Source organism: Streptomyces boluensis, assembly GCF_009908195.1.
Classification (GTDB): domain Bacteria; phylum Actinomycetota; class Actinomycetes; order Streptomycetales; family Streptomycetaceae; genus Streptomyces; species Streptomyces boluensis.
On the sequence record NZ_JAAAHS010000007.1, the window covers coordinates 1 to 53,462 of the forward strand.

The 53,462-nt window shown below is 70.6% G+C and carries 48 protein-coding genes; 23 read left to right on the top strand and 25 right to left on the bottom strand.

Annotated elements, in window-relative coordinates:
- From GUY60_RS01930 to GUY60_RS01945, 4 genes are all read right to left on the bottom strand, one after another.
- A partial coding sequence (locus tag GUY60_RS01930; protein ID WP_161693076.1) for an MFS transporter occupies positions 1 to 1,132 on the bottom strand: 1,132 nt, incomplete at its 3' end.
- The gene (locus GUY60_RS01935) at positions 1,129 to 2,976 is read right to left on the bottom strand and encodes an IucA/IucC family protein (RefSeq protein ID WP_161693077.1); all 1,848 of its coding nucleotides are present in this window, start codon (positions 2,974 to 2,976) and stop codon (positions 1,129 to 1,131) included. The genes GUY60_RS01935 and GUY60_RS01930, both read right to left, overlap by 4 nt.
- Positions 2,973 to 4,169, bottom strand: coding sequence for an ATP-grasp domain-containing protein (locus tag GUY60_RS01940; protein WP_161693078.1), 1,197 nt, complete (start codon positions 4,167 to 4,169; stop codon positions 2,973 to 2,975). The genes GUY60_RS01935 and GUY60_RS01940 overlap by 4 nt, the downstream gene beginning before the upstream one ends.
- A gap of 92 nt (positions 4,170 to 4,261) precedes the next feature.
- Positions 4,262 to 4,906 carry an ABC transporter substrate-binding protein gene (locus tag GUY60_RS01945; RefSeq protein WP_312866152.1) on the bottom strand — a complete coding sequence of 215 codons (645 nt, stop codon included), beginning with the start codon at positions 4,904 to 4,906 and terminating at the stop codon, positions 4,262 to 4,264.
- A gap of 25 nt (positions 4,907 to 4,931) precedes the next feature.
- On the opposite strand from GUY60_RS01945, the gene GUY60_RS01950 reads away from it, so the two are divergent.
- The 3 genes from GUY60_RS01950 to GUY60_RS01960 are packed head-to-tail and all read left to right on the top strand — an operon-like array spanning position 4,932 to position 7,424.
- Complete coding sequence (locus GUY60_RS01950; RefSeq protein ID WP_161693079.1) at positions 4,932 to 5,519, top strand: DUF5998 family protein; 588 nt, start codon at positions 4,932 to 4,934, stop codon at positions 5,517 to 5,519.
- Positions 5,519 to 6,721 (top strand): alkaline phosphatase family protein, encoded by a 1,203-nt coding sequence (locus GUY60_RS01955; protein WP_161693080.1) that lies wholly within the window; start codon positions 5,519 to 5,521, stop codon positions 6,719 to 6,721. The genes GUY60_RS01950 and GUY60_RS01955 overlap by 1 nt, the downstream gene beginning before the upstream one ends.
- A gap of 52 nt (positions 6,722 to 6,773) precedes the next feature.
- On the top strand, positions 6,774 to 7,424 hold the full coding sequence (locus GUY60_RS01960; protein ID WP_161693081.1) for a thymidine kinase: 651 nt from the start codon (positions 6,774 to 6,776) through the stop codon (positions 7,422 to 7,424).
- Between the two features lie 56 nt (positions 7,425 to 7,480).
- Here GUY60_RS01960 and GUY60_RS01965 read toward each other — a convergent pair whose 3' ends face one another.
- On the bottom strand, positions 7,481 to 8,266 hold the full coding sequence (locus GUY60_RS01965) for a VOC family protein (protein WP_161693082.1): 786 nt from the start codon (positions 8,264 to 8,266) through the stop codon (positions 7,481 to 7,483).
- Positions 8,267 to 8,510: 244 nt separating this feature from the next.
- Between GUY60_RS01965 and GUY60_RS01970 the strand changes: the two genes are divergently transcribed.
- Complete coding sequence (locus GUY60_RS01970; protein WP_187369909.1) at positions 8,511 to 9,362, top strand: sulfurtransferase; 852 nt, start codon at positions 8,511 to 8,513, stop codon at positions 9,360 to 9,362.
- 71 nt (positions 9,363 to 9,433) lie between these two features.
- On the opposite strand, the gene sepH is transcribed toward GUY60_RS01970, so the two are convergent.
- Positions 9,434 to 10,537, bottom strand: coding sequence for a septation protein SepH (sepH, locus tag GUY60_RS01975; protein WP_161693084.1), 1,104 nt, complete (start codon positions 10,535 to 10,537; stop codon positions 9,434 to 9,436).
- A 461-nt stretch (positions 10,538 to 10,998) separates the two neighbouring features.
- Between sepH and GUY60_RS38710 the strand changes: the two genes are divergently transcribed.
- On the top strand, positions 10,999 to 12,276 hold the full coding sequence (locus tag GUY60_RS38710; RefSeq protein ID WP_246234160.1) for a hypothetical protein: 1,278 nt from the start codon (positions 10,999 to 11,001) through the stop codon (positions 12,274 to 12,276).
- A gap of 3 nt (positions 12,277 to 12,279) precedes the next feature.
- Here the strand turns inward: GUY60_RS38710 and GUY60_RS01985 are convergent, their stop codons facing one another.
- Positions 12,280 to 13,647 (bottom strand): D-arabinono-1,4-lactone oxidase, encoded by a 1,368-nt coding sequence (locus tag GUY60_RS01985; RefSeq protein WP_161693085.1) that lies wholly within the window; start codon positions 13,645 to 13,647, stop codon positions 12,280 to 12,282.
- Positions 13,559 to 14,848 carry an MFS transporter gene (locus tag GUY60_RS01990; protein WP_161693086.1) on the bottom strand — a complete coding sequence of 430 codons (1,290 nt, stop codon included), beginning with the start codon at positions 14,846 to 14,848 and terminating at the stop codon, positions 13,559 to 13,561. The genes GUY60_RS01985 and GUY60_RS01990 overlap by 89 nt, the downstream gene beginning before the upstream one ends.
- Before the next feature lie 118 nt (positions 14,849 to 14,966).
- Here GUY60_RS01990 and GUY60_RS01995 point away from each other — a divergent pair, with 118 nt between their 5' ends.
- Together GUY60_RS01995 and GUY60_RS02000 are read left to right on the top strand one after the other, a co-directional pair.
- Positions 14,967 to 16,097: a ferrochelatase gene (locus GUY60_RS01995; protein WP_161693087.1), complete on the top strand. Its 1,131-nt coding sequence runs from the start codon at positions 14,967 to 14,969 to the stop codon at positions 16,095 to 16,097.
- Between the two features lie 13 nt (positions 16,098 to 16,110).
- Positions 16,111 to 16,911 carry an inositol monophosphatase family protein gene (locus tag GUY60_RS02000; RefSeq protein ID WP_161693088.1) on the top strand — a complete coding sequence of 267 codons (801 nt, stop codon included), beginning with the start codon at positions 16,111 to 16,113 and terminating at the stop codon, positions 16,909 to 16,911.
- A 96-nt stretch (positions 16,912 to 17,007) separates the two neighbouring features.
- Here the strand turns inward: GUY60_RS02000 and GUY60_RS38155 are convergent, their stop codons facing one another.
- Entirely contained in the window at positions 17,008 to 17,169 is a 162-nt protein-coding gene (locus GUY60_RS38155) for a hypothetical protein (protein ID WP_187369910.1), read from the bottom strand.
- A 306-nt stretch (positions 17,170 to 17,475) separates the two neighbouring features.
- Between GUY60_RS38155 and GUY60_RS02005 the strand changes: the two genes are divergently transcribed.
- The 4 genes from GUY60_RS02005 (at position 17,476) to GUY60_RS02020 (ending at position 20,984) form a co-directional block, all read left to right on the top strand.
- Positions 17,476 to 18,129, top strand: a complete 654-nt coding sequence (locus GUY60_RS02005) for a response regulator transcription factor (RefSeq protein WP_161693089.1) — start codon at positions 17,476 to 17,478, stop codon at positions 18,127 to 18,129.
- 7 nt (positions 18,130 to 18,136) lie between these two features.
- On the top strand, positions 18,137 to 19,381 hold the full coding sequence (locus GUY60_RS02010) for a sensor histidine kinase (RefSeq protein ID WP_161693090.1): 1,245 nt from the start codon (positions 18,137 to 18,139) through the stop codon (positions 19,379 to 19,381).
- A gap of 389 nt (positions 19,382 to 19,770) precedes the next feature.
- The gene (locus tag GUY60_RS02015; RefSeq protein WP_161693091.1) at positions 19,771 to 20,067 is read left to right on the top strand and encodes a DUF4193 domain-containing protein; all 297 of its coding nucleotides are present in this window, start codon (positions 19,771 to 19,773) and stop codon (positions 20,065 to 20,067) included.
- 14 nt (positions 20,068 to 20,081) lie between these two features.
- Entirely contained in the window at positions 20,082 to 20,984 is a 903-nt protein-coding gene (locus GUY60_RS02020; RefSeq protein WP_161693092.1) for a hypothetical protein, read from the top strand.
- A gap of 52 nt (positions 20,985 to 21,036) precedes the next feature.
- Here GUY60_RS02020 and GUY60_RS02025 read toward each other — a convergent pair whose 3' ends face one another.
- On the bottom strand, positions 21,037 to 21,540 hold the full coding sequence (locus GUY60_RS02025) for a DUF3093 domain-containing protein (RefSeq protein ID WP_161693093.1): 504 nt from the start codon (positions 21,538 to 21,540) through the stop codon (positions 21,037 to 21,039).
- Between the two features lie 58 nt (positions 21,541 to 21,598).
- Between GUY60_RS02025 and GUY60_RS02030 the strand changes: the two genes are divergently transcribed.
- The 7 genes from GUY60_RS02030 to GUY60_RS02060 all read left to right on the top strand — a co-directional run bounded on the left by GUY60_RS02030 (position 21,599) and on the right by GUY60_RS02060 (position 28,313).
- Positions 21,599 to 22,183 (top strand): PaaI family thioesterase, encoded by a 585-nt coding sequence (locus GUY60_RS02030; protein WP_161693094.1) that lies wholly within the window; start codon positions 21,599 to 21,601, stop codon positions 22,181 to 22,183.
- A complete protein-coding gene (gene dut / locus GUY60_RS02035; RefSeq protein WP_161693095.1) occupies positions 22,180 to 22,731 on the top strand; it encodes a dUTP diphosphatase in 552 nt (183 codons plus the stop codon). Before GUY60_RS02030 ends, dut begins: the two co-directional genes overlap by 4 nt.
- 1 nt (position 22,732) lies before the next feature.
- Positions 22,733 to 23,497 (top strand): DUF3710 domain-containing protein, encoded by a 765-nt coding sequence (locus tag GUY60_RS02040; RefSeq protein WP_161693096.1) that lies wholly within the window; start codon positions 22,733 to 22,735, stop codon positions 23,495 to 23,497.
- A 291-nt stretch (positions 23,498 to 23,788) separates the two neighbouring features.
- Positions 23,789 to 26,332 (top strand): sensor histidine kinase, encoded by a 2,544-nt coding sequence (locus tag GUY60_RS02045; RefSeq protein WP_161693097.1) that lies wholly within the window; start codon positions 23,789 to 23,791, stop codon positions 26,330 to 26,332.
- A gap of 86 nt (positions 26,333 to 26,418) precedes the next feature.
- Positions 26,419 to 27,108, top strand: coding sequence for a response regulator (locus GUY60_RS02050; protein WP_161693124.1), 690 nt, complete (start codon positions 26,419 to 26,421; stop codon positions 27,106 to 27,108).
- A 74-nt stretch (positions 27,109 to 27,182) separates the two neighbouring features.
- The gene (locus tag GUY60_RS02055; protein ID WP_161693098.1) at positions 27,183 to 27,581 is read left to right on the top strand and encodes an OB-fold nucleic acid binding domain-containing protein; all 399 of its coding nucleotides are present in this window, start codon (positions 27,183 to 27,185) and stop codon (positions 27,579 to 27,581) included.
- A 3-nt stretch (positions 27,582 to 27,584) separates the two neighbouring features.
- The gene (locus GUY60_RS02060; protein ID WP_161693099.1) at positions 27,585 to 28,313 is read left to right on the top strand and encodes a DUF3159 domain-containing protein; all 729 of its coding nucleotides are present in this window, start codon (positions 27,585 to 27,587) and stop codon (positions 28,311 to 28,313) included.
- A gap of 135 nt (positions 28,314 to 28,448) precedes the next feature.
- Here the strand turns inward: GUY60_RS02060 and GUY60_RS02065 are convergent, their stop codons facing one another.
- Both GUY60_RS02065 and GUY60_RS02070 read right to left on the bottom strand, forming a co-directional pair.
- Positions 28,449 to 29,117 carry a potassium channel family protein gene (locus tag GUY60_RS02065; protein ID WP_161693100.1) on the bottom strand — a complete coding sequence of 223 codons (669 nt, stop codon included), beginning with the start codon at positions 29,115 to 29,117 and terminating at the stop codon, positions 28,449 to 28,451.
- The gene (locus tag GUY60_RS02070; RefSeq protein WP_161693101.1) at positions 29,117 to 29,785 is read right to left on the bottom strand and encodes a potassium channel family protein; all 669 of its coding nucleotides are present in this window, start codon (positions 29,783 to 29,785) and stop codon (positions 29,117 to 29,119) included. Before GUY60_RS02070 ends, GUY60_RS02065 begins: the two co-directional genes overlap by 1 nt.
- Positions 29,786 to 29,978: 193 nt before the next feature.
- Between GUY60_RS02070 and GUY60_RS02075 the strand changes: the two genes are divergently transcribed.
- Together GUY60_RS02075 and GUY60_RS02080 are read left to right on the top strand one after the other, a co-directional pair.
- Positions 29,979 to 32,132, top strand: coding sequence for an APC family permease (locus GUY60_RS02075; protein WP_312866153.1), 2,154 nt, complete (start codon positions 29,979 to 29,981; stop codon positions 32,130 to 32,132).
- Positions 32,133 to 32,240: 108 nt separating this feature from the next.
- Positions 32,241 to 33,572 carry a class I SAM-dependent RNA methyltransferase gene (locus GUY60_RS02080; RefSeq protein WP_161693102.1) on the top strand — a complete coding sequence of 444 codons (1,332 nt, stop codon included), beginning with the start codon at positions 32,241 to 32,243 and terminating at the stop codon, positions 33,570 to 33,572.
- A 299-nt stretch (positions 33,573 to 33,871) separates the two neighbouring features.
- On the opposite strand, the gene GUY60_RS38160 is transcribed toward GUY60_RS02080, so the two are convergent.
- Entirely contained in the window at positions 33,872 to 34,009 is a 138-nt protein-coding gene (locus tag GUY60_RS38160) for a hypothetical protein (RefSeq protein WP_187369911.1), read from the bottom strand.
- A gap of 185 nt (positions 34,010 to 34,194) precedes the next feature.
- On the opposite strand from GUY60_RS38160, the gene GUY60_RS02090 reads away from it, so the two are divergent.
- Positions 34,195 to 35,298 carry a DegT/DnrJ/EryC1/StrS family aminotransferase gene (locus tag GUY60_RS02090; RefSeq protein WP_188132082.1) on the top strand — a complete coding sequence of 368 codons (1,104 nt, stop codon included), beginning with the start codon at positions 34,195 to 34,197 and terminating at the stop codon, positions 35,296 to 35,298.
- Positions 35,295 to 36,332 (top strand): Gfo/Idh/MocA family protein, encoded by a 1,038-nt coding sequence (locus GUY60_RS02095; RefSeq protein ID WP_161693105.1) that lies wholly within the window; start codon positions 35,295 to 35,297, stop codon positions 36,330 to 36,332. Before GUY60_RS02090 ends, GUY60_RS02095 begins: the two co-directional genes overlap by 4 nt.
- Positions 36,333 to 36,351: 19 nt before the next feature.
- On the opposite strand, the gene GUY60_RS02100 is transcribed toward GUY60_RS02095, so the two are convergent.
- A complete protein-coding gene (locus GUY60_RS02100; protein ID WP_161693106.1) occupies positions 36,352 to 36,999 on the bottom strand; it encodes a GtrA family protein in 648 nt (215 codons plus the stop codon).
- Here GUY60_RS02100 and GUY60_RS02105 point away from each other — a divergent pair.
- Complete coding sequence (locus tag GUY60_RS02105; protein ID WP_161693107.1) at positions 36,955 to 37,869, top strand: glycosyltransferase family 2 protein; 915 nt, start codon at positions 36,955 to 36,957, stop codon at positions 37,867 to 37,869. The genes GUY60_RS02100 and GUY60_RS02105 overlap by 45 nt on opposite strands.
- Before the next feature lie 23 nt (positions 37,870 to 37,892).
- Here the strand turns inward: GUY60_RS02105 and GUY60_RS02110 are convergent, their stop codons facing one another.
- From GUY60_RS02110 to GUY60_RS02160, 11 genes are all read right to left on the bottom strand, one after another.
- Positions 37,893 to 38,516 (bottom strand): acyltransferase, encoded by a 624-nt coding sequence (locus GUY60_RS02110; protein WP_161693108.1) that lies wholly within the window; start codon positions 38,514 to 38,516, stop codon positions 37,893 to 37,895.
- A gap of 59 nt (positions 38,517 to 38,575) precedes the next feature.
- Positions 38,576 to 40,084, bottom strand: a complete 1,509-nt coding sequence (locus GUY60_RS02115; RefSeq protein WP_161693109.1) for a hypothetical protein — start codon at positions 40,082 to 40,084, stop codon at positions 38,576 to 38,578.
- Positions 40,081 to 41,724: a hypothetical protein gene (locus tag GUY60_RS02120; protein ID WP_161693110.1), complete on the bottom strand. Its 1,644-nt coding sequence runs from the start codon at positions 41,722 to 41,724 to the stop codon at positions 40,081 to 40,083. Before GUY60_RS02120 ends, GUY60_RS02115 begins: the two co-directional genes overlap by 4 nt.
- On the bottom strand, positions 41,721 to 43,964 hold the full coding sequence (locus GUY60_RS02125) for a bifunctional glycosyltransferase/CDP-glycerol:glycerophosphate glycerophosphotransferase (protein ID WP_161693111.1): 2,244 nt from the start codon (positions 43,962 to 43,964) through the stop codon (positions 41,721 to 41,723). Before GUY60_RS02125 ends, GUY60_RS02120 begins: the two co-directional genes overlap by 4 nt.
- Before the next feature lie 51 nt (positions 43,965 to 44,015).
- Positions 44,016 to 46,247, bottom strand: a complete 2,232-nt coding sequence (locus tag GUY60_RS02130) for a bifunctional glycosyltransferase/CDP-glycerol:glycerophosphate glycerophosphotransferase (protein WP_161693112.1) — start codon at positions 46,245 to 46,247, stop codon at positions 44,016 to 44,018.
- 22 nt (positions 46,248 to 46,269) lie between these two features.
- Complete coding sequence (locus GUY60_RS02135; protein ID WP_161693115.1) at positions 46,270 to 48,519, bottom strand: bifunctional glycosyltransferase/CDP-glycerol:glycerophosphate glycerophosphotransferase; 2,250 nt, start codon at positions 48,517 to 48,519, stop codon at positions 46,270 to 46,272.
- A 289-nt stretch (positions 48,520 to 48,808) separates the two neighbouring features.
- The gene (locus GUY60_RS02140; RefSeq protein WP_161693116.1) at positions 48,809 to 49,651 is read right to left on the bottom strand and encodes an MBL fold metallo-hydrolase; all 843 of its coding nucleotides are present in this window, start codon (positions 49,649 to 49,651) and stop codon (positions 48,809 to 48,811) included.
- A complete protein-coding gene (locus GUY60_RS02145) occupies positions 49,648 to 50,226 on the bottom strand; it encodes a TetR/AcrR family transcriptional regulator (RefSeq protein WP_161693118.1) in 579 nt (192 codons plus the stop codon). The genes GUY60_RS02140 and GUY60_RS02145 overlap by 4 nt, the downstream gene beginning before the upstream one ends.
- 170 nt (positions 50,227 to 50,396) lie before the next feature.
- A complete protein-coding gene (locus tag GUY60_RS02150) occupies positions 50,397 to 51,071 on the bottom strand; it encodes an aspartate/glutamate racemase family protein (RefSeq protein ID WP_161693120.1) in 675 nt (224 codons plus the stop codon).
- Positions 51,068 to 52,546: an MFS transporter gene (locus GUY60_RS02155; protein WP_161693122.1), complete on the bottom strand. Its 1,479-nt coding sequence runs from the start codon at positions 52,544 to 52,546 to the stop codon at positions 51,068 to 51,070. Before GUY60_RS02155 ends, GUY60_RS02150 begins: the two co-directional genes overlap by 4 nt.
- 195 nt (positions 52,547 to 52,741) lie before the next feature.
- Positions 52,742 to 53,455, bottom strand: coding sequence for a DUF2470 domain-containing protein (locus GUY60_RS02160; RefSeq protein WP_161693126.1), 714 nt, complete (start codon positions 53,453 to 53,455; stop codon positions 52,742 to 52,744).
- Positions 53,456 to 53,462: the final 7 nt, after the last annotated feature.

Here is a 53,462-nt window from a genome sequence, read left to right on the forward strand (position 1 = left end):
GGGGTGCGCCGGGGCCGAACCAGCTGTTGCCGGCCGCGGCGGCCAGGCCGGCGGCGACAGCGCCGGCCTTGGAGAAGAACTCGAGCGAGCCGAACATGCCGCCGGGCGCACGGCCCTTGGCACAGGCCGCGGAGAGCAGGGAGAGGCAGACGAGCCCGAGGGTGAGCCCGGCGCCGAGCAGCAGCCGGGCCCCCACGAACGCGGGCAGCGCGTCCGCGACTCCGTGGGCGGCGAGGCCGAGCGCGATACAGCCGAAGCCGAGCGCGAGCCCGAGCCGGGGACGGCTCTGGAAGGCGGAGTGCACCCAGAACGCGGACACCAGGTAGCAGAGGTGCGGCAGCGCGAAGAGCACGCCGGACAGGAGCGGGGTGGTGCCCGGTATTTGCTCCTCGACCAGCGGGATCAGATAGGGGAAGGAGATGACGGTGGAGAACACGAAGGCGAACTCGAGGGCGTAGCGGGCGCGCAGGGACGTGGTCGGGGACGTGGCCGGGGACGTTCCGGTGTCATCGGCGGCGGGCTCGGCCTTGGGGGGAGTCGGCGTCGTGGCGGGTTCCGGCAGCGCGGCCAGCATCAGGGCCGCCCCGAGGGGCAGGACGGCGAGCAGGGCGTACTGCCGGTGGGGCGAGATCCAGGGTGTGAGGGCTCCGACGACGATGGGGGCGAGTACGAGGGCGGCTCGTGCGCTTCCCTGCATCAGGGTGAGGGCTCTGGACAGGGCGGGGCCTTCGAGCGCGGCGCCCAGGTAGGCGTTGGACGCGGCGAACGTGCCGCCGAGGATGCCCTGGAGGATCAGGGCGGCGGTGAATGTCGCGAGCGAATCGGCCCACCCGGCGCATACGAAGGCGACGGCGAGGCCCAACTGGGCCCGCAGCAGCAGCCGTTTGCGGCCGTACCGGTCGGCGAGCCGCCCCCACAGGGGAGCGCCGAGCCCGCCGAAGACGGTGGGCACGACGTACAGCAGACCGGCCCACTGCCCGGTCGAGTCACCGAGGCCGGGAAGGATCTCGGTGAGATACGGGGGCAGGCCGAGGGCGGCGAACGACGCGACGAAGTAGCAGCCGGCGACGGCGTGCACCTGGCGGCGGCTGAGCGCGGACGCGTCCGGCCCCGTGGCCTCCGTGGCGGTCACCGTGTTCCGCCCGCGCGGCGCAGGTAGTTGGGGCCCTGGGTGTAGTGCTTGTTGATGTCGGCGGCGCCCGAGCGTTCCTTGCTGAGCAGGGTGCCCGCGCTGACCATCGCCTTGACCGGCAGGCTCGGCGCGTCCAGGACGTGGGCGCGCAGCACGGCCCCCGGCTCGCACGGGCCCGGACCGGTGCCGAGCCGCTCGACGGCTTCGGCGAGACGGTCCCGTACGAGCCCGAGGAGCGTGTCGAGCGGGGCGTGGCCGTGCCGGGCGAGGCCGAACGCGTACGCGCCCGCGCACAGGTGCACGGTGATCGTGGTGAACAGGTCGGTGAGCGCGCGGTCGCCGTCGGCCAGGATCCGCGGATCGGTGAAGTCCGACGGTGCGGGGGCGTCGGCGCCGAGCGTCTCGGACAGGCGGGCGTGGTGGATGCGCGGCCCGTCGTTGTCCTTGAACAGCAGCCGCAGTGTGGTGTCGCCCGCAGCACCCCGGTCGAGTACGAGCGAGATGTTCTGCTGGTGGGACTCCAGGGCGATGCCGTAGCCGAAGAGGGTGGTCTGCCAGTCGAAGAGGAGGGTGAGGCAGGCGTCGAGCAGGGCGAGCGGGTCGCCGCCGTAGAACCGGTCGGCGAGGTGGTCGATGACGAGCCGGCCGTCGGGCGCCCGGCTCAGCAGGGCGGCCATGGGGACGACGGCGGACGAGTCGAGTCCGGCCGGGTAGCGGCGGCAGAGGGCGGCGAGCAGCTCGTGGCCGGCGTGCAGGTAGGTGCTCTCGTCGGCGTGCAGGATCGTGCCGTGCAAGCGTTCCTCGCGGGCGGCGACGGTCTCGATCAGGCGTTGTCCGATGGCGCCGTTCACGAGGGTGCGGGGCTTGATGGTGCGGCGGTTGCGCAGCCCGAGCGAGGCCGTCGCGAGCGGCACCTTGATGTGCAGGCCGGGGTCGTCGCAGACGGCCACCGTACGCATCGACAGGGTCGGGACGACGTCGAGGTACGGCCGGTCGGCGAGCACGGCCCGGTCTTCGAGGCCGCTCTCCCGCAGAGCTTCGCGCAGCGGCGCGCCGAGCGACAACGGGTGCACCGGGAGCGCGAGATGGCTGCGGTCGAGCTCGGGCAGACCAAGCTGCGCAGGAGTGGGCCAGCTGTCGGGGAGCGCGGTGGGGCCGCCGGGCAGGGTGAGGTCCTCGTGCGGTACGGCGAGCCAGCGCAGCTTGAAGGTCGGGTGGAACTCGGGTGCGTAGGCGCGCAGTTGGACTTCGTCGAGGCCCGAGCGGCCGCGCGCCGTGGGGTAGACCGGGTGGTCGAGCCGGGCGGCGAGGGTGTCGTGGCCGAGTCCGGCGGCGAGGCCGGTCCAGTCGGCGACGGCGGGGCCGTGGCGTTCGGTGAGGGCGCCGGTGACCTCGTCGTCCGTGCGGGTGTGCAGCCGCATGGTGGTGAGGGTCTGGCGGCACTCCACCAGGAAGTCGTCGAAGCCGCTGCGGTCGGCGGGGTCGGTGAAGTCCCGTAGGGCGCCGACGACTTCCTCGACCGTGGTCAGCGTGGCGCCGTCCGTGGCCGAGGTGGCGCTGTCGGACTCGCGCAGCAGCATCGGAAGCCGGGCGGCGTCGGCGCACTGGAACCCGTCGTCGACGACCGGGAGCAGTACGGCGTTCCCGGCACTCTCAGCGCCCCCGTCACCGTCGGCAAGGCGCAGCCACCGGCCGTCGGAACGCTCTACGGGGACGCTACGGGTACGCAGTCCGACGACGTCCTCGCGCAGCAGGGCGCTCAGCACCCGCAGCAGGAGTGCCGACTCGTCGGCGCCGACAGGGGCCGCGACAGGAGCCGCGGCAGGCGCGGCGGTCGTGGTCACGGGGTGAACTCCCAGTGCTGTTCGGCGAGATGGCTCGCCACGGCGCGGTCCACGGTGTCCTGGTCGGTTCCGGTGGCCCGGAGCACTCCGACGTAGTCGCGGTTGGTGTGGTGCAGCTCGTGCCGCTCGCCGACCGCGCGCAGCGGACGGTACGTCAAGTGCACGCCGTCCACGGTGAGTTCGGCGGCCTCGGGGGCGGCGGTGAGGGTTCCGGCGCGGTCGGCGCACAGGTGGTCGATACGGGCCCTGCCGTCACCGCGCGCGCCGAGGTCGGCGGGGAGCGGCTCGCCCAGGTGGGTGCGGAGGATGTGCTCGAACAGGGGGATGCCGAGGATCTCCTGGAGCATCAGGTCGCACTGGTCGCCGATGACCCGGTAGTTGACCTCGATGATCCGGGCGCGGCCCTCGTGGACCACGAACTCCGTGTGGCAGGCGCCGAATGCGACGCCGAGCGCGTCGAGTTGGGCGAGCACCTGCGCGACGACCGGCGCGGGGTGCGCGGAGACGTAGGTGTGCCGCTTCTCGATGAAGTGCGGCGGCGGGGACAGCTCGGTGTGGAAGCCGCCGAGGACATGGCGGACCGTGCCGTCGCCGAGGGTCTCCAGGGTGTACAGCTCACCGACGAGGTACTCCTCGACGACGAGCGCGGTCCCCGGCCGGCGTGCCTGGATCTCCTCGCAGTGCCGCACGAGTTCGTCGGCCGAGTCCACGAGCACCACGTCCTCGCTGGCCACGCCCTCGCGGGGCTTGACGACGCACGGGTACGGCACGGCCACCGGGTGCGCGAGCAGCTCGGCGGGGTCCTGGCCCGGGGCGAGTTCGGCGGACCACACGGTGTCCAGGCCGGTGGCGGCGAGGTGCCTGCGCATCTCGGCCTTGTCCTTGGCGCGCAGCGCCGCCTGCCAGTCCTTCGCGGGCAGGCCGAAGTACTCGGCGGCCAGGGCAGTTTGAGTCTGGAGGTGGTCGCTGTTGGTGAAGACCGCGTCCGCCCGGTGGTGGGTCGCGATCCGGGTGATGACGGCTCGGTAGTCGCGTACGTCGCACTCCAGGATCTCCAGATCCGGGTGACGGCGCCGGTGGGGCTCGGGCTTGTCGGTGAGGAGGGTGATGTCGACGCCGAGACGGCGTGCGGCGGGGAGGAAGCCCTCGGAGACCGAGTCGGTCGGGTTGAGGGCGAGGAGATACATCCGCATGGGCGGAAAACCCTTCGGGGCAAGGGAGTTGAGGTGCGGTGAAGCCGGCCGGCGGGGCGGGCGCGAGCGGTGTCCCGCCCCGCCGGAGGGCGTTACGCCTTCGGCAGCTCGACGCCGGTCGCCTTCGCGACGTCGGCGAGCATGTGCCGGGCGGCCTGGACGCCGATGCCGGACATCCAGGTCTCGTCCGGGACGGTGAAGACCTTGTCGTTCTTGACGGCCTTCAGGCCCTTCCAGACCGGGTTGGACGTGACGTCCTTCTGCTTGGTCTTCTCGGGGGCGTCGGCGAGGGTGACGAAGACCAGGTCGGCTTCGGCCTTGTCGATCTGCTCCGGGCTGACGTCCTTCATCGAGACCTCGGGGTCCTCGGACGACTGGGACTTCGGGCGCTCCAGGCCGATGTCCTCCAGGACGACGCCGCTGTACGCGGACTTCTGGTAGAGGCGGGTCGGGCCGGCGATGAAGCGGACGACCGAGGCGGAGGGCGTCTTGCCCTTGTACTTCTTGTCGATGGCCTCGCCGAGGGCCTTCGCCTGCTTCTCGTAGCTCTTGAGCTCCGCCGCGGCTTCCTTCTCCATGCCGAGAGCCTTGGCGTGGACGGCCAGGTTCTCCTTCCACGGGCCACCGGTGGTCTCGGTGAAGACGGTCGGGGCGATGGCGTTGAGCTTGTCGTAGACCTTCTCGTGGCGGACCTTCGAGGAGAGGATCAGGTCCGGCTTCAGCGAGGCGATCTTCACGACCCGGCCCCCGTAGGATGGGCATATGGCGAAGACCGGTACGACGACCCAGGGGCTGCGCACGGCGATCGAGCGCAGCGGCTATTACCCGGCCCTCGTGGCGGAGGCGGTGGAGGCCGCCATCGGCGGGGAGGCGATCGTGTCGTACCTGGTGCACCAGGAGACCACGTTCGACGCCAACGAAGTGCGCCGTCACGTCACCGTGCTCGTCCTCACCGGAACCCGCTTCATCGTCAGCCACACCGACGAGCAGGCCGCCGACTCCACCTCCCCGACGCCGTACGCCACGACGTCCACGGAGTCCGTGAAGCTCGGCCGGATCTCCTCGGTCGTGGTCAGCCGGGTCGTGGCGAACCCGGAGAAGTACCAGCCCGGCAGCCTGCCCCGCGAGGTGCTGCTGACCATCGGCTGGGGCGCCGTCGCCCGGATCGACCTGGAGCCCGCCGCCTGCGGCGACCCCAACTGCGAGGCCGACCACGGGTACACGGGCAATTCGACCGCCGACGACCTGAGCCTGCGGGTCAGCGAGGCCGGTGACGGCCCCGACACCGTGCGCCAGACCCTGGACTTCGCGCAGGCGCTCTCCGAAGCCACCGCGGCGACCGCACGCTGATGGCGGAGCCCTACTGGCCGGAGCACCCGGAGTTCCTCTCCGTCGAGTCGGCACCCGTCCCCGCCTACGGCACCGGCTCCCTCGCCGACCTGCTGCCCACCCTGGCCGGCGGCATGGGCGTACAGATCCCCGGAGCGCACACGGGGATCCCCGAGCTCGCACCGGCCGACCGGAACTGCGTCTTCCTGATCGACGGCCTCGGCTGGGAGCAACTGCTCGCCCACCCCGACGAAGCGCCGTATCTGACCTCCCTGATCGGCAGTTCGCGCGGCGGCACCGGGCGCCCCATCACCGTCGGCTTCCCCGCGACCACCGCCACCTCGCTCGCCTCGGTGGGCACAGGCCTGCCGCCCGCGGCGCACGGCCTGCCCGGTTACACGGTGCGGAACCCCGAAACCGGCCAGTTGATGAACCAGCTGCGCTGGAACCCGTGGACCCCGCCGCACATCTGGCAGCCCTACCCGACGGTCTTCCAGCTCGCCGACAAGGCGGGCGTGCACACCGCGCAGGTCTCCTCCCCGGCCTTCGCGCAGACGCCGCTCACCAAGGTCGCCCTCAGCGGCGGCGCCTTCCACGGCAGGCTCTCCGGCGAGGAGCGCATGGACCTCGCGGCGGCTCAACTCGCCGCGGGAGACCGCTCGTTGGTCTATACGTACTACTCCGAAGTGGACGGCAAGGGTCACCGCTTCGGTGTCGACTCGGACGCCTGGCGCGGCCAGCTGATGTACGTCGACCGGCTGGTCCAGCGCCTCGCCGAGCAACTCCCGCCGCGCTCCGCCCTGTACGTCACGGCGGACCACGGCATGATCGACATCCCCTTCGACGAGCAGCACCGCATCGACTTCGACGAGGACTGGGAGCTGCGCGCCGGGGTCGCGCTGCTCGGCGGCGAGGGCCGCGCCCGCCATGTCTACGCCGTCCCGGGCGCCGAGAGCGACGTACTGACGTGCTGGCGTGAGGTGCTCGGTGAGCAGTTCTGGGTGGCGAGCCGCGAAGAGGCCATCGCGGCGGGCTGGTTCGGCCCGCCCGGCACCTGCGACGAGCGGGTGTACGGCAGGCTCGGCGATGTGATCGCCGCCGCCCGCGACGACGTCCTGATCATCGCCTCGGAGCGCGAGCCCAACGAGTCGGCGATGGTCGGCAACCACGGCTCCATGACGGCCGTCGAGCAGCTGGTCCCGCTCCTCGAAGTCCGCGCCTGAGCCTGGCTCCCGCTCCCACCCCTCGTACGTACCGAAAGGTCCTCAACTCCCCATGCCCGAGCTGGTGTTCTTCTCCGGAACGATGGACTGCGGAAAGAGTACGTTGGCGCTCCAGATCGGTCACAACCGGTCGGCGCGTGGGCTGCAGGGCGTGATCTTCACCCGCGACGACCGGGCGGGCGAGGGCAAGCTGTCGTCGCGGCTCGGCCTGGTCACCGACGCGGTCGAGGCGGCACCCGACCTCGAGTTGTACGGGTACCTGGTGGAGAAGATGTCCCGCGGCGACCGGGTGGACTACGTGATCGTGGACGAGGCCCAGTTCCTCGCCCCGGCGCAGATCGACCAGTTGGCGCGGGTGGTGGACGACCTGGGGATGGACGTCTTCGCGTTCGGCATCACCACCGACTTCCGCACCAAGCTCTTCCCGGGCTCGCAGCGCCTGATCGAACTGGCCGACCGGCTGGAGACCCTGCAGGTCGAGGCCATGTGCTGGTGCGGCGCACGCGCCACGCACAACGCCCGCACGGTCGGCGGGAAGATGGTCGTCGAAGGCGAGCAGGTCGTGGTCGGCGACGTGGACCGGTCCGCGGAAGAGGTCGGGTACGAAGTGCTGTGCCGCCGCCATCACCGCCGCCACATGACGAGCGCCACGGCCCACGCCGCAGCCCTCTCCCCGGACGTCCTCCCGGCGGGCCCGGCCTAGGCCTGCCTGCCGGAGCCGGACCTGCCCGGGACCGCGACCTCAGCGACCTCAGCCGCTCACCCGCCGGCCATCTCCTCCGAGTGCACCACGCTGAACGACGCGCCCTCCAGGTCCGCGACCGTCGCCAGACGTCCATGGCCGCTGTCGCGCGGCGGCCGCAGCACATGGCCGCCGAGTTCGACGACCCGGTCCACCGCCTCGTCCACGTCGCTGACCTCGAAGTACGTCATCCAGTGCGGGCCGCGCTCGGCTGGCAGGGCGTTGCCGACGCCATGGATCCCGGCCACCGGCTGCCCGTCCAGGTGCAACGTCACGTAGTCGAAGTCCGCCGAGATCACGGCCTCCTCGGTGTACCCGAAGACACCCTCGTAGAACTTGCCGACCGACGCGGTGTCCCGGGTGACCAGCTCGTTCCACACCGCCGTGCCCGGTCGGCCGCCGCCCGAGCCGCCCATGTGCGCGGCCGGCTGCCAGACGCCGAAGATGGCGCCCGTCGAGTCGGTGGCGATGACCAGGCGGCCCGCCTTGCCCGCGTCGAGCGGGCCGACGCCGACCGTGCCGCCGCAGTGCCGGATGGTCTCCGCGGTGGCTCCTGCGTCATCGGAGGCCATATAGGGCGTCCAGGCGATGGGCAGCTGCCGGTCGGGCGGCAGCTGGCCGATTCCCGCCACTTCGTGCCCGTCGAGCAGCGCCCGGACGTACGGCCCGAGCTGCTCGGGCCCGGGGCGGAAACTCCAGCCGAACAGTGCGCCGTAGAACTCCTGGGTCGTCTCCAGGTCGTGCACCATCAGACTGACCCAGCACGGTGTGCCGGGCGTGTGCCGAGCTGTGGACTCGGTCATCGTTCTCTCTCCTCGGACCGTCATGGGGATCCACCGGGGTGCGGGACCAGATGCTCGCACCACCACCGGCACCCTGCGCCAGGGCCGTGCCGTGCTCCACGGGATCTTGCGGGAGGGTGCCCGGAATATTGCAGCTCACCCGTTTCCATACCGTTTCCGTCAGGTGTCGATCTACGGAACGGCAGGCGGTGCAGGTTAATCGCCCCTGGACGGGGCGGCCAGGCCTTGCGCAAGGATGGGGGCCATGAAAGCCATCATCGCTGGATCCGAACTCGCGAGCGACCTGACCGGTGTGAACCCGCCGGTCGTCCTCGACGTCCGTTGGCAGCTCAGCGTGGCCAAGACCGCCGGTGAGCCGGGTTTCGACGGCCGCGCCGCGTATGCGTCCGGCCACCTTCCGGGCGCCGTCTTCGTGGACCTGGACGCGGAACTGGCCGCTCCGCCCGGCCCCGGCGGCCGCCACCCGCTGCCGGACCTGGAGACCTTCGGCGCCGCCATGCGCGCGGCCGGGGTGAGCGCCGACCGGGACGTCGTTGTGTACGACGGCGGGCAGGGCTGGGCCGCGGCACGCGCCTGGTGGCTGTTGCGCTGGACGGGTCACCCCTCGGTACGCGTCCTTGACGGCGGCCTGGCCGCTTGGGCGGGTGAGGTGTCCACCGCGGTACCCACTCCGGAGCCGGGGGACTTCGTGCCGGCGCCCGGCGCGACCGGTGCGGTGGACGCGGACGGCGCCGCCGCGCTCGCCAGCTCCGGACTGCTCCTGGACGCCCGCGCGGCGGAGCGCTACCGGGGCGACGTGGAGCCCATCGACCGGGTCGGCGGCCACATCCCGGGCGCGGTATCGGCGCCCACCACGGAGAACACCGGAGCGGACGGCCGTTTCCTGCCGGGTGGCCAACTGGCCGCGCGTTTCAGGTCACTTGGCGCCGACGAGGGCACGGAGGTCGGCGTGTACTGCGGCTCCGGCGTATCGGGCGCCCATGAGGTGCTCGCCCTGGCGGTGGCCGGGATCGACGCGGTGCTGTATCCCGGCTCGTGGTCCCAGTGGTCCTCCGACCCGTCACGCCCGGTGGCCACGGGGCCGGACCCGCGGTAGCGGGCGTACGCGAAGAAGGGCCCCGAGTCGTACGGACGGCTCGGGGCCCTTCGGGGGTGCGTGACCCTCGCTCAGTCCTGCTTCTTGCGGCGGGTGCCGAACACGATCTCGTCCCAGCTGGGCACCGCTGCCCGACGGCCGGGGCGGACGCCGTCCGCTTCGGCCTGCCGGTCGGTGGTGCCGACCAGCCGGTCCCGGTGTCCGGCGACCGCGCGCGGCATCAGCACGTCCGCGTAGGCCGACCCGGCGGACGCGGCCGGGGCCGGGGGCTCCTCCGCCTCCGGCCCCTGCTCGGGCTCCTCGACGGTGGGCCGCTCCGTGGTGGACGTGGAGTTGGCGCTCGCGGCGGGCGCGGTGCCAGGTCCCGTGGTGGGCGCGGGCGGCGCGGGGCGCTCGGGCACCACCATGTCGCCACGGAAACTCGGCACCGCTTCGAGCAGGCTGGTCAGCGAGTCCCGCTCGTCGTCGGTCTCCTCGACCGGTTCGGGTGCGGGAATGCTCGGGCGCTCCAACTGCCGGTCGAGGGCACGGTCGAGCGGCCGGTCGCGGGGGAGCCGGGCGATCCGCGGTACGAACGGGAAGCTGGGCTCGGGCGGCGCGATGTCGTCGGACTCACCGATGAGCGAGCGGGCCTCTTCGTCCACGGCCTGGACGAGCCGCCGGGGCGGGTCGTACGTCCAGCTCGCGGTGTGCGTCTCGTCCGCCACGCGGTACCCGAGCAGCACCTCCCAGGTGCCGTCGTCGCGGCGCCAGGAGTCCCACTGGATGGAGTCCTTGTCGACGCCACGGATCAACAGCCGCTCCTGCACGGCCTCGCCGAGCTGGGGACCGGTGTTCTCGCCGGGGCGACGGACGGGTGTCTTACGGGCCCGCTCCGCCATGAACGCGCGCTCGGCGAGGACGGGGCCCTCGAAGCGGCGCACCCGGTCGACCGGGATACCGGCGAGCTGGGCGACCTCCTCGGCGGAGGCGCCGGCCCGTATCCGGGCCTGGATGTCGCGGGGGCGGAGGTGGCTCTCCACCTCGATTTCGATCTGGCCGAGGCGTGGGCGATCGCCGCGCACTGCAGCGCGCAGTCGTTCATCGATCGGAAGCGTGTACTCCGTCGAGTCCGCAGCCTTCAACACCAGCCGTGTGCCGTCGTTGCTGACGGCCACGACACGCAGTTCGGGCATGGGGACCTCCCGGGTGGTGCCTGCCGACGTCACGTGCGTCGCTGCTTCCGCTAGTCGAGTGTGGCCTGCCCGGGTGCAGCCTGCCACAACCTTGCCGAGTTGCCCGGCGTGTCGGGCAACGGCCCTGGACCGCCGTTATGGCACGGTTACCTATTCGCAACTCTAAGTGACTGCTCGTCACTCTGTGCAGCGAGCCCCCTCCCGGAGAAGCCGAAACCGTCCCGGGCACCCAGGTTGGAGACCGGACCCAGGGCTCGCAACAGTACTCCATTCGGGCCACTCGGGTGGACCGCCGCGCTGCCGAAGTTCTCACGGCGCAAGGGAGTTGGGAGTCGTGGATCACGAAACCCCAGTTGGTGAAGGTGTCCTCCTTCACAGAATCCCCGGAAACGGAACTATCCGCTTCGCCCAAATGTCACTTGTTAGTGCAGTCAGGAGCGAACGGCGGTCAAGGGACGGGGATGGACGAGAAGGAAGGTGCCGGACGAACCGGCACGAAGCTGAAGCGCAAGAAGATAGAACTGAACGTTCCGCAGGTGGCGGGCAGTGCCGTCGCCGCGGTCGTCGCCGCGAAGATGGCGTCCAGTTTCGGTGTCTACGGCACGATCCTCGGCGCCGGTCTGGTCAGCGTCATCGCGACCTGCGGCGGCTCGATCTTCCAGCACTTCTTCTCGCGTACGGGTGAGCAGGTGCGGGAGGCCGCGGAGAAGGCCAAGCCGCGGGCCCGGCAGGTGCCGGTGACCGCGGATGGCCGTCCCGTTCCGGAGACCTTCCGCGGCTCGGCGGCGCCCAAGACCGGTCCTGTGACGACGAGTTGGCGTCCCGGTGTGGTGACCGCCGAGGGTGACGCGAAGACCGCCTTGCCCGCCGCGGCCGGCGCCGCCGACGACGCGGCGAGGACTCAGCTGGTCACGGCCGCGGACGCGGACCGCACCCAGCTCCTGACCTCCGTCGACCTGCCCGACCCCGCTTCCGAGGACGCCGCCGCCGACGACCGCACCGAACTCCTGGCCACGGTCGACGACGACCGCACCCAGCTCCTGACCACGGTCGCCGGCGACCGCACCCGGCTCCTGACGCCCGTCGGCGCGGGTGCCGCGGGTCCGGCCGACGCCACGCGCGCGTTGCCGCGGGCCGAAGAGACGATGCTGCTGCGGGCCGACGGCGCCGGAACTCCGCCCGCGGACACGGAGACCCGGCTGCTCGGCGGCGCGAAGCTCCCGCTCGACGGGGTGCCCGAGGCGTACGGCGAATCCGTCGTGCAGGGCAAGCGGGTCAAGAGCTGGAAGCGGCCGCTGCTCGGGGCCGCGCTGGTCTTCGGCGTGACCATGGCGGGGATCGCCTCGTACGAACTGGTCTCCGGCGACAGTTTCAGCGGCAATGACTCGCGGGTGCTGCAGCCCGGTTCGTGGAGCGGGTCCGGATCGGGCTCCGGTGAGCAGCGGCAGGACGATCCGGAGCGGAGCCCTTCGCGGACCACGCCGACCGAGGGTGGCACGCCCGGCGCCGACCGGCTGACCCCGGGCACCGGGCCGACGGCGACGCCCGGCGGAGACAGCGGTACGAAGCCGCAGCCGACGCCGACCCCGTCGCGCTCCGCGGAGCAGCCGACGCCCACACCGAGCGCGTCCGAGTCCGACGAGCCGACCACGGATCCGTCGAGCCCGAGCCCTTCCGACGAGGGCGAGGCGGGCGACGGCGACGGGGCTCAGGAGCGCGGCGTCACGCCGACCGGCTGAGCGTCACGGGCCGAGGACCCGGCGCAGGTAGTCGTTGCCGAACAGGCCGTCCGGGTCCAGGCGTTCACGGAGCGCGGTGAACTCGCCGAAGCGTGGATAGACCGAGGACAGGTACTCCGCGTCCCGCGTGTGGATCTTGCCCCAGTGCGGCCGCCCGGCGTGCTCGGTGAAGATCTTCTCGGCGGCCGTGAAGTACGCCTGGTGGGGCGTGCCCTTGTACATGTGCACCGCGATGTACGCCGTCTCCCGGCCCGATGCGGTCGACAGGGCGATGTCGTCGGCGGGTGCCGTGCGGACCTCGACCGGGAAGCTGATGCGCAGGTCGGAGCGGTCGACCATGGTCTTGAGCTCGCGCAGCGCGGGCACCAGGGCGTCGCGCGGAACGGCGTACTCCATCTCCAGGAAGCGCACCCGGCGCGGAGATGTGAAGACCTTGTACGGGATGTCCGTGTAGGTGCGGGCGGAGAGCGCCTTGCTGGAGATCTTCGCGACCGAGGGGATGGTCGCGGGGAAGGCGCGGCCCAGCGAATTGACCGCCTGGAAAAGCCCGTTGGAGAGGAACTCGTCCTCGAACCAGCCGCTCAGGGCGCCCACCGGGGCCTCGGGGCCGGCGCTGCGGTTGTTGCGCTTGGTGTTGCAGTTGCCGGTGTGCGGGAACCAGTAGAACTCGAAGTGCTCGTTCTCCGCGAAGAGTTGATCGAAATCTGCGGTGACCTTGTCGAAGGTCATCGGCTCCTCGCGGGCCGTGAGCAGGAAGACCGGCTCCACGGCGAAGGTGATCGCGGTGACCACGCCGAGCGCGCCGATACCGATGCGGGCGGCCGCGAAGACGTCCGCGTTCTCCTGCTCGGAGCAGGTGAGCACCGAACCGTCGGCGGTGACCAGCTCGAGGGCGCGGATCTGGGCGGATATGGACGCCGAGTCGCGGCCGGTGCCGTGGGTGCCGGTGCTGGTGGCGCCCGCGACGGTCTGCTCCATGATGTCGCCCATGTTCGTGAGCGACAGACCTTCACGGGCCAGGGCAACGTTCAGGCGCTTCAGCGGAGTTCCCGCCTCCACCGTGACGGTGCCCGCCTCGCGGTCGAGCTTCCGGATGCCGGTCAGCAGGTCGGGGCGGATCAGGACGCCGTCCGTCGCGGCGGCCGCGGTGAAGGAGTGGCCCGTACCGACCGGCTTCACGCGCTCGCCGCGCTCGGCGGCGGTGCGCAGGGCCGCGGCCAGCTCGTCCACGGAGGCGGGGGTCACCTCCCGCGTCGGGCGCGCGCTGACGTTCCCCGCCCAGTTACGCCACTGGGTCGGGCGCTGGGTCCGCGGCGCGCCCCTGCCGTTCGTCGGCTGCCCTGTCGTACCCGCCGTGTGCTGCGTGTTCATCGGCCTCTCCCCGCTGCGGCGCCGGCCTGCTCAGCCGGCGGTACCCCAGGAACGCGACCGCGACCGCGACGGCACCGGCGACCGCCGGAACCGCGTACCCCGCGTCCGCCCCGGCCGCGTCGATCACCCAGCCGGAGGCCGACGAGCCGAGCGCGATGCCGACCGCGAGCCCGGTGGACGTCCAGGTCATGCCCTCGGTCAGCTTCGCGCGTGGTACGTGCTGCTCGACCAGGGCCATGGTGGTCACCATCGTCGGCGCGATGGACAGGCCCGCGACAAACAGCGCCACGGCCAGAAACGGAAGGTTCCCGACCAGTTGAAGCGGGATCATACTCACGGCCATCGCACAGACACCCAGCAGCCACCGGCGGGAGGCCGAGCCCTTGAGGTGCAGCAGCCCGAAGACCACGCCCGCCAGGCAGGAACCGAGCGCGTAGACCGCGAGCACCAGGCTGGCCGCGGCCTTGTGGCCCTCGGCCTCCGCGAACGCCACCGTCACCACGTCGATGGCCCCGAAGATCGTCCCGGTCGCGACAAATGTCAGCACCAGGACCTGGAGCCCCGGCGACTTCAGCGCCGAACCCCCGGTGTGGTGCTCACGCGGATGCGGTACGGGTTCGGTGCGGTGCTGCGCGGTCAGCCAGAACACACCCGTGGCGAGGAAGAGACCGGCGAGCAGCGGGCCCGCTTCCGGGAACCAGGCGGTGGACAGACCGATCGAGACGATCGGCCCGAAGATGAAGCAGATCTCGTCGACCACAGACTCGAAGGAGTACGCGGTGTGCAGCTTGCGCGGGTCGGTCTGGTACACCCACACCCAGCGGGAGCGGACCATCGAGCCGAGGCTCGGCACACAGCCCACGCCGGCGGCGAAGACGAACAGGGTCCAGTCCGCGAGCTCCAGCTCCGCGGCGACGAGCAGTCCGGCCACGGCCGCGAGCGCGACAAGCGTCGCGGGCCGCAGTACCCGCCGCTGCCCGTGCCGGTCGACCAGGCGGGAGATCTGCGGACCGATCACCGCGGCCGAGAGCGCGACGGTGGCGGAGAGCGCCCCGGCGAGGCCGTACCGCCCGGTGAGCTGGGAGATCATCGTGACGATGCCGATGCCCATCATCGCCAGCGGCAGTCGGCCGAAGAACCCGGCCAGGGAGAACGCGCGAGTGCCGGGGGCGTCGAAGATCGCGCGGTAGGGGCTGGGCAAGAAGGGCTCCGCTGACTGCTCGGTAAGGCGTGAAGATGGCCTATACAGCTTACGGCCGGGGCCCGGTGCGACGCACCGCGTTTTCGGTCGGCCCGGAGCGGGTGGCAGGATCGGATCCATGCCAGATGTCCTTGACTCCACCCCCTATGACGCCCTGCTGCTGCTCTCCTTCGGCGGCCCCGAGGGCCCGGACGACGTCGTTCCGTTCCTGGAGAACGTGACGAAGGGCCGGGGCATCCCGAAGGAGCGCCTCAAGGAGGTGGGGCAGCACTACTTCCTGTTCGGTGGGGTCAGCCCGATCAACGACCAGAACCGCGCGCTGCTCGACGCCCTGCGCAAGGACTTCGCCGGGCACGGCCTCGACCTGCCGGTCTACTGGGGCAACCGCAACTGGGCCCCGTACCTGACCGACACCCTGCGCGAGCTGGTCACCGACGGCCACCGCCGCGTCCTGGTCCTGGCCACCAGCGCGTACGCCTCGTACTCCGGCTGCCGCCAGTACCGCGAGAACCTCGCCGACGCGCTCGCCACCCTGGAGGCCGAGGGCCTGGAGCTGCCGAAGGTCGACAAGCTCCGGCACTACTTCAACCACCCCGGCTTCGTCCGCCCCATGATCGACGGCGTACTGAAGTCGCTCGCCGAACTCCCCGCGGACGTACGGCAGAACGCCCAGCTCGCGTTCACCACGCACTCCATCCCGACCGCCGCCGCCGACACCTCGGGCCCGGTCGAGGAGCACGGCGAGGGCGGCTCGTACGTGAAGCAGCACCTGGACGTGGCCCGGCTGATCGTCGACGCGGTGGCCGAGGAGACCGGCGTCGCCGACCGGCCCTGGCAGCTCGTCTACCAGTCCCGCTCCGGGGCCCCGCACATCCCGTGGCTGGAGCCGGACATCTGCGATCACCTGGAGGAGCGGCACGCGGCCGGAGCTCCCGCCGTCGTGATGGTGCCGATCGGCTTCGTCTCGGACCACATGGAGGTCCTCTACGACCTCGACACCGAGGCCACCGCCAAGGCCGCCGAGCTCGGCCTGCCGGTCGCGCGCTCCGCGACGGTCGGCGCCGACCCCCGGTTCGCCGCCGCGGTCAGGGAACTCGTCCTGGAGCGCGCCCGCGGCGAACGGGGCGAGGACATCCGCCCCTGCGCCCTCGGATCGCTCGGCCCGAGCCACGACCTGTGCCCGGTCGGCTGCTGCCCCGCCCGCGCGCCCAAGCCCGCCGCGGCAGGCGTCGACAGCCCCTACGCGTAAGGAACGGACCACCGTGACCGACCAGTTGAAGGCCGAACTCCTCGAGCTCGCCGTCGAGGCCGCCGAGCGCGCGGGCACGTTCCTGCGCGACGGCCGCCCCGAGGACCTCGGCGTCGCCGCCACCAAGACCAGCGCCGTCGACGTCGTCACCGAGATGGACATCGCCTCCGAGAAGCTGATCACCGGCTTCCTCGCCGACCGCAGGCCCGACGACGGCTTCCTCGGCGAGGAGGGCGCGAGCGTCACGGGCAGCAGCGGCGTCCAGTGGGTCATCGACCCCATCGACGGCACCGTGAACTACCTGTACGGGCGCCCCGCCTGGGCCGTCTCCATCGCCGCCCGCAAGGACGGCGAGACGCTCGTGGGCGTCGTGCACGTGCCGATGCAGGGTGAGACGTTCCGCGCGGCCCTCGGCGACGGCGCCCACGTCAACGAGCGGGAGCTGCGGGTCGGCACCGCCCCGACCTTCGCCCAGACCCTCCTCGGCACCGGCTTCGGGTACCTGGAGGAGCGCCGGGTCCGGCAGGCCGAGGTGGTCGGCAAGCTGATCCCGCAGGTCCGCGACATCCGCCGCGGCGGCTCGGCCGCCATCGACCTGTGCGACGTGGCGTACGGCCGCCTCGACGCGTACTACGAGCGCGGCCTGAACCCCTGGGACTTCGCCGCCGGTGACCTGATCGCGCGGGAGGCCGGCGCCCTGGTCGGCGGCCGCCCCGGCGACGGCCCGTCCGAGGAGCTCACCGTGGCAGCGCCGCCCGGCCTCTTCGAACTCCTCCAGGGCAAGCTGGAGGAACTCGGCGCCTGGCACGACTGACCGGCCCCGACGCGCACGTGAAGGCCCCGGCACCTGGGAGGTGCCGGGGCCTTCACGCGTGTACGCGCGTTGCGTAACGGAACGGATCGGGGAAGGTCAGGCGACCTGCACGCCGTGCTCGGCGGCGAGGCGGCGCAGGTCGTCGAGCTCGGCCTCCTCGACCTCCACGAGGAAGTCGTCGCCGTCCTCGCGAGCCTGCGAAAGGTCGGACTCAGTGGCCTTTATGCGTTGCAGGAGCCCTGCGGTGAATGCGTCCATGGTTGCGCCCCCTCGTCGTGGGTCGTGGTCGGTGGCACGGGGTGTGCCCTCGGGAAGGGGCGATCACGTCTGTCGCAGCACTTAGCGCGCTGCTCGTGGCGTGCCACTTGCAAAGAGTGATCGCGGGTGTGCAGTCGTCCTCCCCAGGGGTACTTCCGGCAAAACCTCAACTCGCCCCCGAATCCCGGAATTCCACGTTCGCGCTACCGCCTTACAGCCGGTTTATGGGCGAAAGAGGCAGGATGGAGGCACTCACCACTCGTGATCAGGCCTGCCCGGCAAGGGCCAAGCGGAAGGACCAAGGACGTGCGCGTACTCGTCGTCGAGGACGAGCAGCTGCTCGCCGATGCGGTGGCCACCGGACTGCGCCGGGAGGCCATGGCCGTCGACGTCGTGTACGACGGCTCGGCCGCCCTGGAACGCATCGGGGTGAACGACTACGACGTAGTGGTGCTCGACCGCGACCTCCCGGTCGTCCACGGCGACGACGTCTGCCGGAAGATCGTCGAGCTGGGCATGCCCACCCGCGTCCTGATGCTGACCGCCTCCGGCGACGTCAGCGACCGTGTGGAGGGCCTGGAGCTCGGCGCGGACGACTACCTGCCCAAGCCCTTCGCGTTCACCGAGCTCACCGCACGTGTGCGCGCCCTGGGGCGGCGTACGACAGTGGCGCTGCCGCCCGTCCTCGAGCGCTCCGGCATCAAGCTCGACCCCAACCGCCGCGAGATCTTCCGGGACGGCAAGGAGATCCAGCTCGCCCCGAAGGAATTCGCCGTCCTGGAGGTGCTGATGCGCAGCGAGGGCGCCGTCGTCTCGGCCGAACAACTCCTGGAGAAGGCCTGGGACGAGAACACCGACCCGTTCACCAATGTCGTGCGCGTGACCGTGATGACCCTGCGCCGCAAGCTCGGCGAACCCGCCGTCATCGTCACCGTGCCCGGCTCCGGCTACCGGATCTGATGCCTCCATGGCAGCGACCCCGGCGCCACCGACGGCGCCTCCGAAGCCGACGTACGCCCCGCGCGCGGAGCCACCGTTCCCCTGGCTGCGCCCGACCATCCGGATACGGCTCACGCTGTTGTACGGCGGGATGTTCCTGATCGCGGGCATCCTGCTGCTCTCGATCATCTATCTCCTCGCGGCACAGGCCGTGCACGTGGGCAACGAGATGCCGTTCCGCGTGGTCTCGGGCAACTTCACCATCCAGAGCGACGCCTGCCCGGCGATCTCGGGGCACACCTACCAGAGCCAGAGCACGTTCAACGACGCGATGAACGCCTGCGTCAACCACCAGCGCCAGAAGGCCCTCGACGACCTGCTCAGCCGGTCGCTGCTCGCCCTCCTCGGGCTCAGCGTGATCGCGTTCGCCTTCGGGTACGCGATGGCGGGCCGGGTGCTCTCGCCGCTCGGCCGGATCACCCGTACCGCCCGCCAGGTGGCCGGTTCCGACCTGTCCCGGCGGATCGAACTCGACGGTCCCGACGACGAGTTGAAGGAGCTCTCGGACACCTTCGACGAGATGCTGGACCGCCTCGAGCGCGCGTTCACGGCCCAGCAGCGGTTCGTCGCGAACGCCTCGCACGAGCTCCGCACCCCCCTGGCCATCAACCGCACGCTCCTCGAAGTGCACCTGTCCGACCCCGGTGCGCCCCCGGAGCTCCAGCAGCTCGGCAAGACGCTGCTGTCCACCAACGAGCGCAGCGAGCAGCTCGTGGAGGGCCTGCTGCTGCTCGCCCGCAGCGACAACCAGATCGTGGAGCGCAAGCCCGTGGATCTGGCCGAGGTCGCCTCCCGCGCCATCGACCAGGTCCGGGCGGAGGCCGAGGAGCGAGGCGTGGAGATCCGCGGCGAACGCGGCCTCGCGGTGGTCCAGGGCAACGGCGTCCTGCTGGAGCGGATCGCCCTGAACCTGGTGCAGAACGCGGTCAGGTACAACGTCGGGGCGGACGGCTGGGTCGAGGTCAGGACCGAGTCGAAGGAGGGCCGGGCGGTCCTCGTGGTCTCGAACACCGGACCAGTGGTCCCGGCGTACGAGATCGACAACCTCTTCGAGCCCTTCCGCAGGCTGCGTACCGAGCGGACGGGGAGCGACAAGGGGGTCGGTCTCGGCCTCTCCATCGCCCGCTCGGTGGCGAGGGCGCACGGAGGCCGTATCATCGCGGAGCCTCGCGAGGGGGGCGGTCTCGTGATGCGAGTCACCCTGCCCATCTGAGATGCTGCTGCGGATTCGCCGAGTTCGCTTTGAGCGGAATTTTCGGGACCTGAACCTGGAGAGTCCGTGTGGAATCGATCACAGAGGCGAATTTCAGGCCATCTACTCTCCGTGAGCGTCAGAACCGCCGGAAAGCCGGGAAAATGCGGGTTTTCGGGGGTCTTGATAACGGGAAGTACACGGGGTGGCGCCCGTGAAGTGCGACAAGTGGACCGTGTACGGTCCCCATCGCCATCCAAGCTGCCGCCTCATCCGGGGTGCGGTTGGGTGTCGATTGAGTAACAGACCTTGATGTGAGGCAAAATCTCCGCCTCAGGTCGGGCACAAGTCCGGCCTCTCACGCGTTACGTGCGCTGAAGACACCACACACCCAGAGGGGGAGAGCGACAATGGCAACGGATTACGACACCCCACGCAAGACCGATGACGACGTCGATTCGGACAGCCTTGAGGAACTGAAGGCCCGCCGGAACGACAAGTCCGCTTCTTCGGTCGACGTCGACGAGTTCGAGGCGGCCGAGGGCATGGAACTGCCCGGCGCCGACCTCTCCAATGAGGAACTGGCCGTTCGGGTCCTGCCCAAGCAGCAGGACGAGTTCACCTGCATGAGCTGCTTCCTGGTTCACCACCGCAGCCAGCTGGCCCGCGAGAAGAACGGCCAGCCGATCTGCCGCGACTGCGACTGAGGCGGGGGTCGGCCGTGACAGGCTCGACCCCGCCCCGGAAGCGGTTCTTCCGGAAGCGGGACGCAATCGGTGGCCCGGCCATCGACGGCACCCCGCTCGACGGCGTACCTGACGACGAGCGAGGCCCCCAGGCCTCGCTCGAAGCCATGGACGCCGACGGCCCCAGCGGCAGGCGCGACATCGACGGCACCGCCGTCGACAGAGCGCCGCGCCTCGACGGGCACCCGGCCCGCCCCGGACGCCTCGCAGCCGTCAGGAACGGCGTACGCAAGGGCGGCCAGGGCGCCAAGGCCGGCATCGGCTACCTCGCCGACCGGATCATCGAGAACGCACCGCGGATCCCGGTGCGCGATCTGGCGACCCTGCGCAAGCAGTTCCCGGGCCTCGGGCCCGAGCAGATCGCCGACAAGCTGGTGGCGGGTGCGCGTAACGGCACCTCGACCGTCGGCGCGGGTGTGGGCGCGGCCGCGATGCTGCCCGTACCGCCCGCGATGCCCGCCGAACTGGCCGCAGAGATCACCGGTGTGGCCGCGATCGAGCTGAAGCTCGTCGCCGAGCTGCACGAGGTCTACGGCCTGCGCCCGCCGGGCAACCTCAAGCTGCGCTCCGCCGCCTACCTGCACTCCTGGTCCGAAGAGCGCGGGATCGACATGGCCAAGCCGATGTCGGTCAATGCGGCGCTCGGCGGCCAGCTGAAGCGCGAGCTGCGCCAGCAGATCATGAAGCGCATGGTCAGGAACCTGCCGAACCTGATGCCGTTCATGGTCGGAGCGGCGGTCGGCGCGGTCATGAACCGCAGAGAGACCAGCAAGCTCGCCGACAGCGTGCGCAAGGACCTGCGCAAGCAGCAGGTGCCCTGGGACGCACTCGGTGAACTCCCGCCCCTGGAGCGGGCGATGAAGCCGCTGGAGAGCTAGGGCCCGGCCCCCTGAAGGCCCAGGCCGGTACGCCCTGCCCAGCCGGCATGACCTACTGCGACGCGCTCTCCGTGCCGCGCGGAGCGGTCTGCGCCGGGGACTTCGTCCCGTCCGGTGCGAGCGCTGCCGCCAGCGCCGCCGGGGTCCTGGTCGACAGGTACAGATACGGCGTCGGGTCCTGCTCGTCCGTGACCGGTACGCGTACCGCCGTGGGGACGTAACTGCGCAGCAGCATGAAGGCGCGCGGGTCGGCCTTGTACGAACGCCAGGCGCGGGCCTCCGTCTCGTCCAGGACCTCCGGGGTCCCGAGGGCGGACAGCGGGAGCCGGGCGTCGCCCGCGACCAGGGAGTCCGCCACCACGCGGATCCGGGCGGAGCCGTACGCGCTGACCCCGACCGCCGCCAGGGCCGCCGCACCGATGAGGCCGGCGAGCATCGGCAGCGCGCCGAGCGGCAGCATGATCAGACCGCCCGCGATCCCGATCAAGCCGGTGATGATCCACCAGGAACGGGGTGCGGTGAGGCGTTCGTCGTAGGTTTCGGCGGAGAGCTCCATACCGCCAAGCTTGGCACGGTGCCCGGGTTCTCAGGCCGCGCGGGTAAGGTCTGCGCCTGTGAGTGGACGTACACCTTCGTTGACGCCCCCGGACGACGCCGTCGCGCCGGTGCGGCACCCTGATGCCCCGGCGCCCGGCGAGCTGCTCGGCGCGCACTACGAGCACTGTTTCGGCTGCGGTCATGGACAGCCGCACGGACTGCACCTGGAGGCGCGGGCCGCCGAAGGGGTCGCGATCCGCGCGGAGTTCACGGTGAAGCCCGAACATCAGGGCGCGCCGGGGCTCGCGCACGGCGGCGTGCTCGCCACCGCGCTCGACGAGACGCTGGGCTCGCTGAACTGGCTGCTGCGGGTGATCGCGGTGACCGGTCGCCTGGAGACCGACTTCGTACGGCCGGTGCCGGTGGACACGGTGCTGCACCTGGACGCGGAGGTCACGGCGGTCGCCGGGCGGAAGATCTACTCGAGGGCCACCGGCCGGATCGGCGGGCCTGACGGCCCGGTCGCGGTCCGCGCGGAGGCGCTGTTCATCGAGGTGAAGGTCGACCACTTCATCGACAACGGCCGTCCCGAGGAGATCCAGGCGGCCATGGAGGACCCGGACCAGCTGCGTCGTGCGCGTGCCTTCGAGGTGAACCCGTGACCGCCTCCGCCGGCGGCTTCGGCGCCCGTAGGCCCCTCGACGTACAGATCCGGCGCGTGGACCCGGACGTACCGCTTCCGAGCTATGCGCAGCCGGGTGACGCGGGGGCCGATCTGCGCACCACGCAGGCGGCCGAACTCGCCCCGGGGGAGCGGGCGGTGCTGCCCACCGGGGTGGCCATCGCGCTGCCCGAGGGGTACGCGGCCTTCGTGCACCCGCGATCGGGCCTGGCCGCGCGCTGCGGTGTGGCTCTGGTGAATGCCCCAGGGACGGTGGATGCCGGGTACCGTGGGGAGATCAAGGTGATCGTCGTGAACCTCGACCCGCGGGAGACCGTGCGGTTCGAGCGCTTCGACCGGATTGCCCAGCTCGTCGTCCAGCAGGTCGAGAAGGTGAGCTTCCACGAAGTAGCGGAGCTTCCCACTTCGGCGCGGGCCGAGGGGGGTTTCGGGTCCACCGGGGGACATGCCGCAGTGGACGGCAACGCGGGTGGGCAACAGGGCGGGAATCGATACGCTTCGGTCGTATCCGACCGGGAAGGACAGTGACGTGTTCGGACGTCGCAAGAAGAGTGACGCCGCCGACGGCGCGGCCGGCGAGGCCGAGCAGGTCGCCGAAGGCGTGGACCCCGAGACGGCGGATGACCAGCCGCGACGGGTGAACCTCCCGCCGGCCCCCCGTCCTGACGGACCCTGGGACATCTCCGAGGTGCGCGAGCCCGGCGAGGGTCGCGTCGACCTCGGCGGCATCTTCGTGCCCGGCGTCGAGGGCATGGAGCTGCGCGTGGAGGTGGCGGGCGACGCGATCGTCGCGGCCACCGTGGTGCTGCGCGAGAGCGCCGTACAGCTCCAGGCGTTCGCCGCTCCGAAGAAGGAGGGCATCTGGGGTGAGGTCCGCGAGGAGATCGCCTCGGGCATCACCCAGCAGGGCGGAGTGATCGACGAGGTCGAGGGCCCGCTCGGCTGGGAGCTGCGCGCCCAGGTTCCGGTGCAGCTGCCGGACGGTACGGGTGGCGTGCAGGTCGTCCGGTTCGTGGGCGTCGACGGTCCGCGCTGGTTCCTGCGCGGCGTCATCTCCGGCCAGGGCGCGGTGCAGCCCGAGGCCGCGGGCCTGCTCGAGCAGATCCTCCGGGACACCGTCGTCGTGCGTGGTGACGGCCCGATGGCGCCCCGTGACCCGATCGTCCTCAAGCTGCCGGACGACGCCCAGATGGTGGCCGAGGGCGGCGTGAAGGAGGAGAACCAGGAGGAGTCCCGGTTCTCCGGCGGGATGGGGCAGCTGGCCCGTGGCCCGGAGATCACCGAGGTTCGCTAGCGGTTCTTGAGTGCCGCGTCCCGCACCGTCGACTCGGGCGCCGCAGTCGCCCTGCGGGGCTCGTCCTCGAACTCCCCCAGCCTCCGGCCGGGAGGTGCCCCCGGGCGGGCTGAATTTTGGGCCGCATCCCCACCGGGGATGCGGCCCTTCTCGTTGCCGGGCCGCCGACGCCCGCCGCGTCAGAATCGCGTCAAATGCGGGGCGTACGACCACCTCGGGGGCCGTTGTCCGGAAATCCTGGCCGTAGGGTCGACGCGGCGTGAGCGGCGGATTTCGGAAGACAATGAGGCCATGGGACGCGGCAAGCTACGGATATACCTCGGTGCGGCACCGGGCGTGGGCAAGACCTACGCGATGCTGTCCGAGGCGCACCGCCGGGTGGAGCGGGGCACGGACTGCGTGGTCGCCTTCGTGGAACACCACGGCCGACCGCGTACCGAGACCCTGCTGCACGGCCTCGAACAGGTGCCGCGCCGCGAGCTCGACCACCGCGGCAGCGTCTTCACGGAGATGGACGTGGACGCGGTCCTGGTGCGCGCCCCCGCAGTCGCCCTCGTCGACGAGCTGGCGCACACCAACGTCCCCGGCTCACGTAACGCCAAACGCTGGCAGGACGTCGAGGAACTCCTCGCCGCGGGGATCGATGTCGTCTCCACCGTCAACATCCAGCACCTGGAGTCACTCGGTGATGTCGTCGAGTCGATAACGGGCGTACGGCAGCGCGAGACCGTCTCCGACGAAGTGGTGCGCCGGGCCGACCAGATAGAGCTGGTCGACATGTCGCCGGAGGCCCTGCGACGTCGGATGGCGCACGGCAACATCTACAAGCCGGACCGGATCGACGCCTCGCTCTCCAACTACTTCCGGCCCGGCAACCTCACCGCCCTGCGCGAGCTGGCCCTGCTGTGGACGGCGGACCGGGTCGACGAGTACCTGCAGCAGTACCGGGGCGAGCACAACATCCGCAGCACCTGGCAGGCCCGCGAGCGCATCGCCGTCGGGCTCACCGGCGGCCCCGAGGGGCGCACCCTGATCCGCCGCGCCGCCCGGATGGCCGCGAAGGGCTCGGGCAGCGAGATCCTCGCCGTCTACATCGCCCGCAGCGACGGCCTGACCTCCGCATCGCCGAAGGAACTCGCCCTCCAGCGCACCCTCGTGGAGGACCTGGGCGGCACGTTCCACCACGTCATCGGCGACGACATCCCCGCCTCGCTGCTCGAGTTCGCGCGCGGGGTCAACGCCACCCAGATCGTGCTCGGCTCCAGCCGCCGCAAGGCCTGGCAGTACGTGTTCGGGCCCGGGGTCGGCGCGACCGTCGCCCGTGACTCGGGGCCCGACCTGGACGTGCACATCGTGACGCACGAAGAGGTCGCCAAGGGGCGCGGGCTTCCGGTGGCCAGAGGTGCCCGGCTCGGCCGGTCCCGGATCGTCTCCGGCTGGCTGGTCGGCGTGCTCGGCCCGCTGCTGCTCACGCTGCTGCTGGCCAACATCGACGCGGACCTCGGGCTCGCCAACGACATGCTGCTGTTCCTCGCCCTGACGGTGGCGTCGGCGCTGCTCGGCGGACTGCTGCCCGCGCTGGCCTCGGCGGCGTTCGGCTCGCTGCTCCTGAACTACTACTTCACGCCGCCGCTGCACCTGTGGACCATCGCCGACTCCCGCAACATCGTCGCCCTCGCCGTCTTCGTGGGCGTCGCCGTGGCCGTCGCGTCCGTGGTCGACCTCGCCGCCCGGCGCACCCACCAGGCCGCCCGGCTGCGCGCCGAGTCGGAGATCCTGTCGTTCCTCGCGGGCAGTGTGCTGCGCGGCGAGACCAGCCTGGACGCCCTCCTCGAACGCGTCCGGGAGACCTTCAACATGGAGTCCGTCGCCCTGCTCGAACGGGCCGGCGACCGCGACCCGTGGACCTGCGCCGGGAGCGTCGGGCCGACGCCGCTCGGCCGCCCCGAGGACGCCGACGTGGACATGCCGGTCGGCGATCACATGGCGCTCGCCCTGAGCGGCCGGGTGCTGCCCGCCGAGAACCGGCGCGTGCTCGCCGCGTTCGCCGCGCAGGCCGCCGTGGTCCTCGACCGCCAGCGCCTCCAGGACGAGGCGGACCAGGCCCGCGCCCTCGCCGAGGGCAACCGCATCCGTACCGCCCTGCTCGCCGCCGTCAGCCACGATCTGCGGACCCCGCTGGCCGGCATCAAGGCCTCCGTGACCTCGCTGCGCTCGGACGACGTGGAGTGGTCCGACGAGGACCGGGCCGAGCTGCTCGAAGGCATCGAGGACGGCGCGGACCGGCTCGACCACCTCGTCGGCAACCTGCTCGACATGTCCCGCCTCCAGACCGGCACCGTGATGCCGCTGATCCGCCCCGTCGACCTGGACGAGGTGGTGCCGATGGCGCTGGGCGGCGTGCCCGAGGGCAGCGTCGACCTGGACATCCCGGAGACGCTGCCGATGGTCGAGGTCGACAAGGGTCTCCTGGAGCGTGCCGTCGCCAACATCGTCGAGAACGCCGTCAAGTACAGCCCCGACGGCCGCCGCGTCACGGTGTCCGCCAGCGCGCTCGGCACCCGCGTCGAGGTACGCGTCGTGGACCGCGGGCCCGGCGTGCCCGACGACGCCAAGGACCGCATCTTCGAGCCCTTCCAGCGCCACGGGGACGCCCCGCGCGGCGCCGGTGTCGGGCTCGGTCTCGCCGTGGCGCGGGGCTTCGTCGAGGCGATGGGCGGCACGCTGAACGCGGAGGACACCCCGGGCGGCGGCCTCACCATGCTGCTCACGCTGCGCGCCGCCGCCGGCCGTGAGCCGGTCGCGCCCGATCTCTCCGCGCAGGTCACCTCATGACCCCCGCACTTTCCGCAGGTCACCCCGTGACCGCGGGCACGACGGCCGCGGCACCCGCCGCCGCCACCGCAGAAAGGCAGGACCAGATGACCCGGGTGCTCGTGGTCGACGACGAGCCGCAGATCGTGCGCGCCCTCGTGATCAACCTGAAGGCACGCAAGTACGAGGTGGACGCGGCCGCCGACGGCGCCGCCGCCCTCCAGCTCGCCGCCGCCCGCCACCCCGACGTGATCGTTCTGGACCTCGGCCTGCCCGACATGGACGGCGTCGACGTGATCAAGGGGCTGCGCGGCTGGAGCCGGGTGCCGATCCTGGTGCTCTCCGCGCGGCACAGCTCCGACGAGAAGGTCGAGGCCCTGGACGCGGGCGCCGACGACTACGTGACCAAGCCCTTCGGCATGGACGAGTTGCTGGCCCGGCTGCGCGCCGCCGTACGCCGGGCAGAGCCGGCCACCGGTGGCGGCAGCGAGGACGACGCCGTCGTGGACGCCGGTGACTTCACCGTCGACCTGGCCGCGAAGAAGGTCCACCGCGGCGACCGCGACGTACGCCTGACCCCCACGGAGTGGCACCTCCTGGAGGTCCTCGTACGCAATACGGGTCGCCTGGTGAGCCAGAAGCAGTTGCTCCAGGAGGTCTGGGGCCCCTCCTACGGGACCGAGACCAACTACCTGCGGGTCTACATGGCCCAGCTGCGCCGCAAACTGGAGGCCGATCCCTCGCATCCCGCGCACTTCATCACCGAACCGGGCATGGGATATCGGTTCGAGCGGTGACCCTGGCGGGTCGGTGCGGCAAGGAGAGGCCCCGGCCTTGATCCGGTGTCGGTGGACCCCGGTACGCTTCTTGTATGAGTGCCGTTCCTCGTTCAGAAAAGCCGTCAGGCCGGTTCCGCCGGATGCTGGACCGGCTGTCCTCGTCCCAGGAGGAGCTGGATTCGGAGGAGCTCCGTGAGGACACGGAGACAGCGGGCTGTATCCGCATCGGCGACTGCGGCGACCGCGAGATAGTCACGGTTACTGGTACGTTGCGCACGGTCACGCTGCGCCCACGGGCCGGCGTCCCCGCCCTGGAGGCCGAGCTGTTCGACGGCTCCGCCGCCCTGGACGTGGTGTGGCTGGGCCGACGCTCCATCGTGGGTATCGAGCCGGGGCGCAGACTGATCGCATCGGGCCGGATCTCGATGAGCCGAGGCCGCCGGGTGCTCTTCAATCCCAAGTACGAACTCAGACCGCTCGGACGGGAGTAGCCGGTGACGTCTGTCGACAAGCCGACCGACCACACCACCCCGGATCAGGCCGGTGGTCCTGACAGTGATGCGAAGGCCGTGACCGAGGCCGCGCTTTTCGAGGCCTTCGGCGGCCTGCGGGGCATGATCGAGACGGTCCTGCCCGGCCTGCTGTTCGTCACCATCTACACGGTCAACAAAGACCTGAAGATGTCGGCCGTCGCCGCGGTCGGGGTGTCCCTGCTCCTCGTCGTGGTCCGCCTGGTCAAGCGGGACACCGTCAAGCACGCCTTCAGCGGCGTCTTCGGCGTCGCCTTCGGTGTGGTCTTCGCGATGATGACCGGCAATGCCAAGGACTTCTACCTGCCGGGCATGCTCTACACCCTCGGCCTCGCCCTCGCCTACATCGTGACCACGCTCGCCGGGGTCCCGCTGATCGGCCTGATCCTCGGCCCGGTGTTCAAGGAGAACCTCTCCTGGCGTACGCGCAATCCGGGCCGCAAGAAGGCCTACGCGAAGGCGAGTTACGCGTGGGGGGCGATCCTGCTCGCCAAGTGCGCGATCCTCTTCCCGCTGTACTGGTGGGCGGACACGACGCAGCTCGGCTGGGTCCTGGTCGCCCTGAAGATCCCGCCGTTCCTGCTTGCCGTCTGGCTGACCTGGGTCTTCCTGGCGAAGGCGCCGGCGCCGATTGATGTCTTCGCTGAGATGGAGGCGGAGGAGGCGGCGGAGAAGGAGCGGGCGTCGTCTTAAGGGCACCCCGGTCCAGCGCACCGTCGATCGCCCTGCGGGCTCGTCCTCAAGCGCCGGACGGGCTGGATGTACCGGAAGGGGCCCGGAACCTTGCAGGTTCCGGGCCCCTTCCGCGTACTCGTACTCGTACGACCGCTAGCTCTCCTTGCGGACCGACAGCAGGTCCTCGAGCTGTTCCTCGCGGGCCTGGGCGGCTACGAAGAGGAGTTCGTCGCCCGCCTCCAGGGAGTCCTCGGCCGTGGGGGCCAGGACGCGGGTGCCGCGGATGATCGTCACCAGGGACGTGTCCTCCGGCCAGGAGATGTCGCCGATGGTGGTGCCCGCGAGCGCGGACTCCGGCGGCAGGGTCAGCTCGACCAGGTTGGCGTCGCCGTGGCTGAAGCGCAGCAGCCGCACCAGGTCGCCGACGCTGACGGCCTCCTCGACCAGGGCCGACATCAGCCGCGGCGTGGACACCGCGACGTCGACGCCCCAGGACTCGTTGAACAGCCACTCGTTCTTCGGGTTGTTGACGCGGGCGACGACGCGCGGGACGCCGTACTCGGTCTTCGCGAGGAGGGAGACGACGAGGTTGACCTTGTCGTCGCCGGTCGCCGCGATCACGACGTTGCAGCGCTGCAGCGCGGCCTCGTCGAGCGAGGTGATCTCACAGGCGTCCGCGAGCAGCCACTCGGCCTGCGGCACCCGCTCCACCGAGATGGCGGTCGGGGCCTTGTCGACCAGGAGCACCTCGTGCCCGTTCTCCAGGAGCTCGCCCGCGATGGAACGACCCACCGCGCCCGCTCCGGCAATGGCGACGCGCATCAGTGACCGCCCTCCTCAGGGCCCTCGGCGAACGCCGCTTCGACCTTCTCGACCTCGTCGGTGCGCATCATCACGTGCACCAGGTCGCCTTCCTGCAGCACCGTCTGGGAGGTCGGCAGGATCGCCTCGCCCAGCCGGGTGAGGAACGCGACGCGTACGCCGGTCTCCTCCTGCATCTTGCTGATCTTGTTCCCGACCCAGGCGCTGGAAGCGTGCACCTCGGCGAGCTGCACCCCGCCCGTGGGGTCCCGCCACAGCGGCTCCGCGCCCGAGGGCAGCAGCCGGCGCAGCATCTGGTCGGCGGTCCAGCGGACCGTCGCGACCGTCGGGATGCCCAGGCGCTGGTAGACCTCGGCGCGACGCGGGTCGTAGATACGGGCCGCGACGTTCTCGATGCCGAACATCTCGCGGGCCACCCGGGCGGCGATGATGTTCGAGTTGTCGCCGCTGCTGACCGCGGCGAAGGCGCCGGCGTCCTCGATACCCGCCTCGCGCAGGGTGTCCTGGTCGAAGCCGACGCCGGTGACGCGGCGCCCGCCGAAGCCGGAGCCGAGACGGCGAAAGGCCGTGGGGTCCTGGTCGACCACCGCGACCGTATGCCCCTGTTGCTCCAGGGTCTGCGCGAGTGCGGCGCCCACTCGTCCGCAGCCCATGATGACGATGTGCACGACCGTCCTTCCGGCTGGCTGTCCTGCGTTCCTGCGTTAGGAATGCGTTAGTAACTGGTGAGCCGAATTGTCCTGATGGGACCGCGATGGGTCCCGGGGCTCAGGCTTAACAGGGTCTCAGACAGACGCACAAGCTACACAGCCGCCGGACGCGGGTGGGCGGCCCCCCTTGCGAACGCTTACGATCCTCACCGTGTCCAAACTGACCGACGTGCCCAAACGGATTCTCATCGGGCGCGCACTGCGCAGCGACCGGCTGGGAGAAACGCTTCTCCCGAAGCGCATCGCTCTCCCCGTCTTCGCCTCCGACCCACTGTCATCGGTGGCGTACGCGCCGGGAGAAGTGCTTCTGGTGCTCTCCATCGCGGGTGTGTCGGCGTATCACTTCAGTCCCTGGATCGCCCTCGCGGTCGTGGTGCTGATGTTCACCGTGGTCGCGTCGTACCGGCAGAACGTGCACGCCTATCCGAGCGGCGGCGGCGACTACGAGGTCGCCAACACCAACCTCGGCCCCAAGGCCGGACTGACCGTCGCGAGCGCCCTGCTCGTCGACTACGTCCTGACCGTCGCCGTGTCGATCTCCTCGGGCATCGAGAACCTCGGCTCCGCCGTCCCGTTCGTCGTCGAGAACAAGGTGCTCTGCGCCGTCGTCGTGATCGGTCTGCTGACCGTGATGAACCTGCGCGGCGTAAAGGAGTCCGGAAAACTCTTCGCGATCCCGACGTACGTCTTCGTGGCGGGCGTCTTCATCATGATCGCGTGGGGCGCGTTCCGCGGGCTCGTCCTCGGGGACGACATGCAGGCCCCGACCGCCGACTTCGAGATCAAGCCCGAACACCAGGGCCTGGCCGGGTTCGCGCTGGTCTTCCTGCTGCTGCGGGCGTTCTCCTCCGGCTGTGCGGCGCTCACCGGTGTCGAGGCGATCAGCAACGGCGTCCCCGCCTTCCGCAAGCCGAAGTCGAAGAACGCCGCCACCACGCTTGCCCTCATGGGCGGCCTGGCCGTCACCATGTTCTGCGGCATCATCGTGCTCGCGATGACCACCGGCGTACGGATGGCCGAGAAGCCCGAGCACGACCTGCTCGTCAACGGCCAGCCGGTCGGCGCCGATTACGTCCAGAACCCGGTGATCTCGCAGGTCGCCGAGGCGGTCTTCGGGGACGGCTCGTTCCTGTTCATCGTCCTTGCCGCGGCCACCGCGCTCGTGCTGTTCCTCGCCGCCAACACCGCGTACAACGGCTTCCCGCTGCTCGGTTCGATCCTCGCGCAGGACCGTTACCTGCCGCGTCAGCTGCACACCCGCGGCGACCGGCTCGCGTTCTCCAACGGCATCGTGCTGCTTGCCGGCGCGGCCGCGCTGCTCGTCGTCATCTACGGGGCCGACTCGACGCGGCTGATCCAGCTGTACATCGTCGGCGTCTTCGTCTCGTTCACGCTCAGCCAGATCGGCATGGTCCGGCACTGGAACCGGCACCTGCGCACCGAGAAGGACCCGGCCAAGCGGAGCCGGATGAAGCGCTCCCGGGCGATCAACACCTTCGGCGCGTTCTTCACCGGCCTGGTCCTGGTCGTCGTCCTGGTCACCAAGTTCACGCACGGCGCCTGGGTCGCGCTGCTCGGCATGGTGATCTTCTACGCGACGATGAGCGCGATCCGCCGTCACTACGACCGCGTGGCCGACGAGATCGCCGCCCCCGAGGGCCCGTCAGACGACAGTGTGCGGCCGTCGCGGGTGCACTCCATCGTCCTTGTCTCCAAGGTCCACCGGCCGACGCTGCGCGCGGTCGCGTACGCGAAGCTGATGCGCTCCGACACCCTCGAAGCGGTCAGCATCAACGTCGACGCGGCCGAGACCAAGGCGCTCAGGGAGGAGTGGGAGCGGCGCGGCATCTCCGTACCGCTGAAGATCCTCGACTCCCCGTACCGCGAGATCACCCGCCCGATCATCGACTACGTCAAGAACCTGCGCCGGGAGTCGCCGCGCGACGCGGTCAGCGTGATCATTCCCGAGTACGTGGTGGGTCACTGGTACGAGCACCTGCTGCACAACCAGAGCGCCCTGCGGCTCAAGGGCCGGCTGCTGTTCACGCCGGGCGTGATGGTCACCTCGGTGCCGTACCAGCTGGAGTCCTCCGAGGCCGCCAAGAAGCGGGCCCGCAGGCGCTCGGAGTGGAACGCTCCGGGTGCGGTGCGACGCGGCCCCGTCGAACAGCGCAAGCCGAAGGCGGCCGCGGGCGCGGAGGCCAAGGGGAGCGGGAGCGGTAACGGGAGCGGTAACGGCAAGGGCAACGGGAACGGCACTGGGTCCGGTTCCGGGTCAGGTTCCGGTTCCGGCGACAAGGGCTGAGCCCCCCCCGCACGTCCCTCGCACTCGGTGAGCGGCCGGGCAGCGTCCACGTAGACTTGTGGGCTGTTGTCCGGCCGTTCCCCTTTGACTTTTTGGAGCCACCCCACCATGCAGGCAGAACCGAAGAACTCGCTGGTGGGAGAGGAGTACGAGGTCGAGGTCGGCCCCGTAGCCCACGGCGGCCACTGCATCGCCCGTACGTCCGAGGGACAGGTGCTCTTCGTACGGCACACGTTGCCCGGTGAGCGGGTCGTGGCGCGGGTCACGGAGGGCGAGGAGGGCGCGCGCTTCCTGCGGGCGGACGCGGTCGAGATCCTGCAGGCATCGAAGGACCGCATCGAGGCGCCGTGCCCGTACGCCGGTCCTGGGCGCTGCGGCGGTTGCGACTGGCAGCACGCCAAGCCGGGCGCGCAGCGCCGCCTCAAGGGCGAGGTGCTCACCGAGCAGCTCAAGCACCTCGCGGGCCTGACGCCCGAGGAGGCCGGCTGGGACGGCACGGTCATGCCCGCCGAGGGCGACAAGCTGCCCGCCGGTGAGGTCCCGGCCTGGCGCACGCGCGTGCAGTACGCGGTGGACGCCGAGACCGGGAAGGCCGGTCTGCGTCGGCACCGTTCGCACGAGGTCGAGCCGATCGAGCACTGCATGATCGCGGCTGAGGGCGTCTCGGAACTCGGCATCGAGAAGCGGGAGTGGCCGGGCATGGCGTCCATCGACGCGATCGCCGCCACGGGTTCCCAGGACCGTCAGGTGATCCTGACCCCGCGTCCCGGCGCCCGGCTGCCCATCGTCGAACTCGACCGTCCCGTCTCGGTGATGCGGGTCGGCGAGAAGGACGGCGGCGTGCACCGCGTCCACGGGCGCCCCTTCGTCCGCGAACGCGCCGACGGCCGCACCCACCGCGTCGGCAACGGCGGCTTCTGGCAGGTCCACCCCAAGGCCGCCGAGACCCTGGTCCTCGCGGTGATGCAGGGCCTGCTGCCGCGCAAGGGCGACACGGCCCTCGACCTGTACTGCGGCGTCGGCCTCTTCGCCGGCGCCATCGCGGACCGGGTCGGCGAGCAGGGCGCGGTGCTCGGCATCGAGTCCGGCAAGCGTGCGGTCGAGGACGCGCGGCACAACCTCGCGGAGTTCGACCGGGTCCGTATCGAGCAGGGCAAGGTCGAGTCGGTACTGCCGCGGACGGGCATCACGGACGTCGACCTGATCGTCCTTGACCCGCCCCGCGCGGGCGCGGGCAAGCAGACGGTGAACCACCTGACCGGCCTCGGCGCCCGCCGCATCGCGTACGTTGCCTGCGACCCGGCCGCGCTGGCGCGGGACTTGGGGTACTTCCGGGAGGGGGGTTATCGGGTGCGGATGCTTCGGGCTTTTGATTTGTTCCCGATGACGCACCACCTTGAGTGTGTGGCGATTCTGGAGCCCAGCTCGAAGGGTGCCTGAACCGCGGCTTCTGACGCGGACGAAGACGGTCCGCGGATGGTCTCGCCCGGCCGGTGACGGCCAACGGTGCGTCCACTCATGTGGTGACGGCCGGTTGGGGGGCTCGGACGGCCGTGTTCGTCGCCGGGACCAACTTCAACGCCTCCTCCTCCCTGCCGCCGCGCGTACTCGCCCCGGCGGTCCGCACGGCACTCGGCGCCGACCTGCGGGGTGATCGCCGACGCGGGGCATCTCGTGGTCGAGGAACTCGCGGTACGTGGCCGGACTGGTGGATGCCCGGCGCACCTAGCCGGGCTCCGTCAGGTCTCAGCCGAGGCGATGACGGTCTCGGCTGTGGCGTACGTGAAGTCCTCGCCGGAGCGTTCGATGCCGACGGCGGTCGCGCCGTACAGCCTCTCGCTGAGCGTGCGCGCGCTGACCTGCCGCCTGGAGCGCATCCACCACCTGACCGGCATCAACCTCGCCGACCCGCGGGGCCCGCTTCCAGAACGCTTGCCCGATCTGCGGTCAAAATCGCTTCATCGTACGCATACTGCTTTGGGTTGATAGGTGGTGACAACAGAAACCCCGGACGGGGAACGGCGGTTAAAGACAGGCCGACTCCCACGCTCCCGAACGGAGACTGCCCGTGTCCGGGTCTCATCTGTCCATCCCAGCCGCCCGGCCCGTGATCGGCGAGGCCGAGATCGAAGCCGCCGTTCGCGTTCTGCGCAGCGGGCATGTCATCCAGGGGCCTGAAGTGGCCGCTTTCGAGGAGGAGTTCTCGGAGCTGGTCGCCGAACGCACCTGTGTCGCCGTCAACTCCGGTACGTCCGCACTGCACTTGAGCCTCATGGCGCTCGGCATCGGGCGGGGCGACGAGGTGGTGGTGCCGTCCTTCTCGTTCGCCGCGACCGCCAACGCCGTACGCCTGGCGGGCGCCGAACCGGTCTTCGCCGACATCACCCCCGACACCTACTGCCTCGACCCGGACGCCGTGGCCGCGGCGATCGGCCCGCGCACCGCGGCGCTGATGCCCGTGCACCTGTACGGGCACCCCGCCCCCATGGACCGCCTGATGCCGCTCGCCGCCCGCCAGGGCCTCGCCGTGATCGAGGACGCCTGCCAGGCGCACGGTGCCGCGCTGCACGGCCGGCCGGTCGGATCGTTCGGGCAGGCCGGGTGCTTCAGCTTCTACCCGACGAAGAACATGCACGCGCTCGAAGGCGGCATGATCACCACCGACGACCCCCAACTGGCCCGCACACTGCGGCTGTTGCGGAACCAGGGCATGGAGCAGCGGTACGAGAACGAGATCGTCGGCGCCAACATGCGGATGACCGACGTGGCGGCGGCCGTCGGCCGTGAGCAGCTGAGGCAGCTCCCGGCGTGGACCGAGCAGCGGCGGGCCAACGCCAAGGTGCTCGACTCCGGCATCGAGGGGCTGCCCGTGCCGCAGGTGGCCGACGGTGCCCGGCACGTCTACCACCAGTACACCGTCGCCGTCCCCGACGGCCGCAGGGATGCCGTACAGCGGGAACTGGCAGGCCAGGGCATCGGCTCCGCCGTGTACTACCCGACCCCGATCCACCGCCTGCGGCCGTACCAGGATCTGTCGGCGCCACCGCTGCCCGAGACCGAGCGCGCCTGCGCCGAGGTGCTCTCGCTGCCGGTCCACCCCACCCTCGGGCAGGGCGAGTTGGAGCGCATCGCCCGCGCCGTGACCGTCGCTGGAGGTCTCCGGTGAGCAAGCGGACTCTGCGTGCGGGGCTTGTCGGTCTGGGTGCGATGGGACGCAACCACGCCCGTGTCCTCTCGTCCCTCGACGGCGTCGAACTCGTCGGCGTCATGGACCCGGCAGGGGACTCCGCGGGTGCCGCCCGAGGTGCCCCGGTCGTCGCCACCCTCCCCGAACTCCTCGCGCTCGGCCTCGACTACGCCGTGGTCGCCTGCCCCACGGCGCTGCACGAGGAGGTCGGCCTCGGCCTGGCGGGGGCCGGAGTGTGCGCGCTGATCGAGAAGCCGCTTGCACACACCGCGGCCGCGGCCCGACGGCTGGCCGACGCCTTCGACGCGGCCGGTCTGGTCGCCGGGGTGGGGCATATCGAGCGGTTCAACCCGGCGCTGCAGAGCCTGCGTTCACGCCTGGAGGCGGGAGAGCTCGGTGAGCTGTTCCAGGTGGTCACGCGGCGCCAGGGGCCGTTCCCGCGGCGCATCGCGGACGTGGGCGTCGTCAAGGACCTGGCGACCCACGACATCGATCTCACCAGCTGGGTGACGGGCTGCGACTACGCCTCGGTGACGGCCAGGACCGTGTGCAAGAGCGGCCGCCCGCACGAGGACATGGTCGCGGTCGTCGGTGAGCTCTCCGACGGCACCATGGTCAGCCACCTCGTGAACTGGCTCAGCCCGCTCAAGGAGCGCTTCACGGCGGTCACCGGTCAGCGCGGCTGCTTCATCGCGGACACCCTCACCGCGGACCTGACCTTCCACGCCAACGGCGCCCTCGACACGGAGTGGGAAGCACTGAGCGCCTTCCGCGGCGCCGCCGAGGGCGACATGGTCCGGTACGCGATCCTCAAGCGCGAGCCGCTGTTCGTCGAGCACGAGCGGTTCCGCGACGCGGTGGAGGGCAAGGACGCCGACATCGTGACTCTCGACCAGGGGCTGCGGACGGTCGAGGTCGCCGAGGCGGTCCTCGACTCGGCACGGCGGAAGACGTCCCTGCCGTTGCAGAGCTCGCACCCCCGGAACCTGACGACGGTCGCCCAGCGGTCGTGAGTCGCGGCGGCCCGCGTGATCAGTTCTGCTCTCCCCGCAGTTCTGTTCTTCCCGCAGAACTGATCACGCGGGGCCGCGCACCGGAAGGCCTGAAGACCCACCACCGGAAAGCACCGTAATTGGCTACGGCATTGACGATGGTTGACGCCGTTTTCGCTACTACGTACGACATCCCGAGAGCGGTGAGCCCGGTGACCGTGGCGATGGTCGCGAAGTAATTGAGCGCGACGAGCGTCAGGTATTTGACAAAGGCGGGGCCGACCATGGCGCCGCTACGGAAGACAAATGCTCTGTTGAGTCCGAAGTTGACCGCAAGAACGGTCACGAAAGCCACCGATGTGGCTGCGGCAAGCGGCACTTGGAGCCCGCCGTGCAGCAGGACAAGGGTCCCGACATCGATCGCATAGCAGAGCCCTCCGACAAGTAGAAATCTTGTCGTATTGGCCGAGAAAATGCGGCAAGCGGTGTTTCTGATGGTCCCGGTAATTTCTGGTACCTTCCTCCCTGCTCCAGCCCCATCGTCGCAGATGGATTTCCTGGCGAAGAACCGTGAGAGGGGTTTTTCTTCGTGTACCAAAATATGAAAATCGCGGTCGTGGTACCGGCGTACAACGAGGAGAAATTGATCGCTCGGACGATCAATACCATGCCCGATTTCGTGGACCATATCGTGGTGATCGACGACGCCAGCAGTGACACGACGGCCGTCGAGGCCCGCGACGCCGGTGACCCGCGTGTGGTGCTCATCGAGCACGAGGTCAACACGGGAGTCGGGGGAGCGGTCTGCGACGGGCACAAGGAGGCGCTGCGGCTCGGGTGCGATGTCTCGGTCGTCATGGCCGGCGACGGGCAGATGGACCCGGAGTATCTGCCCGCCCTGCTCGCCCCGATCTGTGACGGGACCGCTCACTTCACCAAGGCGAACCGCTTCTACTCCCGCGACTCCTATCGCGGCATGCCCAAGTACCGGATCCTCGGCAACGTCATCCTCTCCTTCATGACCAAACTGGCCTCCGGATACTGGCACTTGTTCGATCCGCAGAACGGGTACACCGCGATCCACCGGGCGGCACTGGAACGGTTGAACCTCGACCGTGTGGCCAAGGACTACTCGTTCGAGAACGACCTTCTGATCAACCTGAACATTCTTCGGATCCCGGCCTGTGACGTCCCGATTCCCGCGGTCTACGGGAGCGAGGTGTCAACCATGCGGATGCACAAGGTCATTCCCGCGTTGATCGCCCAGCTGACTCGCGGGATCGGTCGGCGCATCCTCTTCAAGTACGTCGTGTTCTCCTTCTCGCCGATCGCTCTGCTGCTTCTGGCGGGACTTTCGCTGATCGCCTTCGGTGGTGCGGCGAGCACCTGGGTGCTGGTCCACACGCTCGGGCCCGCGAGTGCCAGTGCGGGAAGTGTCCTGCTGGCGACGATGCCCATCCTCACGGGCATTCACTTTCTCGTCGGCGCCCTGATGCTCGATATCCAGGAGAGCCCGGACCGTCGGGCCGCCACCGCCGGAATCGTCGGCGGCCACTGATCCGGGGGCGGCGGCCCGTTGCCTCAGACCTCCGTGAGGACGCCGTCCCTCTCCGCGTGTACGACGCCGGTGCGCGGGCACTCCCACATCCCGCTCTGGCCGGGGAGTTCGCGGAGCCGCTCGCCGGCGCGGCCCACCCAGCCGATGTGACGTGCCGGGACACCGACGACTAGTGCGAAGTCCGGCACGTCCCGGGTGACCACGGCACCGGCGGCGACCATCGCCCAGCGGCCGACGCGTACCGGGGCCACGCAGACCGAGCGGGCGCCGAGCGACGCGCCCTCGGCGACCGTGACGCCGACGGCCTCCCAGTCGGCACTTCGCTTGGGCCGCCCTTCGGGGTCGACCGAGCGCGGGTTGTGGTCGTTGGTCAGGACGACCGCGGGGCCGATGAAGACGCCGTGGTCGAGCGACGCCGGTTCGTAGACGAGGGCGTGGTTCTGGATCTTGACTCCGTCGCCGATCCGGACACCGGGGCCGACATAGGCGCCCCGCCCGACGACACAGTTCGCGCCGAGTACGGCCTGTTCACGGATCTGGGCGAGCTCCCACACAGCGGTGCCGGGGCCCAGTGCCGTCGACTCGTCGACCTGGGCCCCGGCGGCGATACGGACCGGAGCGGGCGGTGCTTCAGTGTTCTGCTTCATGTGTTGTCGAACGACCCAACGGGCCTCTGGGTGCGGGGACTTGGCCCGTTCGATAGGTGCTATAGGTCCCGTTCCCGGAAGGAAGTCCGGTCGAGCAGCGCGGGGATCAGCGAAAGGCAGAGGACGCCGATGAACATGGGCGCTGCCATATAGCGAAAACTCTGTACGGGGTTGGCGGCGAGCACGGTGAGCTGCATGCCGAGTGGGACGCCCACGAGGCCGAGCAGAGCACGGCAGCGGCGGGCTCGGGAGAGCAGGGCGACCAGCGCATACGTGGCGTAGCACCAGGTGGCGCCGCGCCAGAACAGCCACTCCAACTGCGGGACGCCGAACGCGGCCCGGCCGAAATCCGCGGCGTCGTGGAGAGTTGACGACAGCGGTCGGGCCTTGAGCTGCGGCCGGTACGGGATTTCCTCGGCTCTGAACCCCCAAAGGTCGGCGGGGATCGACGTGGCGTACACCCATGTCCTGGCGGATTTGTCCGCCGGTCCGGGGAAGACGGCCCAGGCGATGTGGGATCGGCACAGGCGTGCGCCGAGCACCTGTTGCGGGGACTCGCGCAGGGTGCGCCACCACAACTGCACCAGCGGCTCGATGAGTTCGGCGGCGGCGGTCCGGTTCACCGACGCGTTGTAGTAGAAGACGTCGGACGCGTAGCAGTTGGTGCCGGCGTCGTGCCAGGTCGAGAGCGGTGCCACCTGACTCATCACCCGCAGATCGTCGGGGGTGAACTGTCCGGGTGTCCGCGCGTACGTCACGGCGAGGTCGTGGTAATGCAGGTTGTAGAAGAAGGCACTGCTCGGCTGTTCGATGCCGGCCGCCGGGTAGATCACGAGAGCGAGCAGCAGCGTCAGGCTGGTGGTGGCGGCTGCAAGGCCGGCGATCAGGAGCCGGGCCCCGGGCAGCGCCAGGAGAAGGGCCAGCGATGCGACCACGGCAACAGGGAAGCCGTTGTTGCGGAAGAGGTCGACGCCGAGCAGCCCGATGCACAGCAGCAGGAGCTCCGACCGCCGCGGACGGCCGTTCCACGTGCCCTGCACACGCCTGCCCAACAGCCGTACCGCCACGGCGAACACAAGGACCGCGCAGATCGTGAACGGCACGTCCTTCCACACGAAGACGACGAACGACCCGAGCGGTGGAGCCGCAGCGCAGGCCACCGCGGCCGGTGCGCTCCACCGCCCCCGCACTCCCAGCGTCCGCAGGCCGGCGCAGGCATAGCCGAGAACGGCGGACATCGCGAGGGTCTGCAGCAACGTCAACGCCGCCAAGTCCCAGGTGGCGTTGAGGGCCAGCCAGACCAGCGAGTTGTAGAGCACCGAGTGGTCCGAGCGCCAGTGGTCGGTGGAGACCTGCCACACGTAGACCACGGAGTCGATGGTCATCAGGCCCGGGTAGAAGGCCGCCCACCACAGCAGGTAGCAGGCCTCGCACGCGAGGAAGACGGCCAGCGGCAAGCGCAGGGCCGACGGTACGCGCGACCAGAGGGCCCGGACCTTCGTGGCCGCCGGCACACCGGACGCACCAGGAGGGACGTGCCGCGGTGGGCTGCTGCGAACGCTGGTCACGGCATGTACACCTTGCCCTTCGACGGGCCCCATGAGGGCTCCTCCGGCGAGGCGCGGGGCGGGACGACGGGACGTACGGCACCGCGCAGAGCCGGGATGAGCGACAGGCAGAGCAAGCCGATGAAGATGGGGGCCGCCATGTAGCGGAAGGTCGGCGAGGGGGTCGCGATCAGCACGGTGAGCTGCGTGCCCAACGTGACGCCTGCCAGTGCGAACAGGGGCCGGCAGCGGCGCGAGCGGGCGAGCCGGGTGACGATCGCGTAGGTGGCGTAGCACCAGATCGCGCCGCGCCAGAGGAGCCACTCCAGCTGGGGAACGTGGGCGGCCTCGTAGGCGAAGTAGGCGACGTCGCGGAGGCGTTCGGAGACGGGCTGGGGCTGGGCCGCGGCGTTGTACGGGCTCGTCTTCATCTCCGGGTACCACTTGTAGAACGCCGCCGGATCCACCGAGTCGAGAGCGTTGATCGTCCGACCGCCCTGGTCCGCGGGCCCGGGGAAGACGGCCCAGGCGATGTGTCCGCGGCAGAGCCGTGCGCCGAGCACGTGGTGCGGGGACTTGTGCAGGGTGCGGGCCCACAACTGGGAGAGAGGCTCGGCGAGTTGGTCGTCGATCTGTCCCTTGACGGCCCGGTAGATCGGGTCGGAGACGAAGCACTTGGCGCCCGCCGAGCTCCACTCCGAGAGTGGCGCGGCCTTGGCCATCAGCTGCAGGTCGCTCTTGGTGAACAGCTCGGGCGCCTGCGCGTACGTCACCGAGATGTCGGCGTAGTGGAGGTTGTAGAGGAGCGCCGTCGGCGGCTTCTCGACGCCGACCGCCTCGTAGCCGTAGAGCATCAGCGCCAGGGCCACGGAGGTGGTGACGGTGACAAGGGCGGCGATCACACGGCGCGCGCCGGGCAGCACCAGGACGAGGCAGAGCGCGGCGAGCACGGCGACCGGGAAGCCGTTGTTGCGGAAGAGGCTGAGGCCGAAGAACCCCACGCACAGCAGCAGGAGTTCGGAGCGGTACAGTCGGCCGCTCCAGGTTCCCCGCAGCCGCCTGCCCGTCAGCCGTACGGTGACGGCGAAGACGAGGATCGCGCAGATCGTGAACGGAACGTCCTTGCTCACGTAGACCGTGAACGAGGCGAGCGGCGGGGCCACGGCGCAGGCCAGCGCGGCCGGTGCGCTCCAACGCCCGCGCACGCCGATGTCGCGCAGGCCCGCGCACGTGTAGGCCAGCGTGGCGGACATCGCGAGCGACTGGAACAGCGTCAGCGCCCCGAAGCCGCCCGTGCCCATGAGGCTCAGCCAGAGCAGGGAGTTGTAGAGGACCGAGAAGTTGGAGTTCCAGTGGTCGGTGGTGACCTGCCAGGTGTAGGCGAGCGAGTCGTAGGAGATCAGCCCGGGGTAGAAGGCCATCCACCAGATCAGGTAGCAGGCCTGGCAGGAGAGGAAGACGACGAGCGGCAACCGGAGTGCGGGCGGTACGCGCGACCACAATTCCTGGGCCTTCGACCAGGGACGGGATTCCTGGGCCTTCGACCAGGGGCGGGGAGGGGCGTCTGACATGGCGGAGATCTCCTGGGCGTCGGACCGGGCGTCGGAGCGGGAGTCGGACGGGGCGTCGGACTGCAGCGGCGAGCGCGGTCGGTCGGTCATCGGGTGCCGTCCCGCACGGCGGAGTGGGCGGCGGCGTGCGGCTGGCGGGCGTCCTGCTGAGGGATGGCCGACACGGGGTGCTCCTGGCCGAGCATGATCAGGGAGACGGCCCGGGCCGCCGCGTGCCCGTCGTCGTATACGCAGAACCGTCGGCGGAAGGCGGCTCGGAGTTCGGCGGAGCGCGCGTCCTGCCACGCCCCGGAGGCGAAGAGGGCCGTCAACTCCTCGGCGCTGGTGGAGACATGACCCGGCGGCTCGGCCGGCAGATCGAAGTAGGCGCCGCGCGCCGCCCGGTACGCCGCCCAGTCGTCGGCGTGGACGATGATCGGGCGGTCCAGGTTGGCGTAGTCGAACATCAGCGACGAGTAGTCGGTGAGCAGTGCGTCCGAGGCGAGCATCATGTCCGCAGCCGAGGGCTCGTCGGTGACGTCGAGGAGCAGTCCGCGCCGCTGGAGGTCGCGCAGTTCCAGGCCACGGATCGAGGCCTGCGTGTCCCTCGGGTGCAAGCGCACGAGCAGGGTGAACGTCGGCCCCAACTCCCGTACCAGACGGTCGAAGTCGAGGCGTGGCACGTACGACTTGCGGTGCGGGCGCCAGGCCGGGGCGTAGAGCAGCACGGTGTTGCCGTCCGGGACGCCGAGCCGCTCGCGCAGGGCGGCCGCCCGCGCCGCGTCGCCCCGCACAAGCATGTCGTTGCGCGGGGCGCCGGTCGGCAGCGAGGTGAAGTGGCAGGGGTAGGCGCGGTCCCAGACCTGCTGCGCGTACGGGCTGGAGACCAGGCTGTAGTCCCAGCGGTCCGAACGGTGCAGCATCGCGCGGACCCCGATGTGATGCGTCGCCGCCGGGCGGCCGAGCAGGTCGACGCCCATGTGCCCGAGCGGCGTTCCCTGGTGGGTGTTGACGTGGATCTGTCCCGGTCGCTTGACCAGTTCGTGCGCCCAGTTGACGTTGTTGAAGAAGTACGTGCCGCGGTTCATCACCTGGTGGTAGCGCGCGGAGTCCGGGGTGACGTAGTCCGTGCCCTCCGGCAGCAGCTCCACCGCGTCCGGCCGCACCACCCACACCGCGCGGATGTGCGGGGCCAGCGTCCGGGCCGCGTCCCGCACGGCCGCGGGATCGCCGAGCACTCCGCGGTGCGAGAAGGCCGAGTACACGGCGAGCTCCGGATCGAGCGGGCGCCGGTGCTGGGTCCTGACGAGCGCGTGCTTGACCTTCCTGGCGGTCGTCCTGCGCAGCTCATGTCTCTTGCGGAGCGCGGCTTTCCGGATCTGTTCGGCCAGTACGTAGCTCCGGAACACGGGGTACGGGCTGCGGGAGACAAGCCGCCACTGGGCGCGGTAGGCGTCGTCGGGCGGGGTGAATCCGTCCGGCTTGTGGCGCCGGTAGAAGTCCACCGTCTCCCGGAAGAACGCGGACCGGTCCTCGGGCAGTACGCGCGCGCGAAGCGGCAGCGTCACCAGGAAGTGGTTGATCGTCCGCTCGAAGATCAGCGCCCGCGCCTCGTCCAGCTCCGGGTGTTCGTCGAGGAACGCGAACAACCCCGCGTACTGCGCGAAGATGTCGAAGTGCCGGCGTCCCGGGGTGCGGGTGATCGCGCCGCTCCTGCGCTGCAGATACTCGACGCACACCCGGTCGAGACAGGCGATGCGGCGGGCGCACATCAACACCTCGTACGTGACCGGGGCGTCCTCGTACAGACCCGGCTGGTACGTGAAGCCGTGGCCGGTGAAGAAGTCGCGGCGGTAGGCCTTGTTCCAGGCGACCAGGAACAGGTGCAGGTACTGCGGACTGCCCATGATGTCGAAGGTGTCCGTACCCGCGGCGGCGAGCAGATCCGCGGTCTGGCTCCGGCCGCCACGGCCCCACCAGTGGGTGCGCACATGGTCGAAGACGAGGACGTCCGGGTCGTCGGTGACGGTGAGCCGCTCGTCGATGGCGCGCAGCGCACCGGCCGTGTAGCGGTCGTCGCTGTCGAGGAAGAGCAGATAGTCGCCGGTGGCGTGAACCGCCCCCGCGTTGCGCGCCCCGCCGAGGCCGACGTTCTGCGGCAGGTGGACAGCGGTCACCCGGCTGTCGCGCGCCGCGTACTCGTCGATGATCGTACCGCAGTGGTCGGGCGAGCAGTCGTCGACCGCGATGACCTCGATGTCGGTGAACGACTGCGTGAGGATCGAGTCGAGGCACTCACGCAGGTAACCCTGGACCTTGTAGACGGGGACGATGACGCTGAAACGAGGCACGGGCTCTTCCACGGTCGCGAGGGATGGGGGCGGGTGTGCGGGGCGGTTGACTCAGTGGTGCAGGACGCGGCCACGGACGGCGGCCGGGGCCGGAACGCGCTCGCCCAGCGGGACGACCGGCGGCAGGTCCTCGGCCGGTTCGCCGAGCAGCACCCGGCGCACCACCCGCTCCGCGGCGAGGCCGTCGTCGAAGTCGCAGAACCGCTCACGGAACGCGCCGCGCAGCCGGGCCGCGGCCTCGCCCTCCCACTCGCCGCCGCGGAAGATCCGCGTCAACTCGTCCTGGGTTCGGGCCACCGCGCCGGGCGGCCCGGCGAGCAGGTCGAAGTAGACGCCCCGGGTGTCCCGGTAGACATCCCAGTCGTCGGCGTACACGACGATCGGGCGGTCGAGGTTGGCGTAGTCGAACATGATCGACGAGTAGTCCGTGACCAGCGCGTCCGCGGCGAGACACACCTCCTCGGGCGACCGGTGCTCCGTCACGTCGATCAGGGCGCCGGAGCGCACCATCCCCTCAAGCCCGGCGGAGCCCTCGTACGAGTGGTGGGCCCGCAGCAGCACCACGAACTCCTCGCCGAGCGCCTCGCAGAACGCGACGAGGTCCAACTGCGGGACGAAGTCCGTGCGGTAGTCGCGGTGGGTCGGCGCGTACAGCACCGCGATCCGGTCCTCGGGGACACCGAGGCGGCGCCGGGCCGTGGCCACGTCCTCGGCCGTCGAGGTGTAGAACGCGTCGTTGCGCGGATAGCCGACGTCGAGACTCTCGTACGAGCCCGGGTAGGCCCGCTCCCAGACCTCGGTGGAGTGGTGGTTCGAGGAGATGTTGAAGTCCCAGCGGTCCACGCGCTGCAGCAACTTGCCGAGCGGGCCCGCCGCGGCCGCCGCGGCCGGGAATTCCACCTGGTCCACACCCATGCGCTTGAGCGGGGTGCCGTGCTGGGTCTGCACATGGATCGTGCCGGGGCGCTTCTTGACCGCCATCTCGAAGTTGACGTTGTTGAAGGTGTACTTGGCGGTGGCCATCACCTCCCAGTAGCGGTCGCTGCCGATCACCACGCGCTCCGCACTGTCCGGAATCTCCCGCGCGGCGTCGTCCACCAGGAAGACCGTCCTGATGTGCGGGGCCAGACGCCGCGCCGCCGCGTGCACGGCGGCGGGGTTGCAGGCGTAACCGCGGCCCCAGTACGAGGAGAAGACCGCGAGGTTCTCGTCGACCGGCCGCTTCAGGAAGTTCTTGTACGCCTGGGTGTGTTGCCGCCGCAGCCGGCCGAGCCGGCCCCCGAACTTCTGGGACAAGCGGTCGAGACCGTTCTTCGAGCCGCGCAGCACGCAGAATGCCGGGTAGGAACCGGAAGCCAGCAACGCGTGCCGCAGTCCGGCGCTGCCCGCCGGGCGACGGTGTTCCGCGGGGCGGTGCTGACGGTAGAGCGCGGTGGCCCGCCGGAAGAACTGCCGTCGCGACGCCGTGTTCGGCAGCCGCCAGGGAGAAGCTGCGGTCTTGAGCACTTCGTGCACCAGCTGGCGGAAGATCCGATCCAGCAGCGTCCCGCTCGGTGCGGCCTGCGCCGCCCGGCGCATCAGCACGTCGAACTGGTCGAGCAGATCCATGTGGTGGGCGCCAGGGAGGCGCTTCCGGCTGCCCTGGCGGCGCAGCAGGTGGCGTAGGCAGATCCGGTCGAGCAGCGTGATCCGTTCTGCCCGCAGCGCGGCCAGCGCACTCCACACCGTGTCCGTGAACATGCCGGGTACGAAGGCCAGTTCGTGCCGGGCAACGAAGTCGCGCCGGTAGGCCCCGCTCCACGCGGGCACCAGCACATCGGGCAGCGCGGGGTGCTGTTCAGCCGTGAAGGTGCCGGCCGGGGCGCCTTCCCACAGCCGCTCGAGCGTCGCCCCTCGGCTGCCGTCGAACCAGTGCACCCGCTCATGGTCGAACAGCAGCAGATCGGGCTCCGCGCACTCGGTGAGCCGCGCGTCGATGAGGCCCAACGCGCCGGGCACCAGCGTGTCGTCGCCGTCGAGGAACAGCAGGAACTCGCCCTCAGCGCCGCTGATCCCCGCGTTACGCGCACCCGGCAGGCCGTCGTCCGAGGGCGAGTGCACCACCTTGACCCGCGGGTCGAGCTCCGCGCGCGCGGCCACGATCGAGGCGCAGAGCCCGTCCGATTCGCTGACGACAGCGATCAGTTCGACATCGGCGAAGTCCTGGCCGAGCACCGAGTCGAGACAGTCGGGCAGCCGCCCCGGCGCGCCGTGGGACGGGACAACAACACTGAAGCGGGGCAACGCACTCTCCTTCGGTGGGCGTTCAAGCGGTACTGGTCGGCAGCGTCACGGTCGGCTCCCGCCCTTGCCGCTGACCGGGTGTGACGGGCGCCGCCGGTTGCCGCTGCTCCACGATCAAGGCGGACGGCGGGACCACCGTTTCCCCGAGGAGGACATGCCGTACGACCCGCTCGGCGGCGCGCCCGTCGTCGTACGGGCAGAAACGTGTCCGGAACGCGGCCCGCCGCCGGTCGGAGCGTGGGCCGCGCCACTCGCCGGTAGTGAAGAGGTCGAGCAGCTCGTCCTCGCTGGTCGCGACGGCGCCGGGCGGGAAGCTCCGTACGTCGAAGTAGGTGCCGCGCGCCGCCTCGTAGGCCGCCCAGTCGTCGGCGTACACGACGATCGGGCGGTCCAGGTCGGCGTAGTCGAACATCAGCGAGGAGTAGTCCGTGACCAGGACGTCGCTCGCCAGGCACAGCGACTCGACGCTCGGATGGTCCGATACGTCGATGAGGCGGGACGAGTCCAGGCCCGCGAGCGGAGCGTCGGCGAAGTGGTGGGCGCGGGTGAGCACCGTGAAGCCGGGGCCGAGCGAGCGCAACAGGCGCTCCAGATCGATGGCTTGGCGCTGCGAGCGGCGGTAGTCCCGGTGGGTGGGGGCGTACAGGATGGCGACGGAGTCCCGGGGGATGCCCAGGGCTTCACGCATCCGGGCCGTGTCCTCGCCGGTGGCGTGCCGGTAGATGTCGTTGCGCGGATAGCCGTATTCGAGCGTGGTGTACGCGGCGGGGTAGACCCGCTCCCAGACGACCGTGGAGTGCGGGTTCGCGGACAGGACGTAGTCCCACTTGTCGCAGTTGGCCAGCATGCGCCCGACGTCGGTGTCGCCGACGGCGGCCGGCCGGTCGAGCAGATCGAGGCCCATCAGCTTGAGCGGGGTGCCGTGCTGGGTCTGCAGGAACACCTGGCCCGGTCGCTTGACGAGTCTCCGGTCGAAATTGACGTTGTTCACCAGGTACTTGGAGCGGGCCAGCGCCGTCCAGTACGCGGCCGTGCCGGGGGTGAGGCGACGGGTGGCCGCAGGAACCGTGTGCTGATGCGCGGGTTCGGCGATCCAGGAGGTGCGCACATGCGGGGCCAGTTCGCGGACCTTCGCCTCGATCGCCGCGGGGTTGCAGCCGTAGCCACGGCCCCAATAGGCGGAGAACACGGCGTCGTTCCGGCGCAGCGGAAGGAGCCGCTGCACGCGGTAGTGGAGTTGGAGCGCGGTCGCCCGCACGGCACGGTGCGCGGTGACGGCGGCGCGGTGGACGCGCTGGTGGAGGGCGCGCGCGGACTGCAGGGCGCGAAAGCTGCGGTGCGCGCCCAGGCGTACGAGCGCGTGCCGGACCCGGGTGCGCGCGGGGGGAGGCGTGCCAGGGGCGCGGTAGCGGCGGCAATACGCGCGGGCCTGGCGCAGGAACGCGGCGCGGCTCCTGCGCGGCAGCCGGTCGCGCGCCGTGAACACCGTGCAGAAGTGGTCGATCATCCGGCGGAAGACGACGGGCCGCCAGCGCGCGAGGGAGGGGTGCGCGTCCAGGTGGGCGAAGACCCGGTCGTACTGGTCGAAGATCTCGAAGTGCCTGCGCCCGGGGGAGCAGGTGATGGCTCCCTGCCTGCGCTGGCGGTAGCGCACGCAGATCCGGTCGAGCACCGCGATCGACTCCGCGGTCACCAGGACCGGATACGTCCAGGAGACGTCCTCGTAGTAGCCGGGGGCGAAGGAGAATCCCGCACGCTCCAGGAACTCGCGGCGGTACGCCTTGTTCCAGACGACGTGCAGGAACCGCAGCAGACCGGGCCTGTCGTCGAGGGTGAACACCGCCGGGCCCGCCTGGGCGAGGTGGGCCGTGGCCGTGTCGTGGGTGGTCCTGCCGGTCCAGTACGAGCGGACGTAGTCGTAGACCAGGACGTCCGGGCCGTCCGTGTCCTTGATCCGGTCCGAGATCGCCTGCAGTGCGCCGGGGGTGAGGGAGTCGTCGCTGTCCAGGAAGATCACGTATTCGCCGGTGGCGTGTTCGAGCCCGGTGTTGCGGGCGGGCCCGAGACCGGCGTTCGCCGTCAGATGGACGGCGCGCACACGCGGATCGCGCGCCGCGAACTCGTCGATGATCGCGCCACTGGTGTCCGGTGAGCAGTCGTTGATCGCGATCAGCTCAAGATCGGTGAAGGGCTGCTCCAGTACGGAAGCGAGGCACTCATGCAGGTATGCCTGCACCTTGAATACGGGGACAATCACACTGAACCGTGGCAATGGTCATCCATGGGTCGTGACAGCGGTGTATTGCCCGAAACGATCGATGGAGTGAAGGAGTTACGCCGGACGTGGCATCCAGGGGACCCCTTGGGTGAACGGTGAGGTCAAGCCGTGCCACCCGGAGGTGTGCGAAGTCGGGCCGTCAACGGGCCGAGGCGGTCGTGCCGTACGCGGATGCCACGTAGGAGACGGCGGCCCGCCGAAACCTGAACGGCCCCGAACCCGCCCTGTCATGAGGCGAGTTCGGGGCCGCGCGTGGGTCTGTCAGATCGTCGTCAGGCCGTCGTCAGACCGTCAGGGACGGCTTGTTGCGGTGCCGTGCCAGTTCCACCGGGTCGTGCGAGGAGAAGATCGCGACCTCGTCCCCTGCTGTGCGGGCGAGTTCGAGGAGGCGTTCCTGGTTGTGCAGGCGGGCGGTGCGCTCGGTCTCCACCAGGGTCTGGAAGAGGCGCAGGCCGGGTGTCGAGCGGGGGTGCGCCGGGTCGGTCTCGCCGTGGAAGAAGTACGCGTCCCCGGCGTGCAGCAGCCAGCCGTCGCCGGTGTCCACGGCCACGCCCGCGTGCCCCACGGTGTGCCCGGCGAGCGGGACGAGCAGGATCTCCGGCGGCAGCCCGGCGAGTTGACGGACCGCGTCGAAGCCGAACCAGGGCTCGCCTCCGGCCTCGTAGCTCCGCCAGTCGGGCCCGTGCGCGCGCTGTGCCGTGGGGTAGCGGAGCCGTTCCCCGCGCGTCCGGCCGGAGAGCGCGGCGTCGAGTTCGGTGCCGAGTACGTGCACCGTGGCGTGCGGGAAGTCGGGCAGCCCGCCGGCGTGGTCGAGGTCGAGGTGGGTGAGCACGATGTGCCGTACGTCCGCGGGGTCGTAGCCGAGTGCGGCGACCTGGCGGACCGCGGTCTCGTCAGGGTCGAGCACCGGCCGGGCCGCGGCCCGGAAGCGGCCGCTGAGTGACCGCTCGGGCCGCGCGATGTCGTCGAGCCCGAGCCCCGAGTCGACCAGGACCAGGCCCTGTTCGGTCTCGATCAGCAGGCAGTGGCAGACCATCTCGCCGGTACGGAACGGGCTGCCCGTGCCGTTGACGAGTCGGCGGCCGAAGGGGCGCATGGTGCCGCAGTTGAGGTGGTGCACCTTCATCGCAGGGCCTCCGCGAGGGTCGGCCGAAGGTGGGCGCCGACCGCGAGCAGCGGCGCGACGTCCCGTCGGGTGCGGGCGAGGAGCAGCGCGCCCTCGATCGACGCGAGCAGGACGACGGCCAGGGTCGCGGCCCGGTCGGCGTCGGCGCCGTGCGCGACGAGGTACGCGGCGATGGTGTCGGTCCACGAGCGGTAGACCTCGTCGCACGCGGACCTGATGGTGTCGCTCGACCCGGCGGTGTCGAGGGCGACCGTCGCCACCGGGCAGCCGGCGGTGAAGTCGGAGGCGGTGAGGGCGTCGGCGAGGTGGGCGAGGACGGTGTCGACGGCGGCCTCGGGCTTCTCGGCCGCATCGAGTGCCGTCTTGATCAGCAGACACATCTCGGCACCGGCCAGGGTGAGCGCCTCGGACGCCAACTGCTCCTTGCCGCCGGGGAAATGGAAGTACAGCGAGCCCTTGGGCGCCCCTCCTTCGGCGAGCACCTGGTTGAGTCCGGTGGCGTGGTAGCCCTGCGTCTGGAACAGCGTGGCGGCGGTCCGCAGCACGCGTTCTCTCGTATCGGTTCGGCGTGGCATGGCTTTTAATATACAGACTGGTCTAGTGAGTGGAAGGGGATGGGCGGGGGTTCGGATAGCGGCTTGGGCGGTGGCTCGGGGTATACGCGAACCGCCCGACTCCCGTCGTACGAACGGGAGTCGGGCGGAACTGGGTGCGGGGGTGCGCGGGTGCGTGAGGGGCGCGGGGCTCAGCTTCGGCCGAGGGCTCGGCGTACCTCCTCGCAGGCGGCCGGGATCGGGCCGATGACCGGGACCGGGAAGCGGTCGCGCAGGGCCTGTGCCGCTTCGCCGAGCGGGCCGCCGCCGATGATCACGGCTTCGGCGCCGTCCTCGGTGACGCAGGCCTCGACCGCCTCGGCGAGGCGCTCCCGCATCTCCTCGGGGGTGGAGGCCAGGTGCAGCGGGTCGCCCGGGGTGAGGCGGATGCCGGTGTACCGGGCGGAGTGGCCGAGGTGTTCGACGCGTGCCTCGATCGCCGCGGCCAGGCCGGGGGTGGTGGTGGCGATGCCGAAGCGGCGCCCGTCCGCGGCGGCCTCGGCCATGGCGGCCTCGGCGATGCCCACGACGGGGAGGTCGGTCAGGGCCCGGAGTTCCTCGACGCCGGGATCGCCGAACGCGCTGACGACGAAGGCCTCGACGCGCGCGCCCTCGGGTCCGGCGAGGGTGCGCCGGGCCGCGTCCAGAACCTGCGGTCCCGCGGCCCGCAGCACGTCCTCGGTCACCAGCATCGACGGGCCCTCGGTCACGGTGACGCCGAGCACCTCGTACCCGTCCTCGGGGCGCAGGGTGCGGCGGGCGATGGTGGCCATCATGTCGGTGGTGGCCTGCGCGGTGTTGGGGTTGATCAGGGCTACGACGGTCACGACTGCTTGCTCTTCTCCGGCGAATCGGTCGGGTCGTCCGTGGGGCCGGCCGGGGCGAGGGGCGCCAGGTCCGCGTCGTCCGCGGCGTCCTCCATGGACTTGCCGAAGGTCTCCGGCGGGAACTGCACGGACACGGCGAGGCCCGCGAAGAGTATGCCGAGCAGCGTGAACATCCCCGCCATGCCGTACGCGTCGAAGGCCGCACCGGCGAAGATCGGGGTCAGGCCGCCGGCGAGCGAGCCGAGGGCCAGGATGATCGATGTGCCGAACGCCCGTACGCGGGTGGGGAACTGCTCCGGGGCGAAGATCCAGATGGTGGTGTTCATCGTGATGATGCAGCAGTTGACGGCCGCGCCGAGGATCAGGATCAGGGGGACGTTCGTGGCCAGGAAGCCGAAGCTGAACGCGGCCGCGCAGCCGAGTCCCGCGGTGATGGTGAGGACCAGCTTGCGCGGCACGTAACGGGCCGCGGTGGACGCGATCAGGGCGCCGAGCAGCGAACCCGACTGCATGACCAGGGTGAAGACAAGGGACTTGGTGATGCTGTGGCCCTGGGCCACCAGGATCGTGGGCATCAGCGAAAGAATGGAGATCTGCGCGCCGTACGACATGCAGACGGCGACGCCGAGGGAGAGGGTCCGGCGGCGCAGCGCGCCCGCGAACACATCGCGCAGGCGGTTGCGTTCGGGCACGACCTCTTCGCCGCTCTCGACGGCGTTGATGTACTGCTCCGGGTCCTTCAGCTCGCCGCGCAGCTTGCCGGAGGCGAGCCGGTTGAGGACCTGGTTGGCCTCGTCGACCTTGCCTCGGGACAGCAGGTAGCGCGGTGTCTCGGGGACGAACCGGCGGTAGAACAGCACCAGGAGCGCGGGCAGGGCGAGCAGGCCGAACAGCCAGCGCCAGCGGTCGGGTCCGGAGGCGAAGGTGAAGACCAGGACGCCGAAGCCGGGCGCGAGCATGTTGCCGAGGCCGCCCGCGGTGACGTTGATGATGCCGACGGCGGTGCCTCGGTGCCTGGCCGCGAAGAACTCGGACATCATCGTCACGGCGATGGCGATCTCGCCGCCGAGGCCGAAGCCGACGATGAACCTGCCGATCGCCACCACCGCGTAGACCGGGGCGAACGCGCAGATCAGGGCGCCGAGCGAGAACAGCAACAGGTTGACCGTGAGCATCGCCCGGCGGCCCATCTTGTCGCCGATGATGCCGGTGGTGAGCCGGCCGAGTGCAGCCGCGGTGAAGGTGATGGTGTTCAGGAAGCCGAGTTCGGCCGCCGTGGTGCCCCACGACTCCTGCAGTACGGGCCCCACGAGCCCGACCGCGTTCTGTTCCAGCGCGTCGAAGAACACGCCGAGCAGCACCATCGCGCCGATCTGCTTGTGCGCACCGGTGACGCCGATCCGGTCGAGCGTGTCCTCCAGTTGGCGATGGCGTGGACTCGCGTCCGTGGCGCTGTTCACCGGGGGAGCTTCCATGGGGATCCTTCCGAGCAGAGCGGAACCCGAAAAATGGAATACCATTTTCGGCACGCGGAAGTTTTGTCCGGCGGTGAGGGTGGCGTCAAGGGTTCTTTCGTACGGAAGTTGGGTGGGGTCGGGGCCCGGGCGCGAGCGTAGAAATGGGATACCGTATGCCGTCACTCGTGGTGAGGGCTGCGGTTGGGGCGCGGGTCAGTGGTCGGCCGGGGAGTGCTGGTCGTGGTGTGCGCAGCGCGGCATCGTGAGGAGTCGGCGGACCTGTTCGCCGGCCTCGACGGCGTCCCGTGCCGTGGTCGGGAAGAGGAGTCGCAGGTCGCAGTGGCCTTCGCGGTACTCGCAGCGCAGCGTGATCGCGTGTCGGTCCACGGCGAGCGGCAGTGCGCGGAGCACGCCGTGCGGGAGCCGGGAGCCGCTGAGCACGATCAGGTCCGCGACCATGTCCTCGTGCGCGTCCGCGAGATGGGTGAGCATCGCGGCCTCCTCGACGGCGAGCGGATCGGGCACGGCCAGGGCGAACTCGTCGAGCCCGACCTCTTCTTGGGCCCCCGTCGCGGTACGCAGCGTCACCCGCGCCAGGTCGAGCCGTAGCGTGCCGCTCGCTCCCTGTTCGGCTGGGGCGAGCCAGCCGGAGATGGTCACCCGCGTCCGCACCCGGTCGCGCAGTGGCGTCGGCGCGATGTCGGTGAACTCCAGGAGCGCGGCCACGCTGCCCCGCTCCGCGGCCTCGATCTGCGCGGTCAACGGGCTGTCGGCCTGCGGGTGGAGGGTGATCTGCCCCTTCCTCCCCACGGAGTGCATTCCGATCAGGTCGTAGTCCTGCCCGTCCGTGGTGAGCGAGAGGGAGACGGCTTGCGCCAGTACGGAGCGGACGCGCTCTGCCGCGGTCTGCTCGGGGAGTTGGGGCATTTCGGGC

Bases quoted from the DNA above. Each gene is read 5' to 3' on its own strand.
- GUY60_RS01985 (WP_161693085.1), bottom strand. From the start codon at position 13,647: ATGAACACGCAGCACACGGCGGGTACGACAGGGCAGCCGACGAACGGC.
- GUY60_RS02080 (WP_161693102.1), top strand. From the start codon at position 32,241: ATGCAGGCAGAACCGAAGAACTCGCTGGTGGGAGAGGAGTACGAGGTC.
- GUY60_RS02145 (WP_161693118.1), bottom strand. From the start codon at position 50,226: ATGCCACGCCGAACCGATACGAGAGAACGCGTGCTGCGGACCGCCGCC.
- GUY60_RS02155 (WP_161693122.1), bottom strand. From the start codon at position 52,546: ATGGAAGCTCCCCCGGTGAACAGCGCCACGGACGCGAGTCCACGCCAT.
- GUY60_RS01970 (WP_187369909.1), top strand. From the start codon at position 8,511: ATGAAAGCCATCATCGCTGGATCCGAACTCGCGAGCGACCTGACCGGT.
- GUY60_RS01960 (WP_161693081.1), top strand. From the start codon at position 6,774: ATGCCCGAGCTGGTGTTCTTCTCCGGAACGATGGACTGCGGAAAGAGT.
- GUY60_RS01995 (WP_161693087.1), top strand. From the start codon at position 14,967: ATGCCAGATGTCCTTGACTCCACCCCCTATGACGCCCTGCTGCTGCTC.
- GUY60_RS01940 (WP_161693078.1), bottom strand. From the start codon at position 4,169: ATGCGGATGTATCTCCTCGCCCTCAACCCGACCGACTCGGTCTCCGAG.
- GUY60_RS01955 (WP_161693080.1), top strand. From the start codon at position 5,519: ATGGCGGAGCCCTACTGGCCGGAGCACCCGGAGTTCCTCTCCGTCGAG.
- GUY60_RS01965 (WP_161693082.1), bottom strand. From the start codon at position 8,266: ATGACCGAGTCCACAGCTCGGCACACGCCCGGCACACCGTGCTGGGTC.
- GUY60_RS02045 (WP_161693097.1), top strand. From the start codon at position 23,789: ATGGGACGCGGCAAGCTACGGATATACCTCGGTGCGGCACCGGGCGTG.
- sepH (WP_161693084.1), bottom strand. From the start codon at position 10,537: ATGCCCGAACTGCGTGTCGTGGCCGTCAGCAACGACGGCACACGGCTG.
- GUY60_RS02025 (WP_161693093.1), bottom strand. From the start codon at position 21,540: ATGGAGCTCTCCGCCGAAACCTACGACGAACGCCTCACCGCACCCCGT.
- GUY60_RS38160 (WP_187369911.1), bottom strand. From the start codon at position 34,009: ATGCGCTCCAGGCGGCAGGTCAGCGCGCGCACGCTCAGCGAGAGGCTG.
- GUY60_RS02050 (WP_161693124.1), top strand. From the start codon at position 26,419: ATGACCCGGGTGCTCGTGGTCGACGACGAGCCGCAGATCGTGCGCGCC.
- GUY60_RS02055 (WP_161693098.1), top strand. From the start codon at position 27,183: ATGAGTGCCGTTCCTCGTTCAGAAAAGCCGTCAGGCCGGTTCCGCCGG.
- GUY60_RS02110 (WP_161693108.1), bottom strand. From the start codon at position 38,516: ATGAAGCAGAACACTGAAGCACCGCCCGCTCCGGTCCGTATCGCCGCC.
- GUY60_RS02015 (WP_161693091.1), top strand. From the start codon at position 19,771: ATGGCAACGGATTACGACACCCCACGCAAGACCGATGACGACGTCGAT.
- GUY60_RS02100 (WP_161693106.1), bottom strand. From the start codon at position 36,999: ATGGTCCACGAAATCGGGCATGGTATTGATCGTCCGAGCGATCAATTT.
- GUY60_RS02065 (WP_161693100.1), bottom strand. From the start codon at position 29,117: ATGCGCGTCGCCATTGCCGGAGCGGGCGCGGTGGGTCGTTCCATCGCG.
- GUY60_RS02140 (WP_161693116.1), bottom strand. From the start codon at position 49,651: ATGAAGGTGCACCACCTCAACTGCGGCACCATGCGCCCCTTCGGCCGC.
- GUY60_RS38710 (WP_246234160.1), top strand. From the start codon at position 10,999: ATGGACGAGAAGGAAGGTGCCGGACGAACCGGCACGAAGCTGAAGCGC.
- GUY60_RS01950 (WP_161693079.1), top strand. From the start codon at position 4,932: ATGGCGAAGACCGGTACGACGACCCAGGGGCTGCGCACGGCGATCGAG.
- GUY60_RS02160 (WP_161693126.1), bottom strand. From the start codon at position 53,455: ATGCCCCAACTCCCCGAGCAGACCGCGGCAGAGCGCGTCCGCTCCGTA.
- GUY60_RS02010 (WP_161693090.1), top strand. From the start codon at position 18,137: ATGGCAGCGACCCCGGCGCCACCGACGGCGCCTCCGAAGCCGACGTAC.
- GUY60_RS02120 (WP_161693110.1), bottom strand. From the start codon at position 41,724: ATGACCGACCGACCGCGCTCGCCGCTGCAGTCCGACGCCCCGTCCGAC.
- GUY60_RS38155 (WP_187369910.1), bottom strand. From the start codon at position 17,169: ATGGACGCATTCACCGCAGGGCTCCTGCAACGCATAAAGGCCACTGAG.